At 61.2% G+C, this 54,523-nt stretch carries 55 protein-coding genes and 7 tRNA genes (2 of these 62 only partly in view); 37 read left to right on the top strand and 25 right to left on the bottom strand.

Translation table 11 applies throughout. The features are described 5' to 3' along the window. The 5 genes from ACW5W7_RS12085 to mdtD all read left to right on the top strand — a co-directional run. Positions 1-213: the 3' end of an EAL domain-containing protein gene (locus ACW5W7_RS12085; protein WP_456501868.1), read on the top strand. It extends 1,338 nt beyond the left edge of the window; the window shows 213 of its 1,551 coding nt (coding positions 1,339-1,551); the start codon falls outside the window, past its left edge; it ends in the stop codon at positions 211-213. Between the two features lie 78 nt (positions 214-291). Next, a complete protein-coding gene (locus ACW5W7_RS12080; RefSeq protein WP_456501867.1) occupies positions 292-1,866 on the top strand; it encodes an EAL domain-containing protein in 1,575 nt (524 codons plus the stop codon). 112 nt (positions 1,867-1,978) lie between these two features. Then, on the top strand, positions 1,979-3,373 hold the full coding sequence (locus ACW5W7_RS12075; RefSeq protein ID WP_456501866.1) for a D-arabinono-1,4-lactone oxidase: 1,395 nt from the start codon (positions 1,979-1,981) through the stop codon (positions 3,371-3,373). Positions 3,374-3,496: 123 nt separating this feature from the next. Further along, positions 3,497-4,624 (top strand): CobW family GTP-binding protein, encoded by a 1,128-nt coding sequence (locus ACW5W7_RS12070; protein ID WP_456501865.1) that lies wholly within the window; start codon positions 3,497-3,499, stop codon positions 4,622-4,624. Between the two features lie 103 nt (positions 4,625-4,727). Next, a complete protein-coding gene (gene mdtD, locus ACW5W7_RS12065; RefSeq protein WP_456501864.1) occupies positions 4,728-6,128 on the top strand; it encodes a multidrug transporter subunit MdtD in 1,401 nt (466 codons plus the stop codon). Positions 6,129-6,204: 76 nt separating this feature from the next. Here mdtD and ACW5W7_RS12060 read toward each other — a convergent pair whose 3' ends face one another. The 3 genes from ACW5W7_RS12060 to folB all read right to left on the bottom strand — a co-directional run bounded on the left by ACW5W7_RS12060 (position 6,205) and on the right by folB (position 7,719). Next, positions 6,205-6,693 carry a YbaK/EbsC family protein gene (locus tag ACW5W7_RS12060; RefSeq protein WP_456501863.1) on the bottom strand — a complete coding sequence of 163 codons (489 nt, stop codon included), beginning with the start codon at positions 6,691-6,693 and terminating at the stop codon, positions 6,205-6,207. Positions 6,694-6,812: 119 nt separating this feature from the next. Further along, positions 6,813-7,322, bottom strand: coding sequence for a 2-amino-4-hydroxy-6-hydroxymethyldihydropteridine diphosphokinase (folK, locus tag ACW5W7_RS12055; RefSeq protein ID WP_456501862.1), 510 nt, complete (start codon positions 7,320-7,322; stop codon positions 6,813-6,815). 25 nt (positions 7,323-7,347) lie between these two features. Beyond that, positions 7,348-7,719 (bottom strand): dihydroneopterin aldolase, encoded by a 372-nt coding sequence (gene folB, locus ACW5W7_RS12050; protein ID WP_349920842.1) that lies wholly within the window; start codon positions 7,717-7,719, stop codon positions 7,348-7,350. A 159-nt stretch (positions 7,720-7,878) separates the two neighbouring features. Here folB and plsY point away from each other — a divergent pair, with 159 nt between their 5' ends. From plsY to ACW5W7_RS12005, 9 genes are all read left to right on the top strand, one after another. Next, positions 7,879-8,541, top strand: coding sequence for a glycerol-3-phosphate 1-O-acyltransferase PlsY (gene plsY, locus ACW5W7_RS12045; RefSeq protein ID WP_349920843.1), 663 nt, complete (start codon positions 7,879-7,881; stop codon positions 8,539-8,541). A 47-nt stretch (positions 8,542-8,588) separates the two neighbouring features. Beyond that, positions 8,589-8,664: transfer RNA gene (locus tag ACW5W7_RS12040), tRNA-Phe, on the top strand. 52 nt (positions 8,665-8,716) lie between these two features. Then, a tRNA-Thr gene (locus ACW5W7_RS12035) sits at positions 8,717-8,792 on the top strand. 3 nt (positions 8,793-8,795) lie between these two features. Further along, positions 8,796-8,871 (top strand) — tRNA-Phe (locus ACW5W7_RS12030). 44 nt (positions 8,872-8,915) lie between these two features. After that, positions 8,916-8,991: transfer RNA gene (locus ACW5W7_RS12025), tRNA-Asn, on the top strand. A gap of 121 nt (positions 8,992-9,112) precedes the next feature. Then, positions 9,113-9,445 (top strand): YegP family protein, encoded by a 333-nt coding sequence (locus tag ACW5W7_RS12020; protein WP_434665395.1) that lies wholly within the window; start codon positions 9,113-9,115, stop codon positions 9,443-9,445. Between the two features lie 267 nt (positions 9,446-9,712). Beyond that, positions 9,713-10,720, top strand: a complete 1,008-nt coding sequence (locus ACW5W7_RS12015; RefSeq protein WP_349920845.1) for an OmpA family protein — start codon at positions 9,713-9,715, stop codon at positions 10,718-10,720. Positions 10,721-11,040: 320 nt separating this feature from the next. After that, positions 11,041-12,384, top strand: a complete 1,344-nt coding sequence (locus ACW5W7_RS12010) for an ion channel (RefSeq protein ID WP_434665399.1) — start codon at positions 11,041-11,043, stop codon at positions 12,382-12,384. 267 nt (positions 12,385-12,651) lie between these two features. Continuing rightward, complete coding sequence (locus tag ACW5W7_RS12005; protein WP_349920847.1) at positions 12,652-13,251, top strand: Yip1 family protein; 600 nt, start codon at positions 12,652-12,654, stop codon at positions 13,249-13,251. Positions 13,252-13,305: 54 nt separating this feature from the next. Here the strand turns inward: ACW5W7_RS12005 and ACW5W7_RS12000 are convergent, their stop codons facing one another. Further along, positions 13,306-14,184, bottom strand: coding sequence for an EamA family transporter (locus tag ACW5W7_RS12000; protein ID WP_456501861.1), 879 nt, complete (start codon positions 14,182-14,184; stop codon positions 13,306-13,308). A 105-nt stretch (positions 14,185-14,289) separates the two neighbouring features. On the opposite strand from ACW5W7_RS12000, the gene ACW5W7_RS11995 reads away from it, so the two are divergent. Then, the gene (locus ACW5W7_RS11995; protein ID WP_434665404.1) at positions 14,290-14,748 is read left to right on the top strand and encodes an Lrp/AsnC ligand binding domain-containing protein; all 459 of its coding nucleotides are present in this window, start codon (positions 14,290-14,292) and stop codon (positions 14,746-14,748) included. Positions 14,749-14,844: 96 nt separating this feature from the next. On the opposite strand, the gene ACW5W7_RS11990 is transcribed toward ACW5W7_RS11995, so the two are convergent. The 4 genes from ACW5W7_RS11990 to treR all read right to left on the bottom strand — a co-directional run bounded on the left by ACW5W7_RS11990 (position 14,845) and on the right by treR (position 19,790). Continuing rightward, positions 14,845-15,474: a sugar O-acetyltransferase gene (locus tag ACW5W7_RS11990; RefSeq protein WP_349920850.1), complete on the bottom strand. Its 630-nt coding sequence runs from the start codon at positions 15,472-15,474 to the stop codon at positions 14,845-14,847. Positions 15,475-15,486: 12 nt separating this feature from the next. Continuing rightward, entirely contained in the window at positions 15,487-17,148 is a 1,662-nt protein-coding gene (gene treC / locus ACW5W7_RS11985) for an alpha,alpha-phosphotrehalase (RefSeq protein ID WP_456501860.1), read from the bottom strand. Positions 17,149-17,220: 72 nt separating this feature from the next. Beyond that, positions 17,221-18,651, bottom strand: a complete 1,431-nt coding sequence (gene treB / locus ACW5W7_RS11980) for a PTS trehalose transporter subunit IIBC (RefSeq protein ID WP_456501859.1) — start codon at positions 18,649-18,651, stop codon at positions 17,221-17,223. A gap of 191 nt (positions 18,652-18,842) precedes the next feature. Further along, positions 18,843-19,790 carry a trehalose operon repressor TreR gene (treR, locus tag ACW5W7_RS11975; protein WP_456501858.1) on the bottom strand — a complete coding sequence of 316 codons (948 nt, stop codon included), beginning with the start codon at positions 19,788-19,790 and terminating at the stop codon, positions 18,843-18,845. Positions 19,791-19,924: 134 nt separating this feature from the next. On the opposite strand from treR, the gene ACW5W7_RS11970 reads away from it, so the two are divergent. Next, positions 19,925-20,875, top strand: coding sequence for an AEC family transporter (locus ACW5W7_RS11970; RefSeq protein WP_349920854.1), 951 nt, complete (start codon positions 19,925-19,927; stop codon positions 20,873-20,875). A 97-nt stretch (positions 20,876-20,972) separates the two neighbouring features. Here ACW5W7_RS11970 and ACW5W7_RS11965 read toward each other — a convergent pair whose 3' ends face one another. Continuing rightward, the gene (locus tag ACW5W7_RS11965) at positions 20,973-22,268 is read right to left on the bottom strand and encodes a PTS sugar transporter subunit IIC (RefSeq protein WP_456501857.1); all 1,296 of its coding nucleotides are present in this window, start codon (positions 22,266-22,268) and stop codon (positions 20,973-20,975) included. Positions 22,269-22,533: 265 nt separating this feature from the next. Here ACW5W7_RS11965 and ACW5W7_RS11960 point away from each other — a divergent pair, with 265 nt between their 5' ends. The 10 genes from ACW5W7_RS11960 (at position 22,534) to ACW5W7_RS11915 (ending at position 31,523) form a co-directional block, all read left to right on the top strand. Continuing rightward, positions 22,534-22,839 (top strand): PTS sugar transporter subunit IIB, encoded by a 306-nt coding sequence (locus ACW5W7_RS11960; RefSeq protein ID WP_349920856.1) that lies wholly within the window; start codon positions 22,534-22,536, stop codon positions 22,837-22,839. A 40-nt stretch (positions 22,840-22,879) separates the two neighbouring features. Continuing rightward, a complete protein-coding gene (locus ACW5W7_RS11955; protein WP_456501856.1) occupies positions 22,880-24,205 on the top strand; it encodes a PTS sugar transporter subunit IIC in 1,326 nt (441 codons plus the stop codon). Between the two features lie 55 nt (positions 24,206-24,260). Then, positions 24,261-25,646: a glycoside hydrolase family 1 protein gene (locus ACW5W7_RS11950; RefSeq protein ID WP_456501855.1), complete on the top strand. Its 1,386-nt coding sequence runs from the start codon at positions 24,261-24,263 to the stop codon at positions 25,644-25,646. 38 nt (positions 25,647-25,684) lie between these two features. Beyond that, entirely contained in the window at positions 25,685-25,996 is a 312-nt protein-coding gene (gene chbA / locus ACW5W7_RS11945) for a PTS N,N'-diacetylchitobiose transporter subunit IIA (RefSeq protein ID WP_456501854.1), read from the top strand. 11 nt (positions 25,997-26,007) lie between these two features. Continuing rightward, a complete protein-coding gene (locus ACW5W7_RS11940) occupies positions 26,008-26,937 on the top strand; it encodes an ROK family protein (RefSeq protein WP_456501853.1) in 930 nt (309 codons plus the stop codon). Positions 26,938-27,138: 201 nt separating this feature from the next. Further along, the gene (locus ACW5W7_RS11935) at positions 27,139-28,278 is read left to right on the top strand and encodes a carbohydrate porin (protein WP_456501852.1); all 1,140 of its coding nucleotides are present in this window, start codon (positions 27,139-27,141) and stop codon (positions 28,276-28,278) included. 129 nt (positions 28,279-28,407) lie between these two features. Continuing rightward, positions 28,408-29,370 (top strand): LacI family DNA-binding transcriptional regulator, encoded by a 963-nt coding sequence (locus tag ACW5W7_RS11930; protein ID WP_456501851.1) that lies wholly within the window; start codon positions 28,408-28,410, stop codon positions 29,368-29,370. Positions 29,371-29,433: 63 nt separating this feature from the next. Beyond that, positions 29,434-29,628, top strand: a complete 195-nt coding sequence (locus ACW5W7_RS11925) for a cation transporter (protein ID WP_434665422.1) — start codon at positions 29,434-29,436, stop codon at positions 29,626-29,628. A 128-nt stretch (positions 29,629-29,756) separates the two neighbouring features. Continuing rightward, a complete protein-coding gene (gene ansB / locus ACW5W7_RS11920; RefSeq protein WP_456501850.1) occupies positions 29,757-30,815 on the top strand; it encodes an L-asparaginase 2 in 1,059 nt (352 codons plus the stop codon). Positions 30,816-30,935: 120 nt separating this feature from the next. Continuing rightward, positions 30,936-31,523: a superinfection exclusion B family protein gene (locus ACW5W7_RS11915; protein ID WP_349920864.1), complete on the top strand. Its 588-nt coding sequence runs from the start codon at positions 30,936-30,938 to the stop codon at positions 31,521-31,523. Between the two features lie 60 nt (positions 31,524-31,583). On the opposite strand, the gene ACW5W7_RS11910 is transcribed toward ACW5W7_RS11915, so the two are convergent. The 3 genes from ACW5W7_RS11910 to ACW5W7_RS11900 form a co-directional block, all read right to left on the bottom strand. Further along, positions 31,584-32,042, bottom strand: coding sequence for a methylglyoxal synthase (locus ACW5W7_RS11910; protein WP_349920865.1), 459 nt, complete (start codon positions 32,040-32,042; stop codon positions 31,584-31,586). 247 nt (positions 32,043-32,289) lie between these two features. Further along, positions 32,290-32,769: a bacterioferritin gene (bfr, locus tag ACW5W7_RS11905; protein ID WP_349920866.1), complete on the bottom strand. Its 480-nt coding sequence runs from the start codon at positions 32,767-32,769 to the stop codon at positions 32,290-32,292. A gap of 142 nt (positions 32,770-32,911) precedes the next feature. Further along, complete coding sequence (locus tag ACW5W7_RS11900) at positions 32,912-33,118, bottom strand: bacterioferritin-associated ferredoxin (protein ID WP_349920867.1); 207 nt, start codon at positions 33,116-33,118, stop codon at positions 32,912-32,914. A gap of 138 nt (positions 33,119-33,256) precedes the next feature. On the opposite strand from ACW5W7_RS11900, the gene ACW5W7_RS11895 reads away from it, so the two are divergent. The 6 genes from ACW5W7_RS11895 (at position 33,257) to ACW5W7_RS11870 (ending at position 40,242) form a co-directional block, all read left to right on the top strand. After that, complete coding sequence (locus ACW5W7_RS11895) at positions 33,257-33,571, top strand: HlyU family transcriptional regulator (protein ID WP_456501849.1); 315 nt, start codon at positions 33,257-33,259, stop codon at positions 33,569-33,571. Next, positions 33,568-35,637 (top strand): tRNA(Met) cytidine acetyltransferase TmcA, encoded by a 2,070-nt coding sequence (locus ACW5W7_RS11890; RefSeq protein ID WP_456501848.1) that lies wholly within the window; start codon positions 33,568-33,570, stop codon positions 35,635-35,637. Before ACW5W7_RS11895 ends, ACW5W7_RS11890 begins: the two co-directional genes overlap by 4 nt. Positions 35,638-36,073: 436 nt before the next feature. After that, complete coding sequence (gene coxB / locus ACW5W7_RS11885) at positions 36,074-37,186, top strand: cytochrome c oxidase subunit II (RefSeq protein ID WP_456501847.1); 1,113 nt, start codon at positions 36,074-36,076, stop codon at positions 37,184-37,186. Between the two features lie 9 nt (positions 37,187-37,195). Continuing rightward, entirely contained in the window at positions 37,196-38,794 is a 1,599-nt protein-coding gene (ctaD, locus tag ACW5W7_RS11880; RefSeq protein WP_456501846.1) for a cytochrome c oxidase subunit I, read from the top strand. Between the two features lie 9 nt (positions 38,795-38,803). Beyond that, positions 38,804-39,358: a cytochrome c oxidase assembly protein gene (locus tag ACW5W7_RS11875; RefSeq protein WP_456501845.1), complete on the top strand. Its 555-nt coding sequence runs from the start codon at positions 38,804-38,806 to the stop codon at positions 39,356-39,358. A gap of 2 nt (positions 39,359-39,360) precedes the next feature. Then, entirely contained in the window at positions 39,361-40,242 is an 882-nt protein-coding gene (locus ACW5W7_RS11870) for a cytochrome c oxidase subunit 3 (RefSeq protein WP_456501844.1), read from the top strand. Positions 40,243-40,250: 8 nt separating this feature from the next. Here ACW5W7_RS11870 and ACW5W7_RS11865 read toward each other — a convergent pair whose 3' ends face one another. After that, positions 40,251-40,460 carry a DUF2909 domain-containing protein gene (locus tag ACW5W7_RS11865; protein WP_456501843.1) on the bottom strand — a complete coding sequence of 70 codons (210 nt, stop codon included), beginning with the start codon at positions 40,458-40,460 and terminating at the stop codon, positions 40,251-40,253. A gap of 16 nt (positions 40,461-40,476) precedes the next feature. Here ACW5W7_RS11865 and ACW5W7_RS11860 point away from each other — a divergent pair, with 16 nt between their 5' ends. The 4 genes from ACW5W7_RS11860 to cyoE are packed head-to-tail and all read left to right on the top strand — an operon-like array spanning position 40,477 to position 43,623. Further along, entirely contained in the window at positions 40,477-41,232 is a 756-nt protein-coding gene (locus ACW5W7_RS11860; RefSeq protein ID WP_456501842.1) for an SURF1 family protein, read from the top strand. Next, positions 41,229-41,714 (top strand): hypothetical protein, encoded by a 486-nt coding sequence (locus tag ACW5W7_RS11855; protein WP_349920876.1) that lies wholly within the window; start codon positions 41,229-41,231, stop codon positions 41,712-41,714. Before ACW5W7_RS11860 ends, ACW5W7_RS11855 begins: the two co-directional genes overlap by 4 nt. After that, positions 41,711-42,721 carry a COX15/CtaA family protein gene (locus ACW5W7_RS11850; RefSeq protein ID WP_456501841.1) on the top strand — a complete coding sequence of 337 codons (1,011 nt, stop codon included), beginning with the start codon at positions 41,711-41,713 and terminating at the stop codon, positions 42,719-42,721. The genes ACW5W7_RS11855 and ACW5W7_RS11850 overlap by 4 nt, the downstream gene beginning before the upstream one ends. Next, complete coding sequence (gene cyoE, locus ACW5W7_RS11845) at positions 42,718-43,623, top strand: heme o synthase (protein ID WP_456501840.1); 906 nt, start codon at positions 42,718-42,720, stop codon at positions 43,621-43,623. Before ACW5W7_RS11850 ends, cyoE begins: the two co-directional genes overlap by 4 nt. A 79-nt stretch (positions 43,624-43,702) precedes the next feature. Here cyoE and ACW5W7_RS11840 read toward each other — a convergent pair whose 3' ends face one another. From ACW5W7_RS11840 to nhaC, 7 genes are all read right to left on the bottom strand, one after another. Continuing rightward, complete coding sequence (locus tag ACW5W7_RS11840; protein ID WP_456501839.1) at positions 43,703-45,133, bottom strand: gamma-aminobutyraldehyde dehydrogenase; 1,431 nt, start codon at positions 45,131-45,133, stop codon at positions 43,703-43,705. Between the two features lie 29 nt (positions 45,134-45,162). Next, the gene (locus tag ACW5W7_RS11835; RefSeq protein ID WP_456501838.1) at positions 45,163-45,996 is read right to left on the bottom strand and encodes an ABC transporter permease; all 834 of its coding nucleotides are present in this window, start codon (positions 45,994-45,996) and stop codon (positions 45,163-45,165) included. A 92-nt stretch (positions 45,997-46,088) separates the two neighbouring features. Further along, on the bottom strand, positions 46,089-47,057 hold the full coding sequence (locus tag ACW5W7_RS11830) for an ABC transporter permease (RefSeq protein WP_456501837.1): 969 nt from the start codon (positions 47,055-47,057) through the stop codon (positions 46,089-46,091). Continuing rightward, complete coding sequence (locus tag ACW5W7_RS11825) at positions 47,054-48,061, bottom strand: ABC transporter ATP-binding protein (RefSeq protein WP_456501836.1); 1,008 nt, start codon at positions 48,059-48,061, stop codon at positions 47,054-47,056. Before ACW5W7_RS11825 ends, ACW5W7_RS11830 begins: the two co-directional genes overlap by 4 nt. A gap of 80 nt (positions 48,062-48,141) precedes the next feature. After that, complete coding sequence (locus ACW5W7_RS11820) at positions 48,142-49,281, bottom strand: ABC transporter substrate-binding protein (protein ID WP_456501835.1); 1,140 nt, start codon at positions 49,279-49,281, stop codon at positions 48,142-48,144. Positions 49,282-49,460: 179 nt separating this feature from the next. Further along, positions 49,461-50,384: a LysR family transcriptional regulator gene (locus tag ACW5W7_RS11815; protein WP_349920884.1), complete on the bottom strand. Its 924-nt coding sequence runs from the start codon at positions 50,382-50,384 to the stop codon at positions 49,461-49,463. Positions 50,385-50,481: 97 nt separating this feature from the next. Further along, positions 50,482-51,891 (bottom strand): Na+/H+ antiporter NhaC, encoded by a 1,410-nt coding sequence (nhaC, locus tag ACW5W7_RS11810; protein ID WP_456501834.1) that lies wholly within the window; start codon positions 51,889-51,891, stop codon positions 50,482-50,484. A gap of 302 nt (positions 51,892-52,193) precedes the next feature. Between nhaC and ACW5W7_RS11805 the strand changes: the two genes are divergently transcribed. Further along, positions 52,194-52,403: a hypothetical protein gene (locus ACW5W7_RS11805; protein ID WP_349920886.1), complete on the top strand. Its 210-nt coding sequence runs from the start codon at positions 52,194-52,196 to the stop codon at positions 52,401-52,403. Positions 52,404-52,415: 12 nt separating this feature from the next. Here the strand turns inward: ACW5W7_RS11805 and ACW5W7_RS11800 are convergent, their stop codons facing one another. From ACW5W7_RS11800 to glgA, 5 genes are all read right to left on the bottom strand, one after another. Next, positions 52,416-52,682 (bottom strand): late competence development ComFB family protein, encoded by a 267-nt coding sequence (locus ACW5W7_RS11800; protein ID WP_349920887.1) that lies wholly within the window; start codon positions 52,680-52,682, stop codon positions 52,416-52,418. 102 nt (positions 52,683-52,784) lie between these two features. Further along, positions 52,785-52,870: transfer RNA gene (locus tag ACW5W7_RS11795), tRNA-Leu, on the bottom strand. A 70-nt stretch (positions 52,871-52,940) separates the two neighbouring features. Further along, a tRNA-Leu gene (locus tag ACW5W7_RS11790) sits at positions 52,941-53,026 on the bottom strand. A gap of 55 nt (positions 53,027-53,081) precedes the next feature. After that, positions 53,082-53,167, bottom strand: a tRNA-Leu gene (locus tag ACW5W7_RS11785). A 110-nt stretch (positions 53,168-53,277) separates the two neighbouring features. Continuing rightward, positions 53,278-54,523, bottom strand: the 3' portion of a protein-coding gene (glgA, locus tag ACW5W7_RS11780) for a glycogen synthase GlgA (RefSeq protein WP_456501833.1). The gene runs 221 nt beyond the window's last position; only the last 1,246 of its 1,467 coding nucleotides appear in the window; its start codon lies beyond the right edge, outside the window — the gene reads right to left on this strand; the stop codon is at positions 53,278-53,280.

Below are 54,523 nucleotides of genomic sequence, written 5' to 3'. Positions count from 1 at the left end.
ACTGAGTCGCTTTCCGAGCACATCGTCGACAACGTCATCGATCTCGGCTTCCGGCTGGGGTTGTCGCTGGTAGCGGAAGGGGTGGAGACCCTGGAGCAGGCCGATTATCTGCGGGGGAAAGGGGTCGACTATCTGCAGGGCTATCTGTTTGGCATGCCCATGCCGCTGCAGCAGTTTTGTGAAAGCTTGCCGGCCAGGGGGAAGGTCGCCTGACTGGTCGTTTTTTGCTCGGTTAGGGCTGGGTTCAGGGTCGGGGGATAAACTGGTCGGCCATTTTGCACTGGACCTTCTATGCCTTATCGTCCCAGGATCAATGCATCCCATCCTTGGCTGCGTCTGCTCTTCGCCATGCTGGTCTTCTCCACGCCCATGCTGCTTGGCAGTTGGGGGGGGTATTGCCACTACCAGAGCAATCTGCGAAAAAAAGCCGTGGAGGCAGCGTCTCATACCGTCAATCTGCTTGAGACGATGCTAAATAATGCAGAAGCCGCCAATCGGCAGGTGTTGCCGCTGCTGGGCAAGCCTTGCGGTCCGGTTCAGGCCACCCTGCGAGAGCAGGTCGCCCTGGTGCCCTTCGTGCGCTCGGTCAACCTGGCCAAGCGGGATGACATCTATTGCTCCTCGCGTTTTGGTCCTTATCGCTCATCCTACTCGATGGGGGAGTTTGCCAGCGGGACTCTGCTGCTCAACAACGTGAGTCCGGTGCGGCAGGGGCATCCCTATCTGGTGGTGCGGGCCGAGTCGGGCCAGCACTCGGTGCTGAGCGTCATCGATGGGGATTACCTCAACTTCATGCTGGGACTCAACGATCCCACCATGACCATCATGCTCAGGGTCGGGCCCCACTGGCTCGACCGTCAGGGCCACTTCTTCCGGCATGCCCCCGGTCTGCCGGATCGGATGGAGGTCATCCTGGGATCCGAGGTTTATCCCTTCTCCATTTACGCGGGGCACAATCAGCCCCCCAGCTGGCGAGACATGGTACAGCAGCACTGGTTCGGGCTCTGGTTGCTGGTCGGGCTGAGCCTCACCTTCGCCCTGAGTGTCTGGTGGCTGCTGGGGCGGCCCCGCTCACCGGCCAACGAGTTGGCGCGTGCCCTGAAGGCCCGGGAGTTCGAGCCCTTCCTGCAGCCGCTGGTCGCCACGGACAGCGAGGCCATCGTGGGGGCCGAGGTGCTGATGCGCTGGCGCCACCCCGAGGCGGGCCTGATCCGCCCGGATCTCTTCATTCCCCAGGCGGAGGTGAGCGGCCTGATCGTGCCCATGACGACGCTCTTGATGGAAGAGGTTGCCAGGGTGCTGGGGAGCGAACGGGCGCTGCTCCCCCAGGGTTTTCATATCAGTTTCAACATCAGTGCCGCCCACTGCCGGGACATGGCGCTGCTCGATGAGTGCCGCCGTTTTCTTGCCCACTTCGCCCCGGGTCAGGTGGTGCTGGTGCTGGAGCTGACCGAGCGGGAGTTGCTGGTGGCGGATCCCCAGACCCTGTCGCTGTTTGGACAACTCAACGAGATGGGGGTCAGGCTCTCTATCGATGACTTCGGCACCGGCCACTCCAGCCTGGTCTACCTGCAGCAGTTCAACGTGGATTACCTCAAGATCGACAAGTCGTTCATCGGCAGGATAGGCACGGAGTCCCTCTCCAAGCACATCGTCGACAACGTGATCGATCTGGGGCGGCGGCTCGGCCTGTCGCTGGTAGCGGAGGGCGTCGAGACCCGCCAGCAGGCGGACTACCTCAGGGGCAAGGTGACCTTCTTGCAGGGTTATCTGTTTGGTCAGCCGGTACCGTTGCCGCAGTTTCAGGGGGAGCTGCGCCAGGCCGCCACTGTTGTGGAGCCCGCCTCCGCGCCGCTGCTGGCCTGAGTCGTTGGCGCCAACCCTTTCTCATCCACGACTGTAGGGGCTTGTTTTCCATGCCTTGGCGAGCACTTTTCGGTAGAATTGCTGCTCACTTCGAAGTCAGATGAGGCGCGGTATGACGGTCAGGTTCCAGGCATTTCACAGCATCAAGGCGATTGGCAATCGGGAGGTGCTGTTCAACTGGTCCAGGACCAACCCCCTTGGCGCCCTGGATCAGGTGTGGCGCCCCAAGAGCCGGGACGAGCTGCAAGCGCTGCTGCGGGAGCACCCGGAGCGCAAGCTGCGGCTGATCGGCTCCGGCCTGTCGTTTGAACCCATCCACAGCGTCTATGCCGAGGGCAAGCAGGCGCTGCTGGTGGACCTGTACCACCTGCGCGGCCAGCTCGCCAGCACGGCGGATACCGTCACCTACCAGGCGGGCACTCCCCTCGATACCGTCTATGCAGATCTCATCGCCATGGAGCGGATGCTGCCGGCCTCCCCGGGGGTCATCGGCATCCAGACCCTGGGCGGGGCGCTCAGCACCGGCACCCACGGCCAGGGGTTGCACCAGTCTGCCCTGTGCGATGCGGTGGCGGCCCTGACCATCATGCTGGCGAGCGGCGACATCATCCGGATGGATCGCACCGATCCCCGCTTTGGCGCCTTCGTCATGGGCATGGGGATGCTCGGTATCCTGCTGGATGTGACCCTCTACACGGTGCCGAACCGCATCATGCGTTGCACCAAGTTCACCACCGACTACCCCTTCCTGCTGGCGCACAACGAGCGACTCAACCGTGAACACAGCTTCGTGAAGAGCTGGTGGTTCGCCTGGACCGGCGAGAGCCACATCTGGCTGGTGGATCCCGCCTCCGAGGAGGAAGTGGCCCGCTACCGTGCCGGGGGCTGCGAGCCCCTGCTGCTGGAAGGGGATGTGGACGGGCGCATGAACGCGACCATCGACGCCACCTTGCAGAAGATGGCCAAAGACACCAAGGACGAGGCCAGGGCCGGGGAGCACTTCGAGACGGTGCGCCGCTTCAAGGATGCCTCTGATCTGGTGGGCAATGTCTACCAGATCCTCTGCAAGGGGATACCGGCGCCCCAGATCAACTGCGAGGTGGCGGTGCCCCTCGCGCGGATGGGGGAGGCGCTGACCCTGTTGCAGGCCTGGCAGGAGGCCAACCCCGGCGTGCTGCACTATCCCTTCATCCTGCGCTGCACCGGCCCCTCCGAGGCCTGGCTCAGTGCCGCCTATGGCAAGTCGGTGTGCTGGATAGGGTTCCTGGTCTATCTGGCGGCGGACGGTACCTTCGTGGGAGGCTCCATGGAGCAGATGCGCGAACTGCAGCAACTGCTGGTGCCGCTCGGCGGAACGCCGCACTTTGGCAAGCATCTGGCGATGGATCTCTACGACTTTCCGGCCCTGCTGCCACGCTGGCACGACTTCCTGGCCCTCAAGGCCGAGCTGGACCCCCATGGCCGCTTCGAGAACCGCTGGCTCAGCGATCTGTTTGCCAACCGCTGAGGGTGGCCTCTTCGAGAGGGAGAGGCATTTTTGCTCCCTTCTCCCCTGGCGGGAGAAGGGTTGGGGATGAGGGGAAAAAATAGCCCTTTCAGGCCCCATGACGACAGGTTTTAAGGATTTGACATGACTGACCCGCAAGACACCCGTATCCCCGTCACCCTGCTGACCGGATTTCTTGGCAGCGGCAAGACCACCTTGCTCAATCACTGGGTGAAGCAGCCCGAGCTTGGCGAGTGCGCCGTGCTTATCAACGAATTCGGCTCCGTGGGGCTGGATCATCATCTGGTGCAACAGGTGGACGAGCAGGTGGTGCTGCTCGATTCCGGTTGCATCTGCTGCTCGGTGCAGGGCTCCCTCGTGGAAGCGCTGCAGGGGCTCTTTATGAAGGCCATTCAGCGCAAGATCAAACCCTTCAAGCGGCTCATCATCGAGACCACTGGGCTTGCCGATCCGGCCCCCGTGCTGTTCACCCTGAGGGAAGAGGGCTTCATCGCCCAGCGTTACCGTTTCGACGGCACCGTGACCGTGGTGGATGCTGGCCACATCGAGCAGCAGTTGGCGGCCCAGTACGAGGCGGTCAAGCAGGTGGCGCTGGCGGACTTGTTGGTGGTGAGCAAGGGGGATCTGGTGGAGGCCGAGACGCTGGACAGGGTGGAAGCCCAGCTGGCGACCCTCAATCCGGCAGCCCCCATCGAGCGGGTCCGTAACGGCGTGCTCTCGCCCCGGGTGCTGGAGACGCTCGGTGCCTACAACGAGGCGACGGGACGGGATGTGCGCCAGTTGCTCGCCTGGCTGCGTACCGAATCCCCGAAGCAGGGGCTGGCCTCCCCGATGCAGCCCAGGATGAAACCCTTCGCCGCCAAGATAGGCACGGCCGCGCCGACCCATTTCGACCATGGCGACATCGAGAGTTTCTCCCTGCGCATCGGCGAGCCCTTGAAGCCCGCCCGCCTGCTGGCGGCCATCGACGCGATACAGGCGCAGTATGGCGATGCCCTGCTGCGGCTCAAGGGCATACTGCTGCTGGAGGGAGAGAGCCAGCCCGTGGTGATCCACGGCGTGCACGGCCAGCTCTACCCCTTGCAGAGCCTGGGGGAGTGGCCGGAGGGACGGGCCCAGTCCCGCTTGGTGTTCATCGTCAAGAGCCGGGACAAGGGCGGGATAGAGCAGTTGTTCCTCGATACCCTCAAGGCCCCCGAGCCCAGCCTGGAAGAGCAGCTCAGAGCCATGTTGGGGACACCCGACCAGTAGTTTTTGATATGACCCGCCGCCGTGCGGGTCTATTTTTAGGCAACGTATTTTCAGGCCAACCATTTTCGGTTCAACGATGTTCAGGTCCACAAGAGGTGACTCCATGCCCGACGACAACTCGCACCTGGTTACCCCGGCACAACGCAAGTGGCTGCCTCTGCTGACGGCGGTCGGCTTCTTCATGCAGACGCTGGACGGCACCATTCTCAATACCGCCTTGCCCAGCATGGCGGCGGCTCTGGGAGAGAGCCCGCTGCAGATGCAGTCGGTGATCATAGCCTACATGCTGACGGTGGCCCTGCTCATTCCCGCCTCCGGCTGGCTGGCCGACCGTTTCGGTACCCGCCGGGTCTATCTGGCGGCCATCCTGCTGTTTACTCTGGGATCCCTGGCTTGTGCCGTGGCCAACACCCTGCCGCTGCTGGTGGCAGCAAGGGTGCTGCAAGGGGTGGGCGGGGCCCTGCTGATGCCCATAGGTCGGCTCGCCGTGCTGCGGGTCTACAGCAAGCACGAGCTGCTGCGAGTGATGTCGTTTGTCACCATCCCCGGTCTGCTCGGGCCCCTCATCGGTCCGGCGCTGGGGGGCTGGCTGGTGGAGGTGGCGAGCTGGCACTGGGTGTTCCTCATCAACCTGCCGGTGGGCCTGGTCGGCTTCATCGCCAGTTGGAGCTTCATGCCGGAGCTGAAACAGCAGACGGCCAGGTTTGACTGGCAGGGATTTGTGCTGTTCAGCGTCGGTATGGTGTTGGTATCTGTCGGTTTGCAAGGGCTGGGGGAGCACAGTATATCGACTGGCTGGGCGCTGTTTGCCGTCCTGTTCGGCCTCGCCGCCATGGCGAGCTACTGGCTCTATGCCGCCAATGCCGAGCAGCCGCTGTTCAGCCTGGCGCTGTTCAAGACCTCGACCTTCGCCATCGGCATCTGGGGCAACCTGTTCGCCCGCCTCGGCAGCGGTGCCATGCCCTTCCTCACCCCGCTCTTCCTGCAACTGGGGCTGGGCTTCTCGCCGAGCAAGGCGGGGATGACCATGATCCCGACCGTGATCGGTGCCATCCTGACCAAGACGCTGGTCAACAAGCTCATACCCCGCATCGGTTACCGCCGCATCCTGATCGGCAATACCCTGGCGCTGGGGGTGATGATCGCCAGCTTCTACTTCATCGACAACCAGGTGCCCCACGGGGTGCTGCTGGTCTGGCTGGCGGTGTTCGGCGCCATCAACTCGCTGCAGTTTTCCGCCATGAACACCCTCACCCTGCAGGATCTGAGTCCGGAGCATGCCAGCAGCGGCAACGGCCTGCTGTCGGTGGTGATGCAGCTCTCCATGAGCCTGGGGGTGGCCATCGCCGCCAGCCTGCTCGGCCTCTTCTCTGCGGGCAGGCCGGTGGGGGACAGCGAATTCTGGCTCGGTGGCTTCCACCTCACCTATCTGTGCATCGGTCTGATGTCCATGCTGGCGGCGCTGATCTTCGCCCAGCTGGGCAAGCAGGAGAGAAGGGGCTGAGCCGACGCCTTTCTCCCTGATGACAGGGGAGAAAGGGTCATTGCCGTGCTTGATCTGGGTGGGGGAGCGGCGCGGCTCAGGCCAGTGAGGCGGGCAGATAGCTGACCGGGCAGGGCAGCCGGGCCAGCACCTCGGCCAGATGCTCGGTGGCCAGCAGGAAGGTCTGCTCCGGATGGCCCGGGGTCCAGGTGAAGGCCTCGTGGGTCAGCAGGAGTGGGTCAACCAGCAGGGGGATGTCGGCGCGGGGCAGGAAGGGGCAGACCGCCCCCGGCAGGCAACCGATCTCCGCCTGCATCTCCTCGGCCGTACAGATGGAGGGCTTGGCTCCCAGACTCGCCTTGACCGCCTTGTTGTCGAGCCGTCCGTCCCTGTGGGTCAGCAGCAGGGCGAAGCGGCCATCCTTGAACTTGAGAAACAGGGTCTTGCTGAATTCGGCCTGCCAGCCGAGGCGGGCTTTGACCCGCTCGTCGGTGGCGTAGTCCAGGATGGGTTCGTGCTGGTAGCGCTGGTGGGGAAGGTCTGCCAGCAGCTGGCTGTTGAAGTCGTGAATGGTATCGAGTGGCATGGGGGTCTCCTGTCTGGGGCCATAGTGCCAGCCGGTCTGGCCCGAGCCCAATCACCCTTTCTTATGACGGATAAGGGAGGACGGATAAACAACGAGGGCACCCTGGGTGCCCTCGTCGATCAATGGGGTTGCAACTCGCTGGCTCCCCACTGGAAGGGGATGGGGCAGAGCTGCTGGGAGGCCTTGTCGTAGGCGTGCCACAGCTCACCGAGGGTGCGGCCATCACGGGGATGGCGCAGCTCGGGTGCCAGCTCGGCCAGCGGCCAGAGCACGAAGGCGTTGGTGAGGATCTCGGCGCGGGGCAGCTCGACCGGCCCTTCGCACACCAGGCTCCCGTAGAGCAACAGATCGAGATCCAGGGTGCGGGGGGCGAACTTCTTGGCATCCGGCTCGCGGCCGTGGGCAAACTCCATGGCCCGCAGTCGCTGGCACAGGGTTGTCAGCGGGAGATCCGTTTCGGCTCCCACCACCAGGTTGTAGAAGGGGCGGCCGTTGAAGCCCACCGCCGCACTCTCAAAGACCCGGGAGACCTGGAGTTCGCCAAACTCGGCGTGCAGGGCATCGAGCCCGGCCCGGATGTGGCGCTCCCGCTCTATGTTGGAGCCCAGACTGATGTAGATGCGGGTCATGGATGCTTCCTCCCGACGGGCTGACTCACTGGGCACTCGCGGCCGGCGTGCGGTGACGCAGGATCTCGACACCGACGCCGGCGGCATTGGGCACGGCGGTCGGCTTGGTCAGGGTGACCTTGACCCATTGCACGCGCGCGTCGGCCAGCACCAGCGCGGCGACCTGTTCGGCCATGGTCTCCACCAGTTCGACCACGGTGTTGGCGGCGTGATCACAGATCTTGCGGGAGAGGGTGGCGTAGTCCAGTGCCAGCTTGATATCGTCGGTTGCGGCGGCGGGGCGGTTGTCGAACCCCATCTCGAGATCGAAGCTGAGCTTCTGGCGAATGCCCTTCTCCCACTCATAGACCCCTATGGTGGTCAAAACCTCGAGTCCGCGAATAAACACCTTGTCCATGACAGTACTTCTTCTTTACTCTTGATGGGCTGTGAAGACAGCGCTGGGATGCTGGCCTGGCAAGCAGATTGCCGCTGACGGTCGGTTTGGGCGACGCGCCCAGGCCAGAGAATGTGGCCCGCATCATACCCCATTCATATCGTGGTAAAAACGACCAAGATGACGGCCCTGACGATTTTAATGATTATTCTGGCCTACCTGGGTGGTTCACTGTCCAGTGCCGTGCTGGTTTCCCGCTTCACCGGATTGCCGGATCCCCGGGATCACGGCTCCCACAATCCGGGGGCGACCAATGTGTTGCGCCTCGGTGGTCGGTTGGCGGCGTTGATCGTTCTGCTGCTGGATGTGCTCAAGGGCATGGCCCCCGTCTACCTCGCCTGGTATCTGGAGATAAAGCCGGTCTACCTCGGCTTCATCGGGGTGGCGGCCTGCCTTGGCCACATGTATCCCCTCTTCTTCCATTTTCGCGGCGGCAAGGGGGTCGCCACCGCGCTCGGCACCATGCTGCCCATCGGCTTTGCCATGGGGGGCGCAGCCATCGCGACCTGGTTGCTGGTGCTGGTGGTGAGCGGCTATTCCTCCCTGGCCTCCATCGTGACCGTGCTGCTGACGCCGCTCTTTACCTACCTGCTCAAACCCGAGTACACCCTGCCGGTCTCTCTGCTCTCCTGCCTCATTCTCATCCGTCATCACGAGAACATCACCCGCTTGCTGAGAGGGGAGGAGTCTCGCCTCTGGGGGCGCCGCAGGGCGGCTTCTGCTACGGAAGTGACAGAAATGGATGATGCTGCGCAAAAAAGAGACGAACGAGACAAAAAGTGAAATTTCCCGTTGACCACCTGCCGTAAAATCCGTTTAATAGCGCCCACGCCCAGATAGCTCAGTCGGTAGAGCAGGGGATTGAAAATCCCCGTGTCGGCGGTTCGATTCCGTCTCTGGGCACCAAATTTTGGTGCCATGAAATAAAAATTTGTTCATGCACAATGGTTTAAAGTGTGCCGGCTTAGCTCAGTAGGTAGAGCAACTGACTTGTAATCAGTAGGTCACCAGTTCGATTCCGGTAGCCGGCACCATTTGCCCAGATAGCTCAGTCGGTAGAGCAGGGGATTGAAAATCCCCGTGTCGGCGGTTCGATTCCGTCTCTGGGCACCACGTTAGGATGCTGAGATAGCAATATCTGGGCTCCAAAGTACGATTCCTCCTTAGTTCAGTCGGTAGAACGGCGGACTGTTAATCCGTATGTCACTGGTTCAAGTCCAGTAGGAGGAGCCAATTCAAAAGACCCTTGTCGCAAGACAAGGGTCTTTTTTTATGTTTCTCGCTCACCGTCATCAGCATCGCTGAAAAGCGGACTAGCCTGATAGGCGCACCCACTGATGGCGAGGAGAAGACGATGGGAAGCTATGAACTGAAGCGAGCCAAGAACGACCAGTTCTACTTTGTGCTCAAGGCAGGCAATGATCAGGTGATCCTCAATAGCGAGATGTATACCAGCAAGGCGGCGGCCCAGAACGGTATCGCCTCGGTCCAGACCAATGCCCAGGAGGCGGGGCAATATGATCTGAAAGAGGCGGCCAATGGTCAGTACCACTTCACGCTGAAAGCCAAAAACCATCAGGTCATCGGCTCCAGCCAGATGTATGCCAGCAAGGCGTCGGCACAAAATGGCATTCAGTCGGTCCAGACCAATGGCCCGACCCAGACCATCAAGGATCTGACCCTCTGATCCGGACACCTTTCGATGTGAACCAGGAGCGCTGCGGCGCTCTTTTTTGTTTGGAATGCCGGATCAGCGCTGTTTTGCACCCTTATAGCCTGGCGCCGTTTTGTTGATGCAATGGACTGAAAACAAAAGAGTTATGTGAATGGCAAGCAAGCCGTATCTGGCAAAGCGTCCCGCCGCTTAAGCTTCTGTACAAGGTTCAGCCGGTACAATTGGCACTCAGTAAGAATAAGGGTGACAAGCCCGTAACCCAAGATAGATGAGGTTGTGATGACTTTGAGACTGAAACCTGTATGGATTGCATTGGCACTGGCGGCGACGACTGCACACGCAAGCGATGACTTCTATTTCGGTGCCGGCGTGGGTGCGACCCACTTCAACGGCCTGAACAAGATTGAAGGCGTCAACACGGGCGAAGAAGATGCCGCGGCGGCCAACGTCTTTGCCGGTTACAACTTCAACGAATACTTCGGATCCGAGCTGGGCTACCAGTACACCGGCCGTGGCAACACCGATGGCAACCGTTACGAGAGCCAAGGTGCCACCTTGTCCGGTATTGCGCGTCTGCCCCTTGGCGAGAACTTCTCCCTGTTCGGTGAAGCAGGCGCTTACTGGGGGCATACCGACGGTCTGGGCACCAGCGATACCCGCGTCTCCCCGCTGGCCGGTGCCGGTCTGACCTACAAGGTCAACGATGCACTGGATCTGCAGGCGCGCTACCGCTACATGTGGGATGTGGCAGACCTGACCACCCACACTGGCGAGCAGTACAAGTCCAACCAGAGCGTGACGACCCTGGAAGCCGTCTACCATCCGTTCCGTACTTCCTATGTCGCACCGGTGGCCGCCCCTGTGGTTGCAGAGGCCGCGGCACCCGAAGTCGTCGAGAAGAACTTCACCCTGAGCTCTGATGTGCTGTTTGCCTTCGGCAAGGCAGATCTGAAACCGGAAGGGGTGGATGCCCTGAACGGTCTGTATCAGCAGATCACGGCATCCCAGCCCAAGGATGGCAGCGCCATCGTCGTGGGTTACTCCGATCGCGTCGGCTCCGAGGCGTATAACCAGAAGCTGTCCGAAGAGCGCGCCCGCAGCGTGGCCGACTTCCTGGTGAGCAAGGGCTTGCCGGCCAGCAAGATCTCCGTCGAAGGCCATGGCGAAGCCGACCCCGTGACCGGCACCCAGTGTGACGGCGTCAAGGGCAATGAGCTGATCGCCTGCCTCTCCCCGGATCGCCGCGTGGAAGTGCGCGTCTCCGGCGTGCAGGAAGTCCAGCAGTAAGCTGATCCTGCCCGGATGATATGAAGAGGGGATGCCATGGCATCCCCTCTTGCTTGTCTGCGCGACGGTGACGATCTGGCACCGCCTGGCTCGAGGCTGCTGTGTTCAGTGCCAGTCCAAGGCGGCATGTCGTCGCCATCTGCCCCTTATTTATTCCCTATCAGTGACTTGCCTCTTGCTCCTCGCCTAGTATGGTGGCCAGACGGACGTTGACCACGGCGCCCCTTGCATCAGGCCGGTCACGCAGGCCAGGGCTTTCAGTACCTGTCCCTCTCTCCCGGATCATGCCTGGCAGACCCTATTTGCTATCGAGGTAATCTATGAACGCAACCGAGCTTTGGCAGCTCTCTCCCGAGCAGTTCAACGAATGGCGCCGGGAGAATGACTATCCCCTGATTTGGGAACTGCTGACGGCCTCGTTGCCCCATTTTGACGACTGGATGAGCGAGCAGAAGATAGACAAGGCGGTCATCTTCCAGATCGGCATCGCCCGCTTCATCAGCTCCCGCTGTGTACAGAGCCTCTGCGTCTACATGAGTGACGACAAGATCCGTCTGTACGAGACCGCCTCCAGTGCGCTGGAGTCCCTGCGCAAGAGCGGGCTCATCCGCTCCGAATCCCGTTTCGAACCCTACCTCATGTGGCTGGCCGGCAAGCATGGCAAGGATCAGGCGAAGCGGGTGCAGAGCCTGCTGTCGGTCTCCGAGAACAACAAGGGAGAGGCGCAGGTGCTCGGCAAGCATCGTCTGCTCAATATCGGAGGCGTCACCCTGCAGAGCCCCATCATCTCGGGACGGCTGCTCGACTTCACCTGTCTCGACGAGCTATCTCTGGATGGTGCGGTCAACAACTCCAAGGTCTATCTGTGGCACTGCTCGGCCAAGGGGGTCAGGGTCAACGGCGGCATCATAGGGCTGGATCTGTTCGATTCCCTGCTGTGGGATCACAGGGCCTGGGCCAAGAAGCGGGAGCTGGCGCTGGAGGACGGGGTGTTCCAGGACTTCACTATCGAGTGCGAGGAGATCCGCTTTCACTCGTCCCGGGCCGTGCTGAAGAACTTCAACGTCAGCGCCAAGAACTTCGATGCCACCATGGAACACACCAATCTGGACAAGGTGCAGGTCAGCTACAACGAGAATGGCCGGATCGACCACAGCGAGGCGAGCAAGCTGTACCGCAATGCCAAGCGGCTCTTCTCCAGCGTGGGGGATACGGTCGATGCCGGAGAGTGCTACTACCAGGAGAAGCTGCACGAGATGCGATCCCTGGCGAGCCCGAAGGAGCTCTACAAGGACAGCTGGCTGCGCAGCGGCCCGCTTAAGAAAGGGATGCTCTCCCTGCTCTGCTATCTGAAATGTGCCTCCAAGTTCATCAGCTTCATCACTTGGGGTTTTGGGGAGCGGCCCATCCGCAGCCTGCTGATGTCCATGGGGGTGATCCTGCTGGCGACCCTGACCTACTTCCTGGCGCCGGAGTCCGTCACCCACGGCCATCTCGGTCGTTCGCTCTATTTCAGCATCGTCACCTTCGTGACCCTGGGTTACGGGGACATCTCCCAGACCTCGTCGCCACTCCAGCTGCTGTCAGCCATAGAGGCGTTCAGCGGCATGTTCCTGACCGGTCTCTTCCTCGCGGGCTTCGCGTCGAAAACCAAGCAATACTGAGGCTCATGTCGGGGATGCCCGGGTCTGCGCTCTTTGCCACGCCCCGGGGATGAAACCCGCCCCCCTAATTGTCCAGCCCGGCCTGAGTGCCGGGCTTCGTCGTTTCTGGGGGCGGTGGCTGGCTTGACGGGGGGGATGGGGAGCGACTTTATTTAAGGTGCGTGGCCGGGGTCAGCCTTGGCCGAATGGGGATGCAAGCGACAACAAGACAGAGGAGCAGGATCGGCACGGATCAGTCAACCATCACTGCAGATAAGGAACAACGCTATGATATTGAATCACTTATGGGGATTGTATGCCCATCCTCACACCGAATGGCATACCATAGACGAGCGGCACGACAGCTTCAGAAACAGCCTGACCCACATCCTGCTCGTGGCCCTTATCCCATCAGTCTGCGCTTACTATTCCGCCGTCCACATCGGCTGGAGCATCGGGGTCGGCGAACCCATCCGGCTGACCGCGGACAGCGCCTTCGTGCTGTCGGTGGCCATGTATCTCGCCCTCATCGTCGGCGTCTTCGCCCTCTCCTACCTGGTGCACTGGATGGGTCACACCTTCGGGGCCGATCCCAGTTACACCACCTCCCTCGAACTTGCGGCCTACACCTCGACGCCCCTGTTCATGGTCGGATTCTCCGCCTTCTTCCCCCATCTCTGGTTCGTGATGATCATCGGTCTCATCGGCCTCAGTTACTCCGTCTATCTGCTCTATATCGGGGTTCCCATCCTGATGCACATCACCAAGGAGCAGGGCTTCATCTATGCGAGCTCTGTGGTCACCGTGGGGCTGGTGTTGCTGGTCTGCGTGCTGGCGAGCACCGCCATCCTCTGGGGATCCGGTTTCGGACCCGTCTTCATGCATTAGCCAAGGTGTGCATCACCGTAAAAAAGGCGCCTGATGGCGCCTTTTCCATGGGGATCACTCACCCTTTCTGACCGGGTTGGCGCGTCGTCGTCCCCCATGCCAGGTGGTGCCCATCGACGCGGCTATGATGGCGGCTATTCCCAGCCACTGGGACGGAGGCAGTTGCTCCCCCAGTAGCAACAATCCCATCAGGGCGCCCATGGCTGGTTCGCCACTGGTCAGGATGCCGTAGCTCTTGAGCGGCAACCGGCGCAGGGCGAACATCTCGAGTGAGTAGGGGATGGCACTCGAGAGCAGCCCCACCCCCGCTATGGTCAACACCAGGGGGAGGGTGAAGCTGGCCTCGCTCGCCCCGCCGAGGCCGAAGGGCAGCACCAGCAGGGTGCCCACCCACATGCCAAGAGCCGGCGCCTGGGGCCCCAGCAAGGCACCTGCCCGCTTGCCGGTCAGCATGTAGAGTCCCCAGAACACGCCGGCACCGAGGGCCAGGGCGGCCCCCAGGGGATCGATGGCCTGTTCGGCCGCCCGCAGGGGCAGGAGCAGCAGCAGTCCGGCGATGGCCAGAGCCAGCCAGATGAAGTCTTCCCGGTGGCGGGAGTGAAGCAGCGCCACCGTCAACGGGCCGATGAACTCGATGGCCAGCGCCACGCCGAGGGGGATGCGCTCGATGGCCAGGTAGAAGAGCAGGTTCATGGCCCCAAGCGAGAGTCCGTAAGGGATGGCCATCAGCAGGGTGCGCCTCTCGAGGGGCGATCGCCAGATACGAAACACCAGAGACAGAAGGAGGGCGGCACACCCCAGCCGGAATAATGTGGTGCCGGCGGCCCCCAGCAGGGGGAACAGCGACTTGGCCAGGGAGGCGCCCAGGGTGATCGACAGCATGGCGAGCAGGACGGCCAACAGGGAGGAGAGGGCGGGGCTGTTTGGCTGCATCTTGTTCAAACCTGAGCAGGGTATAAGCAAGAAAATATATCTGGAGGCCGCCGTAATTTCGGTCTAATACTGGCCTTACATGATAATTTTTATCTCTTGAGTCCCATGACCGACAAATTTGATCTGCTCATCCTGGCCGAGCTGCAGCAGGATGCCCGTCTGCCCATTCCCGAGCTGGCCCACCGGGTCGGTCTTTCCGCCCCTGCCTGTTACCGCCGTGTCCGGGAGCTGCGGGAGACTGGCCTCATCGAGCGGGAGGTGGCACTGGTGGCTCCGGCCACCATGGGCTGGCCTATCACCATGCTGGTGCTGGTGACCCTGGAGCGGGATCACGGCCGCATCGTCGATGAGATGATCGCCAGCCTGCAGCGGGAACCCGAGGTGATGGATCTCTGGTACGTGACGGGTGAGCAGGACTTCGTGCTGCAGGTCGCCGCGCGGGACATGCAGAGCTACGAGCAGTTCACCCGGCGGGTGCTCCATGCCAGAGAGCAGGTGCGCAGCTTCAAGACCCTGGTCGTCATGGGGCAGCACAAGCGTTGCGGCGCCTTGCTGCCCGGCTGAGAAAGGGGGGGGGGTTGTTGCCTTGAGGGAATCAAAGGCGCGCGAAGGGGTCGGCAGGCAAACAAGAAGGGGCAGGTACTAGCTGCCCCTTCTTTTTCAGCCGGGCTGCCCGCCCGCCAGCTCCTCCGCCGTCATGGGACGCAGCACCTTGCAAGGGTTGCCCACCGCGACCACGCCCGCCGGAATGTCCTTGGTCACCACGGAACCCGCGCCAATCACGCTGTTGTCCCCTATGGTGACGCCGGGGCAGATGACGGTGCTGCCACCTATCCAGACGTTGTTGCCGATGCGCACCGGTTTGCCGAACTCGACCCCGGCCACCCGGGGAACGACGGCAATGGGGTGGGCGGCGGTGTAGATCTGCACCCCGGGCGCCAGCAGCACGTTGTCGCCGATATGCACCTCGCACACATCCAGGATGGTGCAATTGACGTTGGCGTAGAAGTTTTCGCCGACGAAGATGTTGGCGCCATAGTCGCAGAAGAAGGGCGGGTTGATGGCACACGCCTTGCCACGACCACCGAGCAGGGCCCAGAGCAGGGCATCCTGCTCGGGCTTCTCCTGCCAGAGGGTGTTGAACCTGTGGTAGAGGCTGCGGCAGCGCTCTCGCGCCGCCTTGAGATCGGGGTCGGCAGCGTCATAGTCCTCGCCGGCCACCATCTTCAGCCATTCTGGATTCCGTTTTTGTGGTGTTTTATTTGGCTCAAATGCGATTTTTGAATTCATATGTTCCATCAATCATTCCATCAGCCAGATAACTGACTCATAGGGGCGCAGCGTGCAGGATTGCGGCTGTGCCGGGCTGTCCGGGTAGTTGCCAAGGAGCCGTTGCCCATTGCCGGTCGGCAGGCCGCCGGGGAGGGCAAAGTCGACCGCTTCGCCATAGAAGTTGCTCACGACCAGCAGTGCCTTGCCTTGCCAGTGACGGGCGTAGGCCCAGAGGCGCGGGTGGCCCGGCAGCAGTTCCTGATAATCCCCCAAGGTGAAGATGGGGTGGGCCTTGCGCAGGGCGATGAGATCCCGGTAGTGCCAGAACACCGAATCGGCGTCCGCCAGGGCGGCCTCTGTGTTGATTGCCGGGTAGTTGGCGGCGGGCTTGAGCCAGGGCGTGCCCTGGGTGAAACCGGCGTTGGGGGCGTCGCTCCACTGCATGGGCGTGCGGGCGTTATCCCGCGACTTGGCCCCGAGAATGGCAAGGATCTCGGCTTCGCTCATGCCTTCGGCCTGCTTGATGGCGAAGATGTTGCGGCTCTCCACATCCTGGTAGTCGTCGATGTTGCCATAACCCGGATTGGTCATGCCGATCTCCTCCCCCTGATAGATGTAGGGAGTGCCTTGCAGGCCGTGCAGGGTGGTGGCCAGCATCTTGGCGGCCACCACGCGATGCTCCCCTTCGTCGCCGAAGCGGGAGACGATGCGCGGCTGATCGTGGTTGCACCAGAACTGCGCCGACCAGGCCTTGCCGTGCATGCCGCTCTGCCAGTGATTGAAGATGCGCTTGAGCTCGAGGAAATCGAACGGCGCCTTGGTCCACTTGTCCCCGTTCGGGTAATCGACTTTCAGGTGATGGAAGTTGAACACCATGGAGAGCTCGGAGCCATCCAGCGCGCCGTAGCGCTGGCAGTGCTCCAGAGAGGTGGAGGACATCTCACCCACCGTCATGGCGCCCACGGGGGCGAACACGTCGCGGCTCACATCCTGCAGGAATTCATGGATGCGCGGCCCGTCGGTGTAGAAGCGGCGGCCATCGCCGTGTTCATCGTTCGGGAAGCGCAGATCCTTGGAGATGAGGTTGATGACGTCGAGACGAAAGCCGTCTATGCCTTTGTCGGCCCAGAAGTGGATGATCTTCTTCACTTCAGTCCGCACCGCCGGGTTTTCCCAGTTGAGGTCCGCCTGCTCGCGGGCAAATAGGTGCAGGTAGTACTGGCCGGTGGCGCTATCAAGCTCCCAGGCGCTGCCGCCAAATTTGGAAATCCAGTTGTTGGGTACGCCGCCGTCCACCGGATCTTTCCAGATGTAGTAGTCGCGATAGGGGCTTTGCTTGTCCCCCAATGCCGACTTGAACCAGGCGTGCTCGGTGGAGGTGTGGTTGACGACGATGTCCATGACGATGCGGATATCGCGCTCATGGGCCGCCGCCAGCAGGGCTTCGAAGTCCGCCATGGTGCCGTAGGCGGGATCAATATTGAGGTAGTCGGCGATGTCGTAGCCGTTGTCTACCTGGGGGGAGACGTAGACAGGGGTCAGCCAGAGAGCGTCGACGCCGAGAGTCTTGAGGTAATCGAGGCGGGCCATGATCCCCTTGAGGTCACCGGTGCCACGGGCACCGCTGTCCTGAAAACTCTTGGGGTAGATCTGGTAAATCGTGGCGCACTGCCACCAGGGTGTCTGGCTCATGGTCTGGTTCTCGTGTTGCTTGGTATGACAAGGCGCAGCACCGGGCTGCGCCTCGTATTCTGCTATTTGGGATCAGGCTGCGGCCAGTTCCAGCTTGCCAGCGGCCTGCTGGCGCTTGTAGACCAGCAGGGTCAGCACGACGGGGACCACGATGGCCACCAGCATGGCGATGGCGTAGATGCCCCAGTATTGCGGCTGGATGGAGAGGATGCCCGGCAGGCCACCGACCCCGATGCCGTTGGCCATCACCCCGGCGAAGCCGCAGATGAGGGCTGCCGCGCTCGAACCCACCATGGCGCACAGCATGGGGAATTTGTATTTCAGGTTGATGCCGTACATGGCAGGTTCCGTCACCCCGAGGTAGGCGGAGATGGCGGCAGGCACCGAGATCTCGCGCTCGTTCTCTTTGCGGCTGATCAGGATGATACCGACGACCGCAGAAGCCTGGGCGATGTTGGAGAGGGCGATCAGCGGCCAGATCGGGGTACCGCCCATGCTCTGCATCAGCTGCAGATCCACCGCGTTGGTGGTGTGGTGGATACCTGTGATGACCAGGGGCGCATAGAGGAAGCCGAACAGGGCCGCGCCGATGGGGGCGAAGGAGCCCGTCATGGCGGCCTTGGCGGCGAAGCCGACGCCTTCACCAATCCAGCGACCGAAGGGGCCGATCAGGGCATGGGCGACTATCACCGCCAGCAGCAGGGAGATGAAGGGCACGATGACCAGATAGAGATAGGCCGGGATGATGCGCTTGAGGCTGGTCTCAACCCAGGCGAGGAAGACCCCTGCCAGCAGGGCCGGGATGACCTGGGCCTGGTAGCCGACCTTCTGGATGACGAAGAGGCCGAAGTCCCACACTTCCGGGGTCTGCTGGCCGATGCCGTAGGCGTTCATCAGTTGGGGTGAGACGAGGGTGATCCCCAGCACGATCCCGAGGATCTCGGAGCCGCCCATCTTCTTGACTGCAGACCAGCAGACGCCGACCGGCAGGAAGTGGAAGATGGCCTCGCCCAGCAGCCAGAGGAAGGCGTGGACCTGGGCCCAGAACTGGCTGATCTCGGTGAGGGTGTGGGCGCCGTCGTCGAACATCTTGATGTCGCCGATGACGTTGCGAAAGCCCAGGATCAGGCCGCCGGTGATGATGGCGGGCAAGAGGGGGACGAAGATCTCCGCCAGGTGGGAGATGCCGCGCTCCAGCGGATTCATGTTCTGGCGTGCCGCCAGCTTGGCGGCGTCTTTGCTGCCGCCGCTCACACCGATCTCCTCGGTGAGCGCCTTGTACCAGTCCTCCACCTCGTTGCCGATGACCACCTGGAACTGGCCGCCCTGGGTGAAGCTGCCCTTCACCGCCGGTATGGTCTCGATGGCCTTGGAATCAGCCTTGGCCGGGTCATTGAGCACGAAGCGCAGCCGGGTCAGGCAGTGGCTGACGGTGGCGATGTTCTCCTTGCCGCCGATCTTGTCGATGAGCTGGGCCAGATGTTGTGCGTTGATCTTGGACATGAGTCTTCCCTCTGTGACTCCATTGAGTTTGGTATGCATCACCCTGTAGGGCCAATCTGCCGGCCCGAGCGTTCTTGGTATAGTTCCTATTTAGCATGCTACCAATTTCTTTTTGCAGGAATGGGAACGTTCCCATTTCGTGGATGATCTCACAAAACGGGTGATTTTCACTCAATGGGTCGTGATGGGGGTCACGGCAACCGGCTGGGGGCGATGCTGGCCTGGGGGGGCAGGCCCTGCTCTATCTGGCCGAGCAGTTGGCGGGCGGCCTGCTCGCCGGCTCCCTTGTAGCCGAGATCCAGGCTGAGGGCGTTGGGGAACAGAAAACCAAGCAGGGGGTTGTTGCCAAGGCCGGTGACCAGCACCTCGCCCCGACCCTGCTCCTGCAGGTATTTGGCCGCCCCCATGGCGAGGGTGTCGCTGGCGCAGACCAGGGCCTGGGTGCTGGGAGTGAGCAGCTCGGCCGCCAGCCGATAGCCGCTCTGCAGGCTGAGATCCCCGAGGGCATGGCGGGGCGTCAATCCCTGCTCTTGGCAGTGGGCGAGATAGGCGTCGAGCCGGCGCTGGCCGGTGGTGAGATCCGACACGTCCACCCCGAGATAGGCGATGTCACGGGCGCCATACCGGGCCAGCTGGGCCAGCATGGTGCACACCGCGCCGGCATCGTCGAAGCAGACAGAGGAAAATCCTGTAAATTCTCGTGCCACCAGCACCAGCTTCTCCCGGTACGGGATCATGGCGTCGTAGTCGAGATCGTTGAAGGCAAACAGGATGATGCCGTCCACCTCGCGCCGCGCCAGCACCGCCAGGTGTTCGCTCACCTTGGCGGGAGAGAACTTGCTCTCCATCAACACGGCGTCGTAGCCACGGGCGTAGAGGGTCTCCAGCATGCCGCGCACCGCCTGATTCTCGGAGCTCGAATCGAGACGGGAGACGATGATGCCCACCACCTGCTGACTCTGGCTGCGCATGGCGCGCGCCGATTTGCTTGGCACGAAGCCGTGCTGGGCGATGATCTGCTCGACCTTCTCCCGGGTCTGGGGTTTCACCTTGGGATCCTGATTGAGCACCCGGGAGACGGTCGACTTGCCGACACCCGACAGGCGGGCGATGTCGAGGATGGTCAGTTTCTTTTCCATATCGGGTGCTCGGGAGGGAATTGTCCGTATTGTTGTGACAAACCCCTGTGAATACAAGCCCATGGCGTTAGAATGGCCGCTCCCCTCTCCATTTCGGCGACGGCCTGCCGCTCGCTACGCACAGGACGCGCATCATGGATCTGTTGGCAAGTCTGCACTTCTCCCTCTCCATCACGGGCCCCATCTGCATGGTGCTGGTACTCGGTATCTGGCTCAAACGGCTGGGACTACTGCCAGACAGCTTCGTCGAGTCCGCCTCCCGTCTGGTGTTTCAGGTCACCCTGCCGGCCCTGCTGTTTCTCAGCATGGTGCGCACGGATTTCTCCACCATGCCTAGCCCCTGGCTCATCCTCTACGGTTTGCTGGGAACCCTCGCCGGCTTCCTGATCCTCGAACTGCTGGCATCCCGCTTCATCAGCGAGCAGAAGCTCAGAGGCATCTTCGTGCAGGGCAGTTTTCGCGGCAACATGGGGATCATGGGGCTGGCCTATGTGCAAAACGCCTACGGCCCGGAGGGGATAGGGGCCGCGGCCTTGCTGGTGGGGGCGGTGACCGTGCTCTATAACATTTTGGCCGTCATCACCCTGACCCGCAGTCTGGGGGGAGGGCGGGGGATCAAGCCCATCCTCAAGGGGATAGTCAAAAACCCGCTGATCATCGCCATCGTCTCGGCGCTGCCCTTCGGCCTGCTCGGCATCGAGCTGCCCCAGCTGGTTATCAGCACCGGCAACTACTTTGCCAACATGACGTTGCCGCTGGCCCTGCTCTGCACCGGCGCCAGCCTCAATCTCAAAGCCCTGCGTGGCGGGGCCGGCCTGACCGGCTGGGCCACTGCCAACCGGCTGTTCTGCATTCCCGTGCTGCTGGTGCTGGGGGCCTGGGCGCTCGGTTTCAGCCCCCAGGCCCTCGGCATCCTGTTCCTCATCAGTTCCACCCCGACGGCGGCCGCCAGCTATGTGATGACCCGCGCCATGGGGGGCGACAGCGTGCTCGCCGCCAACATCATCGCCACCACCACCCTGGGCTCGCTGGTGAGTACCAGCCTGGGGGCGGCACTGATGAACTACCTGGGATTGATGGGGTAAGGGGCGAGCTGGTCGCCCATTTCGTCACCACCCTCGACTCCCAAGGCTCTTTGGGTGGTATCTGCCAGAGATTGCGTTGATATACCGGGCAACCCTCTTATCCCAGCCGCTCGCGCTCCTGCTCCAGCACCATCTTCTCGTGGGCTAGGAAGAAGGGGCGATAGAGCACATAACTGTTGAGGATGCAGACCAGGCTCATCAGACCGTTGTTCCAGCTGCCGTTGGCCGCCCAGGCGGCGCCGAGGGGAGAGGGCATGGACCAGGGCAGCAGGGCGATGAACCTGTCGAGGAAACCCCACTGGGTCAACTGCCAGGCGATCACGGCGTTGATCAGGGGCACGCTGATGAAGGGCAGGAAAAACAAGGGGTTCATTATGATGGGGAAGCCAAACAGCAGGGGCTCGTTGATGTTGAACATGGAGGGAATGAAGCCCAGTTTGCCCACCGACTGAATGGAGTGGCAGCGGCTGCGCATGGCCATGAACACCAACGGCAGCGTGGTGCCTATGCCACCGATCAACAGGTAATAGTCCCAGAAACCCTGCAGGAAGATGTGGGGCAGGGGCTCGCCCGCCATCAGAGCCGCCTGGTTGGCGCTCACCCCGGCCATCCAGAACGGTGACAGCAAACCGGTGACGATCAGGGCGCCGTGGATCCCCATGAACCAGAGCAGGTGCGCGATGAGCAGGGTGATCAACAGGGCCGGCAGGGTGTCGGCCCCCACGATCAGGGGTCGGAACAGGGAGGCCATGAAGTCTGGCAGGCTGATACCGAACTGCTGCTGCAACCAGAGCCGCAGCAGGCTCAGCGAAAGCATGATGAACAGCAGTGGCACGATCAGCTGGAAGCCGCGGCGGGTCATCACCGGTACCTCCTCCGGCATGTGGATATACCAGCCACGGCGATAGAAGAAGCGCGTCACCTCCACCGAGTAGAAGGCCATCAGCAAGGCCGTGAAGATCCCGGCTCCTCCCAGATAGCCAAACACCCCGGGTTGCAGCGAACGAAAGTCGATCAGCATCAGAAACGCCATGCAGCCCCCCAGACCACACAGCCGCTCCGGCATCTCATAGGCCTTGGCGAGGCTGGAGGCCGAGCCGAAGGCAATGATCAGCGCCACCAGCCCCAGGGTGTGGGAATAGACCGGAAACAGGAAGGGATGCAGCGCTCGCGACAGCCAGTGCAGCCACTGCCCGAGTGCGTGCGGGGTATCGGGGGAGATGGGTGGAAACAGGATCGGCACCAGCAGGCTGCCGACGATGACGAAGGGCATCGCCAGTTGGAAACCATCTCGTAGCGAGAGCACATGGCGACTGCGTGTCAGCCAATTGGCAAACGGTACCATGCGTTGCTCGATCATGCCGACCAGCATTGCCATCCATTGCAGATTCATCAGGTTGTTTTCCGTCCCTTGTGTGTCCATTGCCCCTTTTTGTCATGGGGCTTGGGCTCCATATTGACGGCTTTGGGTTTTTGTTTCCGTAATATCCGCAACCATTTTGCCATTTCATTAGGTCGCTCACACTTCCCACCGCTTTTTACCGGAAATTGCCGATCCCGCTCACACATCAATGGATTTGAAATGGAAACCGGTTTCCAAATCAAATCCGTTCGATCAAGAATGCATCGTCCGTTATGAACGTCTGGAGAATCGGGAAATGAAAAAAATCATGTTGTGCTGCTCCTCGGGCATGTCTACCAGCCTGCTGGTCAAGAAGATGAAAGAGGAAGCGGACAAGCGGGGATTGAGCGCCGAGATACAGGCCTTTGGAGCGGCGGAGTTCGATCTGCAGATGCCCCATTACCAGGTGGTGCTGCTGGGACCCCAGGTCAAATACATGCTGGCCGAGTTGCAGCAGCGGGCTGCCGCTCACGGCGTACCGGTCGAGACCATCAACATGATGGATTACGGCATGCAGCGGGGTGACAAGGTCCTCGACCACGCCCTCGCCCTGATCGGCTGATGAGCAGACCCAAACCAGTGACAGTCACAAGGAAACCTTCATGAACACCCTTTACGAACGCTTTGTCAGTACCATCGAAAACCGGGTCAGCCCCCTGGCCGGGCGGATTGGTCAGCAGAAATATGTGCAGGCCATCCGTGATGGCTTCATCGCCGCCTTGCCCTTCATGATCGTCGGCAGCTTCATGCTGGTATTCATCTTTCCCCCCTTCTCGCCCCAGACCCAGTGGGGCTTCGCCCGCGCCTGGCTCGATTTCTCGGCCACTTATCAACCCCAGTTGCTGCTGCCGTTCCAGCTGAGCATGGGACTGATGACCCTGTTCATCTCGGTGGGGATAGGGGCCAGCCTGGCCCGTCAGAACGGACTGGATCCGGTCACCACGGGTCTGCTCTGCCTGATGTCCTTCATGCTGGTGGCCGCGCCGGTCAAGGATGGCGCCATCTCCATGCAGTACTTCTCCGGCCAGGGGATCTTCACGGCCCTGATCACCGCCATCTATGCGGCCGAGGTCTATGCCTTCCTCAAGCGCAACAACATCACCATCAAGCTGCCACCCCAGGTGCCGACCGGTGTCGCTCGCTCCTTCGAAGTGCTGATCCCGGTGCTGGTGATCATCCTGACCCTGCATCCCCTCAACCTGATATTGGAAGGGACTACCGGCATGATCTTGCCGGAAGCCATCATGTCCCTGGTCAAGCCGCTGGTGGCGGCATCGGATTCATTGCCTGCCATGCTGCTGGCCGTGCTGGTGTGCCAGATCCTCTGGTTCGCCGGGATCCACGGCGCCCTGATCGTCACCGGCATCATGAACCCGTTCTGGATGGCGAACCTCGCCAACAACCAGGCCGCCATGGCGGCGGGTGAGGCGCTGCCCCACATCTTCCTGCAGGGCTTCTGGGATCACTATCTGCTGATCGGCGGTGTCGGTTCCACTCTGCCGCTGGCCTTCCTGCTGCTGCGCAGCAAGGCGGCGCACCTGAGATCCATCGGCAAGATGGGTGTGGTACCGGGTCTGTTCAACATCAACGAACCCATACTGTTCGGCGCCCCCATCGTCATGAACCCGGTCTTCTTCCTGCCCTTCATCCTGGTGCCCATGATCAACGCCACCCTGGCCTGGTTTGCCCTGGACTTGGGCCTGGTCGAGCGGGTGGTGTCGCTTACTCCCTGGACCACACCGGGCCCCATCGGTGCCTCCTGGGCCGCCAACTGGGCCATCAGCCCCATGATCCTGAGCCTGCTGTGCATGTGCTCCGCCGCGGCCATGTATTACCCCTTCCTGAAAGCCTATGAGCGCACCCTGCTCAAGCAGGAAGAACAGACTGACTCGAAAGAACCGACACTGGCGGCCGTTGCCAGCCGTTGATTGCCTGCTGGGGCCGCCTGGCGGCCTCTTTTTTCAAAGCCTGGAGTAACACGAGATGCAATACCGTTTTCCTGAACAGTTCTGGTGGGGCAGTGCCTCCTCCGCCGCCCAGGCGGAAGGCGCCAGCCAGCAAGATGGCAAGGCACCCACCATCTGGGATCACTGGTTCGAGCAATCCCCCAACCGTTTCCATCAGCAGATTGGGCCGGCGCAGACATCCGGTTTCTATGAGCATTTTCGCGATGACATTGGCCTGTTGAAGCAGCTTGGTCACAACAGTTTCCGCACCTCCATCGCCTGGTCACGGCTGATCCCCGCCGGGCGCGGTGAACCGAATCCGCAGGCCGTCGCCTTCTACGACGCCATGCTCGATGAACTGGCGGCGCAAGGGATAGAGCCCTTCATCTGCCTGTTCCACTTCGACATGCCCATGAGCATGCAGGAACTGGGGGGCTGGGAGAGCCGGGAGGTGGTCGCTGCCTACGCCGAGTTCGCCGACACCTGCTTCCGGCTGTTCGGTCACAAGGTCAAACACTGGTTCACCTTCAACGAACCGATCGTGCCGGTGGAGGGGGGGTATCTCTACGACTTCCACTACCCGAACGTGGTGGATTTTCGCCGCGCCGCCACCGTGGCCTACCACACCATGCTGGCCCATGCCGCGGCGGTGCAGCGTTACCGCATCCTCGGTCAGGATGGCCAGATAGGCATCATCCTGAACCTCACCCCCTCCTATCCACGCTCGCAGCACCCGGCGGATCTGAAGGCGGCCAACATCGCGGATCTGCTGTTCAACCGCAGCTTCCTGGATCCGGCGGTCAAGGGGGAATACCCGGCTGAGCTGGTGGCCCTGCTCGCGGAGCATGACCAGCTGCCAGCCTGCGAGCCGGGGGACAAGGCCCTGCTGGCTGCCGGCAAGATTGATTTGCTCGGGGTCAACTATTACCAGCCGCGCCGGGTCAAGGCACGCAGCAACGCGGTCAATCCTGCCAGCCCCTTCATGCCCGAGTGGTTCTTCGACCATTACGAGATGCCGGGTCGCAAGATGAACCCGCATCGGGGCTGGGAGATCTACGAACAAGGCATCTACGACATCCTCACCAACCTGCGCGACCACTACGGCAACATCCCGAGTTACATCTCGGAGAACGGCATGGGAGTCGAGGGGGAGGCCAAGTTCAAGGGCGAGGATGGCCAGATCCAGGATGACTACCGTATCGGCTTCATTCGGGATCACCTCATCTGGCTGCACAAGGGGCTGGAGGAGGGCTGCCAGTGCCTGGGCTATCACCTCTGGACCTTCATCGACAACTGGTCCTGGAGCAATGCCTACAAGAACCGCTACGGCTTCATCGAACTGGAGCTGGGTAGCCAGACTCGCCGTATCAAGAAGAGCGGGGAGTGGTTCGCTACCGCCGCGCGCGAAAACGGCTTCAACTGATTGTCTGCCACGGGGTCGGCCCTCATCAAGGAGTACATATGTTCGATCTGGAAGAGACAGTCATGGGTCTCATCATCAACGCCGGCATGAGCCGCAGCCTCTGTTTCGAGGCATTGCGCCAGGCCAGGGCCGGCCAGTTTAGCGAGGCCGACGATCTGCTGCGTCAGGCCGCCGAAGCCGCCAACGCAGCCCATGCGGTGCAGACCCGGCTGATCGAGGCGGACGAGGGGGAGGGCAAGATCCCGGTCAAGTTGATCCTGGTACACGCCCAGGATCACCTGATGACCGCCATGCTGGCCCGGGAGCTGGTCACCGAGCTCATCGAGCTGCACCGCAAGCTGGCCGCCTGAGGGAGATCATCATGTTGCGACTCGGACTCGACATCGGGGGCACCAAGATAGAGGCACAACTGCTCGATGGTCAGGGGGTGAGCCTGCTGCGCAAGCGCATCGCCACCCCGACCAGTGGCTATGGTGAATTCCTCGTCACCATCACGCAGTGGGTGGAAGGCATACGCCAGGAGCTGGATCGCCCCTTCAGCATCGGCATCGGGTTGCCTGGGGCCATGGATCCCCACACGGGTCGTATCAAGAATGCCAACTGCCTGTTCCTGAATGGTCAGGATCTCAAGGGGGATCTGACTGTGGCGCTGGGCCAGCCGGTTGCCATCGCCAATGACGCCGACTGCTTCACCCTGTCGGAGGCGGTCGACGGAGCCGGGGAGGCGGGGCGGCTGGTGTTTGGCATCATACTCGGCACCGGTTGCGGCGGTGGTCTGGTGGTCAACCGTCAGCTCATCGTCGGCCCCAATGCCATCACGGGGGAGTGGGGTCACAATCCCTTGCCCGGTTACGACCCGGCTCTGGATGGCCCCACCCAGACCTGTTATTGCGGCCGCGACAACTGCATCGAGCGGTTCATCTCTGGTACCGGTTTCAGCGCCCGCTTCAACCAGGCCTATGGGGTGAGCATGAGCACCCCGGAGATCATGGCGGCAGCGGCTCTGGACAATCCGGAGGCCCAGGCCCACTACCGGCACTTCATCGGTGCCCTCGGCCGCAGCGTGGCCAGCCTGATCAACGTGCTGGATCCGGACGTCATCGTGTTTGGCGGCGGCCTCTCCAACCTGGATGCCCTTTATCGGGATCTGCCCGCGGCCCTGGCGCCTTATCTGTTCTCGGACAGCTGCATCACCCGATTGCTGCCCGCCCGTTATGGGGACAGCAGCGGCGTGCGCGGCGCCGCCTGGTTGCCCAGTTGCAGCGAAGAGGTCGCGACCTGGTCCATCTGATCCCTGGCGGGGGAAGACGCCCATGTTCGCCATGAATTAAGACGCGGGGACGGGCCAAGGCGCTCACCCGCACTACCCATGTTCCTTGCCTCACATTGCCTCGCGATGGGGGAAAGGCATGCCCGAATTTGCCCTCTCTGCGGAGAGACAAATAAAGAAACACTTATAAATCAAATTCATAAAACTCAAGGAATGATAATAATGAAACTGACAAACCTGTCCGTCCAACTGCTGGCCATCCTGGCCCTGGGCACTCCCTTCATGGCCTGTGCCGTGGTGGAAACCAACACGGACTTCGGGCGCCTGAGCCTGGGAGGGGATGCCGAGATCAACCTCAACGCCTCCAACACCAACCGCAACAACGTGCTGGGCCAGACCAGCGAGACCCGGGATGATCGCTGGGATGAGGACGGCCGTCTGTTGCTGAATTTCCTTGGTGTGCGGGAGCTGGAAGATGGGCGTTATGGCCAGATCCAGATCCAGCCGACCATAGGCACCAATGGTGGTGCCGGCGCCGACGATGCGTACCTCGGCTTCGGTCAGCGCAACAACTGGGGCATGAAGGTCGGCCGCTTCGAGGCCTATGACATGTTCCCGCTGGGACAGGACATCTTTGTAGAACACTCCGGCGACAGCGCCAACGATCTCTACGTCGATGGCAATGGCTACGTCTATATGCTCAAGGAAGGGCGCGGCCGGGCCAGCAAGGGGGGGCAACTGCTGCTCAACAAGGAGACGGGCAACTGGTATCTGGAACTCTCTACCCTGATCGGGGACAGGACCAACCTGTTCGCCGGTCAGCAGTACCACGGCTACGAGCTGACCAAGGCCAAGGACTCCATCATGGTGCGTCCCGTCATCGCCTGGAAGGGGCAGAATTTGAAGGTGGCACTGGGGGCCGAAGGCAACGTGATCAATGACGCCATCGTCACCAGTGACGACGTCTCCGTCTCCGATCGTCTGGGCTACGGCATCACCACCAGCTGGACTCAGGATGCCCTGGTCATCAACGCCAGTGCGGCCCGCATGGACGCCGAAGATGAAACCGATACCACTTTGGGTGCCAACCTCGTCTGGTACAACGCGGGTCTGGGCTACATCTATGCCATCAACGACATCACGAACGCCAACTTGAACAACACCAGCGCCGACTTCAGCAAGATGATCGGCAAGCACACCATCAACACCGTCTATGCCTCCTACAAGATCCCCAGCGTGCTGGATCTCAGCAACTTCGACATCTATCTGGGGGCCTACTGGTCGCAACTGAACGTCGACAGCGGCGAGGTGGACAACATGGACCGCTACGGTGGCCGGGTGCGTTTCAAATACTACTTCTGATAACAAGCCTGCGTGACAGAGGGGAGCCCAGGCTCCCCTTTTCCGTTGGTGCAACGAGGCAACCCTTACCGGCTGGCGTCGGTTTGTGCTAGGATGGAAACCTGTTAACCGGTTACCGTTGATGAAGCCATGGCCAATATTACCGATGTCTCGCGCCTTGCGAATGTATCAAAAGCCACCGTTTCCCGTGTCCTGAGCGGTTCGCGCGGGGTGCGTGAAGAGAGTCGGCTGGCCGTGTTGCAGGCGGCGGAGCAACTGAACTTTCGCCCCAATGCGACCGCTCGCTCCCTCGCCACCCAGGCGACCGACTGCATCGGCGTCATCCTCTCGCCCCAGTTGGGCGGTCATCTGGCCAGCATGTTGCCCCTGATCGACGGATTTCTCACTGAGGCTGGCAAGAGCATGCTGGTGCGTTTCGCCGAAGGGCTGTCCCAACAGCAGCAGGCGGTCGACGAGCTGCTGGGAGGCCGCTGTGACGGCGTGCTGGTGATCGGTGCCAAAGAGGCGCTGCAAGCGGATGAGCGACTGATCCAGCTCGATGGTGTCACCGATTCGGACAACCTCAATCTCGGCTATGACCTGACTTTCGCCACCGAGAGCGCCTGCCGTTTCCTGCTCGGCAAGGGACATCGTCAGCTGGTGCTGATGCTCGATGACAAACACTCTCCCGCCGGAAAGCATGCCATCCAGGGCTATCAGCAGGCGCTGCAACAGCAGTCTCTGCCCTACAACAGCCAGTTGGTGATCGATGGCACCGGCAACCAGCAAGCCCTGCTCGGTCTGCTCAACCGCTATCTGCCTTTCACTGCACTCATCGTGCAGCGCGATACCCTGGCCGCCGATGCCATGCGCCTGCTGCGAGAGTTCAACCTCAGCATTCCGCAGGACGTTTCCGTGATGAGCCTGGAGGGATCCCCGCTGGCGGATCAGCTGACACCGCCGCTCACCTGTATCGAGTACCCGAGCGAGCGTCTGGCGCAGGAGTGCGTGCGTCTGCTGCAGGCCCAGCTGGCCCAGCGCCTGCTCCCCGCCGACGAGCAGTTGAAGTTCCACGGCCGCCTGCTGGTGCGTGAATCCGTAGTCGCGCGCTGACGCTTGACCTTGCCGCTGGCGGCAGCTTTAGGCTGGGATCACATTCACGAGAGGAGAGAGAATATGGCTATTGAACTCACCGTATCCGGCATGTCCTGTGGCGGTTGCGCCGCCAGCCTGCAAAAAGCCCTGCTGGCCCAGAGCGCGGTAACGCAGGCCAAGGTCGACTTCGACAGCAGCAAGGCCGTGGTGGAGAGCACCCTCAGCAAGGCCGAGATCATCGCGCTGATCGAGGCCAAGGGTTTCTCGGCAGAGTGAACTAACGCTATATAGGTATAAAACAGACCAATATTCTGTTTACTTGTTTTTATTGGTGAGAATGATCACTTAAATCCGTTTTAAAAAGCATAAAAATGCTGCAATCAACCCATCAGAAGGATTGCAGCATGACCCTCCCTATCCGCAAGACCCTGCTCGCCGCCGTACTCGGCCTGACCCTTTCACCCCTGGCCATGGCCCTGCCCAGCGTGCACATACTGGCGACCGGTGGCACCATCGCCGGGGCGGGCCAGTCTGCCACCCAGTCCAACTACGAGGCTGGCAAGGTGGCCATCGAGACTCTGATCGCCGCCGTGCCCGAGATGAAGAACGTGGCAGAGGTGCAGGGGGAGCAGGTGGTGAAGATCGGCTCCCAGGACATGAACGACGAGGTGTGGCTCAAGCTCGCCAAGCGGGTGAACGAGCTGCTGGCCAAGGATGATGTGGATGGCATTGTCATCACCCACGGCACCGATACCATGGAAGAGACCGCCTACTTCCTGAACCTCACCGTCAAGAGTGACAAGCCGGTGGTGCTGGTCGGCGCCATGCGTCCCTCCACCGCCATGAGTGCCGACGGTCCGCTGAACCTCTACAACGCTGTGGTCACCGCCTCGGACCCAAGCTCCAGGGGGCGTGGCGTCATGGTCGCCATGAACGATACCGTGCTGGATGCCCGTGACGTCACCAAGACCAATACCACCGGGGTGCAGACCTTTGCCGCCCCGAACTTCGGCCCGCTCGGTTATATCCATAACGGCAAGATCGACTACCAGCGCAGCCCGACCCGCCTGCACACCAGCAAGACCCCGTTCGACGTGAGCAAGCTCGACAAGCTGCCCCAGGTCGGCATCGTCTACAACTACGCCAATGCCACCGACCTGCCCGCCAAAGCCATGGTGGACGCCAAGTTTGACGGCATCGTCAGCGCCGGGGTGGGCAACGGCAACCTCTATCACACCCTGTTCGATACCCTGGCCAAGGCGAGCGAGGACGGCATCCGGGTGGTGCGCTCCGCCCGCGTGCCGACCGGCGCGACTACCCTGGATGCGGAGATCGACGATGCCAAGTACGGCTTCGTGGCCGCCGGCACCCTGAATCCGCAGAAGGCGCGCATCCTGCTGATGCTCTCCCTGACCCAGAGCAAGGATCCCAAGCAGATCCAGCGCTGGTTCCAGGAGTTCTAAGCGCACCTTATCAGATGCACTCAACGGGAGGCTCAGGCCTCCCGTTTTCATTCTCCAAGCCTTGGCACAGTCATTGCTATGGATAGACCACTGTCCACAATGCTCTGGGAAGGATGAACGATGAAACGGTGGATCCAACATTTCTATCAGCTGAACCGCCTCAACTGGCTCATGGTCTGGCTGCTGCTCTGCTGCAGCATCATCCTGCTGTTCCCGGCGGGATTGATGAAGGGAGCCGTCAGCCAGTGGGCCACGGCCCATGCGGCCTGGCTCGGAGTCGGCATGCTGATCGCCATCTCCTATTTCTGCAGCCAGGGTTTCCTGATCTTCTGGGAGTGGGCCTGTGACGAGTGGCAGTCCCGCCGCCAACAGGATCAACTGGCCCAGATGATCGGCTTCCTCGACTTCAACGAGAAGGCGGTACTGCGCGAGTTCGTATTGCAGCGCAAGAGCGTCATAAACCTGCCGATCACCGAGCCCGCCGTCAAAAATCTGATGGATGCCGGGGTGCTGACCTATGCCTATGGCAAGCCGGTGCGGGAAAAGGATGACGAGAACCAGATCCGCGCCCTGATGATCGCGCTGCCGGCACGGCCGCTGCTCACCTACAAGGTGCTGGGGTTGTCTCGCGGCAAGATGAGCGACGAGCAGGTGGAGCAGATCATGAATGCCAGACCCAAGTTCGCCCAGAAGAGCTTCCAGCGCTGAGTTTCACGCATCCTGAATAAAAAAGCCGGACACTGTCCGGCTTTTTGCTGTCTGGGGCGCTTACTCGGTTCTTGCCTTGAGATAGCCGGCGTAGTCCGGCACCTGCACGCTGAAGGCGCGCTGCATGTGCGGGCTGTCCATGATGAAGTCCGCGGTCGCTTCGTTGGTGGCGACCGGAATGTTCCACACCGCCGCGAGGCGCAGCAGGGCCTTCACGTCCGGATCGTGAGCGGCGGCGTTGAGGGGATCCCAGAAGAAGATCATCACGTCGATCTTGCCTTCGGCAATCAGGGCGCCGAGCTGCTGATCGCCGCCCATGGGGCCGGAGAAGAGGCAGGTGATGGGCAGTTGTGCCTGCTTGCCGAGCAGGGTGCCGGTGGTGCCGGTCGCATAGAGATGGTGGAGCTTGAGCTCCTCCTTGCGTCTCAGCACCCAGTTCAGCAAGGGGGCCTTCATGTTGTCGTGAGCCACCAGGGCTACCCGTTTGTGGGGCGCCATCTCACGTGCGATCAGTTCCATGGGATCATCCGTAGCAAAGTGATGGGAATAGGGCTGTATCCTAATCGAAAGCGGCGCCCGCTGTCTTGCCGTGCACCGTAACTGTGATCTTCTCGACGCTTGCGACCAGGGATATCGACGTATTGCCAGCAGCAGGCCGCGCAATGATGGCCCTGTCCGCTGCGTTGGGGGTATGTCTTCCGTGCTGATACAGGCGAGAAAAAACCCGCCGAAGCGGGTTGGGACGCGGCGTCATGCCATCTCCACTTCAGGATGACTCCGAGTGCAGCTGGGATTGCTGGTAGTTTTCCAGACCGATGCGATCGATGAGATCAAGCTGGGTCTCCAGCCAGTCCACATGATCCTCTTCGTCTTCCAGGATCTTCTGGAACAGGTCACGGCTGACGTAGTCATGGACAGATTCGGCATAGGTGATGGCCACCTTCAGGTCGGGGATGGCATCCATCTCCAGCGAGAGATCGCAACGCAACATCTCGTCGACCGTCTCACCGATGCGCAGCTTGCCCAGGTCTTGCAAATTGGGCAGTCCTTCCAGAAACAGTACCCGCTTGACCAGTTCGTCGGCATGTTTCATCTCATCGATGGACTCGTGGTATTCCTTGTGCCCAAGACCCTTGAGGCCCCAGTCATCATAGATGCGGGCATGGAGGAAATACTGGTTGATGGCCACCAACTCATTGGCCAGCACCTTGTTGAGGTGGGCAATGATCTTGGGATCTCCTTTCATCGACATTACTCCTTATGTTCGTGCCAGTGGCAGCGATCACTAGAGCTTAGTCCAGAAAAGTGACAATAGAAGAACCGGCGATTTCACTCGCCTGAGGGCATAGGGATCCGGCTGACGGATCAGAGAGGGGAGAAATCAGGTATCAAGCCACTTCGTAGTAGAGCGGGGCCTGATCCGATTCTATCTTGCTGCGTTCGGTGGCGATGATCTCCATGGCCATGCGTACACACTTGCCACATTGGGCACCCACTTCCAGCGACTCTTTCAGCTGTCTGAATTCGGTCTTGCCTGTCTGCACCGCCTTGCGGATCTGGGTATCTGTGATGCCGCGGCACAAACACACGTACATATTACTGACCTCATACTGGAATGAGAGGAAATCTAAATGAGAATGGTTCGTAGTGCAAATACCGATTGGTAATAAGATCCCTCGCTTGCCAGCCATTCTCCCCTTGGGGACAATGCGGCCATCAGAAAGGAGACGATGATGCTCAAGAAACTGTTCAGTGCCCTGTTCAACAGCCAGCCGGCCCCTGCTGTCGAGGTGACTCCGACCGAGTACGCCGGTTATCTCATCTATCCCGAGCCCATGGCGGAAGGAGGGCAGTATCGCCTGGCCGGACGCATCACCAGGGAGGTGGATGGGGAGGTGCTGACTCACAGGTTCATCCGCTCCGATCTGTTCGTCAACCCGGCGGATGCCGAGCGTTTCATGGTGCAAAAGGCCCATACCTTCATCGATCAGATGGGGGAGAAGATGTTCGAGCCTCGCGTCAAGCGCGGTGATCCGGCCGCCTCATGAGCCCATCAGAGGTAAGCGAGCTACGCCGCACCCTCGCGCTTTGTGGCGAGCGGCGCCTGATCTGGCTTGAGGGAGAGGAGGCCGATTGCATCGACCGGACCGAACCCTGGCTGGGAGAGGTTGTCTTCTGGCTGGGTGATGGGCCTGCCTGCCATGCACCGATGCCGGCCACCAAGGCGCTGCAACGGCTAGGCCAGGAGTGCGACACGCTCGTTTTCAATGCTTTCAGCGGTTTTCACTCCGATGCTTTTGGCGCCTTGGCGGGGACCCTGCGTGCCGGTGGCTTGCTGCTGCTGCTGACACCCCCGAGGGAACGGTGGCCCGCCTATGGGGATCCGGACAGGTTGCGGCTGGTTGCCCAGCCGGAGGAGGCGAGCAAGGCGGGTCATGGTTTTATTGCCCGCCTGGTGCGGCTTCTGGCAGCATATCCTGCTACTTCACTTGCCTCTGTTGGCAAAAACATTTGCTGGCAGCCGCTGGGGCAGGAGCGTCCGCTGAGCAAGGACCAGGATCATGCCTTGTCTGCCATCCACAGGATGCTCCACGGTCACCGCCGCCGCCCCTTGGTGCTGAGTGCTGACAGGGGGCGGGGCAAGAGCGCCGTGCTGGGGCTCGCCGCCGCCGATTTGCTGCGTCAGCATCCGGATTTGAAGATAGTGGTGACGGCCCCCTCACAGGGGACTGTTGCCACCCTCTTCGCTCACGCCAGGGCCGGGCTGCCCGTCTGTGAGGCAGAACTGACGGGGTTAGTTTATGTGTCGCCGGATCGGCTGGTGCACGAAGATCTGCAGCCGGATCTGCTGCTGGTGGACGAAGCTGCCGCCATTCCGACCCCGCTGCTGGAGGCCATGCTGGTCCGCCACAGCCGCATCGTCTTCGCCACCACGGAACATGGCTATGAGGGAACCGGACGCGGTTTTCACCTGCGCTTCAAGCGCATTCTGGATGCGCAAGCCCCGGGTTGGCAGGAGCTGCACCTGAGCGAGCCTATTCGCTGGAGCCGGCACGATCCGCTGGAGCCCCTGGTGTTCCGCCTGCTTGGTCTCGATACGGATGTCCCGGTGCCACCCCAGCCGACGGCGCCAGAGTGGCGGTTGATTGGGCAGGAGAATCTGGCCGTGGATGACGTGCTGCTCGGGCAGGTATTCGGCCTGCTGGTGCTGGCCCACTACCAGACGACCCCGAGCGATCTGCGATACCTGCTGGAGAGCCCGGATCTCGACATCCATCTGCTGGAGCAGGGTCAGAGTTTGCTCGGTGTGGCGCTGGTGGTGCGCGAGGGCAAGATAGCCCCTGCCTTGGCTCGCGATATCTGGGCGGGGCGGCGACGTCCCCGAGGTCATCTGCTGCCCCAGTCGCTGCTGGCACATGCCGGATTCACGACGGCGGGGGAGCGCGGCTACGCCAGGGTGATGCGTATCGCCATCCATCCGAGCCTGCATCGCCATGGATTGGGCTCCGTGCTGCTGGGAAAGCTGGAGGCGCATTATCGGGCTCTGGGCGTCGACTACCTGGGGTCAGCCTTCTCCGCCAGCGCGGATCTGCTGCCGTTCTGGCAAAAGGCAGGACTCAAGACCTTGCGCATCGGTCTGCAACGGGATGCCGCCAGCGGCTGTCATGCAGCCCTGTTGCTCAAGGCACTGAAAGCGGAGTGGGAGCCCGAGTTGGCCCAATGGCGTCAGCGATTCGTACAACAGTTGCCGACCCTGCTGGCGGGGGAGCTCAAAGCGCTGGATCCCGAGCTCGTCTGGCAATGTTTGCACGAGGATGTCGTCAGGGTTGCCGCATTGGATGAGTTCCAGCGCGAGGAGCTGGAGTGCTTTGCTCACCATCACAAGCCGTTCGAGCTGTGCCAGCCCAGCCTGCAGCGCTGGCTGATGGGCCAGATACAGGCCCTGGGTGGACTGGAGCCGGGTGAGCGGCGTCTGCTTATCGCGACCATCTGGCAGTATGCCCCCTGGGATGGGCTGGCCAAGACTCTGGGGCTGGCTGGCAAACCCGCGATCATCAAGACATTGCGCAACCTGCTGGCTCGCCTGCTGGGTGAGAACGCCAAGGCGGGGTGAAAACCACCCTGTCTATCTACATCGGCAGCCAGTCTGATGTTTGAGCAGCAACGTTATCGAGATATCTGATAGGGACCTGCGGGCCCCTTGTTGATTGGTCAGGCGAGTGATAGCTATCGCGCAGCAGCACAACCCTGGGTGAAAGAGCGGCTCCCGTTGGCTGACACTATTTCGTCCAGACCCTCTTGATATCCATGATCCCCGTTCGTTCCTCGCATTGAATCTCTTCACCGCATCACTGCTCGGATGAGTTTCCCATGGGCCCGTATCATTTTGGCTTTTCCCGAATATGGTCTAATACTTGATGGTGGTGATGATTTTAATAACTGCATTATTTTCAGGTGGTTAGCATTATCATTGGTTAATGTTTGCCATCTTTTCTAACGTGCACAGGGAGTGCAATGTGGGAAAAAATGCAACCAGCCATGGCCCATGGATGTTCTGCCTCGTTGGCGGCCCGGCATCTGCCGGCGACCTGACGTTCAACATGACGCGCGGTGCTACCGCCATCAGCCAGCAGGTCTACGACCTGCACATGACCATCTTCTACATCTGTTGCCTGATCGGCCTGCTGGTGTTCGGTGCCATGCTCTGGTCCATCATCCGTCATCGAAAATCCCGTGGTGCCAAGGCGGCCCAATTCCACGAAAGCACCCGTATCGAACTGTTATGGACCGCCATCCCGGTGTTGATTCTGGTGGCCATGGCGGTGCCCGCCACCTCGACGCTGCTTAAGATGGAGGACACCTCGAAAGCTGACCTGACGGTGCTGGTCACGGGTTCCCAATGGAAGTGGCACTACAAATATCTCGAGCACCCGGTGGAGTTCTACTCCCTGCTGGCGACCGACAGGAAGCAGGTCAAGGGTGAGCAGCCCAAGGGGGACCACTACTTGCTGGAGGTCGATCAGCCGCTGGTGCTGCCCGTCGGCAAAAAGATCCGCTTCCTGATGACGTCGGACGACGTCATTCACTCCTGGTGGGTTCCCGCCTTCGCGGTGAAGCGGGACGCCAACCCAGGCTACATCAATGAATCCTGGACCCGGATCGACAAACCCGGCACCTACCGGGGCCAGTGCGCCGAGCTGTGCGGCAAGGATCACGGCTTCATGCCCATCGTCGTGGTGGCAAAAACTGCCGAGGAGTTTGATGGCTGGATTGCCAAGACGGCAGGGGAGCAAGCCGCCGCCAAGGCGCAACAGCAGGACTTGGCGAGTCAGACCATGACCCTGCCCCAGGCCATGGAGATCGGCGAGAAGGTATTCCTCGGCCACTGCGCCGCCTGTCACCAGCCGACCGGAACCGGGCTGCCCGGCATTTTCCCCGCCCTCAAGGGCAGCAAGGTCACCACGATGGCTGAAAACCGGGCCAATCATCTGGATCTGGTGCTCCATGGCAAGAGTGGGACGGCCATGCTCGGCTTTGGCAAGCAGCTCAGTCTGCAAGAAGTAGCCGCGGTGGTGACTTACGAGCGTAATGCCTGGGGCAACAATACCGGCGACGTGGTTCAGGCTGCCGAGGTGCAGTCCATCTTGAAACAGGACAAGTGAGGCGTCGGCATGAGTGATGGAATCATGGATACCCCCCACGGTGAGCACGCCCATCAGCCGGCGACGGGTCTGAGGCGCTGGCTATACACTACGAATCACAAGGATATCGGCACCCTCTATCTGCTGTTCGCGCTGACCATGTTCTTCACCGGTGGCGCCATGGCCATGGTGATCCGGGCCGAGCTGTTCCAGCCAGGTTTGCAACTGGTCGAGCCCCTGTTCTTCAACCAGATGACCACGGTACACGGCCTCATCATGGTGTTTGGCGCCGTGATGCCGGCCTTCACCGGCCTCGCCAACTGGCTGATCCCCATGATGATTGGGGCCCCGGACATGGCCTTGCCCAGGATGAACAACTGGAGCTTCTGGATCCTGCCGTTTGCCTTCCTGATATTGCTGTCGAGCCTGTTCATGGAGGGAGGGGGGCCGAGTTCGGGCTGGACCTTCTATGCTCCCCTGTCGACCAAGTACAGCGGCAACAGCACGGCGCTGTTCGTGTTCGCCATCCATATCATGGGGATCTCCTCCATCATGGGAGCCATCAACGTCATCGTCACCATCTTCAACCTGCGGGCACCGGGCATGGGCTGGATGAGGATGCCGCTGTTTGTCTGGACCTGGCTCATCACCGCGTTCCTGCTTATTGCCGTCATGCCGGTGCTGGCGGCGGCGGTGACCATGGTGCTGACGGACAAGTATTTTGGCACCAGCTTCTTCGATGCGGCGGGGGGAGGGGATCCCGTGATGTTCCAGCATATCTTCTGGTTCTTCGGTCATCCCGAGGTCTACATCATGATATTGCCGGCATTCGGGATCGTCTCCAGCATCATCCCGACTTTCTCCCGCAAGAAACTGTTCGGCTATCGCTCCATGGTCTATGCCACCAGCAGCATCGCCCTGCTCTCTTTCATGGTATGGGCCCACCACATGTTCACCACGGGTCTGCCGGTGGTGGCCGAGTTGTTCTTCATGTACACCACCATGCTGATAGCGGTGCCGACCGGGGTGAAGGTGTTCAACTGGATAGCCACCATGTGGCGCGGTTCCCTGACCTTCGAGACACCCATGTTGTTTGCCATCGCCTTCATCACCCTGTTTACCATAGGCGGCTTCTCGGGGTTGATGCTGGCCATGACGCCGGCAGACTTCCAATATCACGACACCTACTTCGTGGTAGCTCACTTTCACTATGTGCTGGTGACCGGCGCCGTTTTTTCTATCCTGGCTGCTGCCTACTACTGGCTGCCGAAGTGGACCGGGCAGATGTATGACGAACGGCTGGGGCAGTGGCATTTCTGGTGCTCCCTCATCTCGGTGAACATGTTGTTCTTCCCCATGCACTTCGTCGGGCTGGCGGGCATGCCCAGGCGTATCCCTGACTATGCCCTGCAGTTTGCCGACTTCAATATGTTCATCAGCCTGGGGGGCTTTGCCTTCGGGTTGTCACAGTTGCTTTTCGTCTGGGGCGTGATCAAGTGCATCAGAGGAGGAGAGCGGGCTACTGGCCAGGTGTGGGAGGGGGCAGAGGGGCTGGAGTGGACCCTGACATCTCCCCCGCCTTATCACAGCTTCAAGGTTCCGCCCGAGATCCGGCCGGATGAGCACTAGGGAGGAGTTATGAATCAGGTCAACCATGGACCGCTGCTCAGAAAGCTGGCCCTGATCATCGTTCTCATGTTCGCTTTCGCCTTCGCTCTGGTTCCCCTGTATGACGTCTTTTGCAGGATCACCGGACTCAATGGCAAGACGGCCGGGCAACCTGCCACGACCGAGCGCGCCGTGATCGACGACAAGCGAACCATACAAATCGAGTTTCTGGCTCATGCCGATACCCAGATGCCCTGGCAGTTCAACGGGGAAACCGATCGCCTGTCGGTGAAACCTGGCGAGATGAAGCAGATCAACTTCAAGGTATTCAATCCGACAAAAGACGCCATGGTCGGTCAGGCGGTGCCATCGGTCTCACCGGGCACGGCTGCCGCCTATCTCAAGAAGGTGGAGTGCTTCTGCTTCAACCGCCAAGAGCTGAAGGCAGGAGAGAGCAAGTTGATGCCCCTCAAGTTTTACATCGACCCGGCCCTGCCCGATGACATCAATACCATCACGCTCTCCTATTCGCTTTATGACATCACAGAGTCCAAGCCGGCTCCGGCTATTGCACAGAGGAATTGACCATGACCAAGGTGACCCAGAATTACTATGTCCCCGAACAGAGCCGCTGGCCCATCATAGGAGCCTTGGCTCTGTTCCTGCTGGCCTTCGGGGCTGGCCATCTGGTCAACGAGATCGCCAGCAAACAGGTGGGGATAGGGCGTTATCTGATACTCGGGGGCGTGGCCCTGCTGGTCTTCATGCTGTTTGGCTGGTTTCGTCACATCATTCAGGAGTCCATGACCGGACTCTACAGTCCCCAGATGGACAGATCCTTCAGACAGGGCATGGTCTGGTTCATCTTCTCCGAGGTGATGTTCTTCCTGGCCTTCTTTGGGGTGCTGTTCTATGCGCGGCAGCTGGCCATGCCCTGGCTGGATGGGGCTGGCAACAAGGCGATGACGGCGCAACTGCTGTGGCCTGACTTCTCGGCTCACTGGCCCATGCTAAAGACCCCGGGGGGCACGACCACCCAGGCGATGCCCTGGCACGGGATCCCGCTCATCAACACCCTGATCTTGCTGGCATCTTCCGTGACCCTGCTGTTTGCTCATACGGGGCTGGAGAGCGGACGTCGCACTCGTCTCAAGTTGATGCTTCTTGCCACATTGCTGCTGGGAGGAGGCTTCTTGTGGTTGCAGGGCTATGAGTATGTCCATGCCTATCGAGATCTGGGCCTGCGTCTGGATTCGGGCATCTATGGCAATACTTTCTTCATCCTGACCGGCTTTCATGGCCTGCACGTCACCCTGGGTACCCTGTTCCTCGGGATCATCTGGTTGCGCATCGTGCTGAGGGATCACTTCACGCCCGAGCGCCACTTCGCCTTTCAGGCCGCGGCTTGGTACTGGCACTTCGTTGACGTGGTCTGGCTCTGCCTCTTTGTCTTTGTCTACCTGTTGTGAGGTCGGTTTCAGTAAGGACGGGGATTGGGTTCCAGCCAGCCCATCATCAGCGAGAACAGCAGGATGGCGACCACTAGCAAGGAGAAGAATACCCGCCTACCCAGGGGAGCCGACATCCTTCTGGCCGCTTGTCCCGTGGTCATCATCAGCCAGAGAGCGTGGAATAGCTGTCCGATGATGAGCAGCAACATGAATACCAGCACGACTTTGATCAACATGTGGGGGCCTCGTGATATGGGTGACGCGGCGACATGGCACAAGCAACTGGCTCTCCATCGGCGACGCTGGCTGGTGCTGTTATTCACTCTGGGTGTCTCGGCTGGTTTGTGCAAGTTGGCACTCTGGCAATGGCAACGGGCGGCAGAAAAAGAGGCGTGGTTGGAGCAGGTGGCTGCGGCTCAGCAGGTGGCACCTCTGATGCTGGATCGGCTCGACTGGCGTGAACTGGACAAGTTGGATGGCGCAGTGCTGAGTGGGCGAGTGGCCTGGTTTCGGCCCTACGTCTGGCTGCTGGATAACCAGACTGTGGAGGGGGAAATCGGCTATGACGTCATCATCCCGGTTCGCGCCAATGACGATACAGCCTTGGCTGGTACCTCTTCGTCGAAGGGGCCTCTTCTCTTGGTCAATCTGGGTTGGATAGCGGCACCAGCCAGCCGGGATCAGTTGCCTGCCCCTGTGATCCCGCCGTTGCTGGAGCTGGATGGGCTGCTGCGTACCAGACCGGGTGGCCTGTTACTTGGCCAGAACATAGAGGGCGGACCCTACCCGAACCGGATCCAGTCCGTCAGGGCTGTCAGTCTGAGTGAAGAGACGGGCTTGCCCCTCGCCGATGCCGTTTTTTACCAAAAGCATTCCCCGTTTCGCTACCACTACCAGCACAACGTCATGCCCCCTGAGAAGCACAGAGCCTATGCACTGCAATGGTTGGGGCTGGCAGTGGTAATGCTGGTGGGGGGGCTGGTGCTGACAAGGAGAGTCTCATCATGAATGAATGGGCTAGATGGAAGGTACCGGTCGCCTTTGTATTGGTGATCCTGTTGCCCGTGCTGCTGGCGGCGCTGACCCTGCACCAAGGCTGGTATGAGGCCGGCACCCGCAGCAAGGGGCAGTGGTTGAAGAGGGAAATTTATCTGCTGCCGCCACTCTCGGCTCATCAGAGCCAGTGGCGCCTGGTCTATCTGGAGGCGGATCGTTGTGCGGCGCAGTGCCAGCAGGTTCCCATCCTGATGGCGCGGATACAGAGTGCCCTAGGGCGCAATGGGGACAAGCTGGCGTTGATGCCGCTCAGGTTGACATCCCTCGGATCCGGTGAAGGGTTGCAGGCGGGAGAGCTGATGTTGGTGGACCCCCAGGGGCTGGCCATATTGCGTTACGAGGTACCGGACAACAGCACGCAGTGGCCTCTGTTTGGCAAGGCGGTGCTGTCGGATTTGCAGCAACTGCTCAAGTACCAGCGAGGCGTGCAATGAAACTACAGAAGAGGCTCGCCTCTATCGCCATTGCCCTGGCCGTGCTGGTCATTCTGCTCGGTGCCTATACCCGGCTGACCGATGCGGGCCTTGCCTGCCCAGATTGGCCCGGTTGCTATGGCTCTCTGGCCATTCCTCATTCGGCTCAAGCCGAGCAGGCGGCCATGCTCTATCCAGATACCCCGCTAGTACCTCACAAGGCCCGCAGCGAGATGGTGCATCGCTACTTGGCCGGCATGTTGGGTTGTCTCATCGCCCTCTTGTTTGTATTGAGCTGGCGGCAGGGGGGGCGTCTGCGCCATCTCGCGAGCGGGTTGCTCCTGCTGGTGATCGGGCAGGCATTGCTTGGCATGTGGACGGTGACGTTGGCATTACACCCCCTGGTGGTGACAACCCATCTGCTCGGCGGCTTTGCCATCCTGACCCTGCTGTGGCTCTATCGCAGCGAGTTGACATACGACAACCGGGTCGAGGTCTTTGGTCAGGGGCTGACCCTGCTGGGCAATCTCGCCTGCGGCATGCTCTTGATCCAGATAGCCCTGGGGGGATGGACCTCATCCAACTATGCCGCCATGGCCTGTGCCGAGCTGCCCCTGTGCCACTCGGGTTGGCAGCAGCAGCTCGACTGGGATGAGGCTTTTCATCTACCGCTCGGCCATGCTAGCTATGAGTTCGGCGTACTCAGCAAGGAGGCACGTCAGACCATCCACATCGCTCACCGACTGGGGGCGATGGCCACGGCCCTGCTGGTGGGCGGTTTTGCCATCGCGTTGATCCGCCATGGATCCCCTCTGAGAGTGCTCGGTGCGCTGCTTCTCACTCAGTTGTTGACACAGATTGCCCTGGGCCTGACCAATGTGCATCTGGCCCTGCCTCTAGCCAATGCCCTCGCCCACAACCTGGTGGGTGCACATCTTCTGGTGGTGTGTGTGCTGGCTCGCCGGCGTCTTTCCCACGCCGCCACGTCCCCCTCGTTGTCGCCTGTGGTGTTCAGGAGCTGGATATGAACGACAAGTCGCTGGTACAGCTTTTCGATCTCCAGTTGCTGCGAGATTATTACCAGCTGACCAAGCCGAGAGTGGTGGCCCTGTTGCTGCTGACGGCCTGGGTCGGCATGTTGCTGGCGGAGCCGACGTTGGCCTCCCTTGGGCACATGGGGCTGGGGCTCGCGGGGATAGGGCTGTTGGCGTCGTCGGCGGCGGCCATGAATCACAGTCTGGAGAGCGGTATCGATACCCAGATGCGCAGGACGCGCTGGCGGCCAGTGGCGAGGGGGCGGATCAGCACGCGGACGGCCATGATCTTCGCGCTCTGGTTGGCGGTTGCGGGTTTTTGCTTGCTCTATCTCGGGGTGAATCCGCTGACCGCCTGGCTGACCCTGGCCAGCCTGTTTGGTTATGCCATCGTTTACACCCTGCTGCTGAAGAAGGCGACTCCCCAGAACATCGTCATCGGCGGGCTGGCGGGGGCCATGCCACCGCTGCTGGGTTGGACCAGTATCACCGGGCAGCTCTCGGCCGAGCCCTGGCTGCTGGTGATGATCATCTTCGCCTGGACTCCCCCTCATTTCTGGGCTCTGGCCATTCACAGACGGGATGAGTATGCAAGCGCCAGGATCCCCATGCTGCCGGTCACCCATGGCATCGAGTTCACCAAGACTGCCATCCTGTTCTATCTGCTGATGTTGACCCTGATCTGTCTGCTGCCTTACCTCATCGGCATGTCGGGGATCATCTATCTGGTTGGTAGTCTGGGGCTGAACCTCTGGTTCTGCTGGCATGGCTGGTTGTTGAAGCGATCGACCTCCTCGGTTCAGGCGATGCGCACCTTCCGCTTCTCCATTTATCACCTGATGCTGCTGTTCGGCCTGTTGATCCTGGATCACCACTGGCTGTGGCGACTGTCATAAGAAGAGGGATGGCACGGTTGAAGGGGCAATAGGGATTCGATGTAGCAGCGATGCTGGCCAGGGGCCAGCCTCGCTGCTTTCAGAGTTTGACCATGATGTGGCGCGGCACCGTGTAGTCCTCCAGTGCGTAGAGGGAGAGATCCTTGCCATAGCCTGACATCTTCATACCGCCGTGGGGCATCTCCGAGCAGAGCATGAAGTGGGTGTTGATCCAGGTACAGCCGTACTGCAGGTGGCTCGCCACCTTGCTGGCGAGGCCGAGATCCCGAGTCCAGACCGAGGAGGCGAGGCCATAGTCCGAGTCGTTGGCCCACTGCACCACCTGTTCGGCATCGTTGAAGCGGGTCACCGACACCACGGGGCCGAACACCTCGCGCCGTACGATCTCATCCTCCTGGCGGGCACCGACGATCAGGGTCGGTTCGAAGAAGAAGCCGTTGCCCGGGTGGATCTTGCCGCCGGCGGTTACCTCCACGTGGCCGCTGCTCTGGGCCCGCTCCACGAAGCTGGCGACCCGGTTGCGCTGGCGGTCCGAGATGAGGGGGCCCATTTCCACCCCCTCTTCGTGGGGACCTCCCACCTTGATGGAGGCAACGGCGTCCGTCATGGCGGCGACGAACTTGTCATAGATCTTGCCCTGGGCATAGATACGACAGGCGGCGGTGCAGTCCTGGCCTGCGTTGTAGAAACCGAAGGTACGAATGCCCGCCACCACGGCTTCCAGGTCAGCGTCATCGAAGATGATGACGGGGGCTTTGCCACCCAATTCCAAGTGGGTGCGCTTCATGGTGCGGGCGGCGCTCTGCAGGATCTTCTGACCGGTGGCGATGTCCCCGGTGAGGGACACCATGCGCACCAATGGGTGTTCCACCAGCGGGGCACCCACACTCTCACCTCGGCCACAGATGATGTTGATGACCCCACGGGGAAACAGCTCGCTGGCGAGCTCGGCGAGGTGCAGGGCGGTCAGCGGCGTCTGCTCCGAAGGCTTGAGCACCACCGTATTGCCGGCGGCGAGCACCGGCGCCATCTTCCAGGCCGCCATCATCAGCGGATAGTTCCAGGGGGCTATGCTGCCCACCACGCCGACGGGATCCCGGCGGATCATGCTGGTGTGTCCCTCGATGTATTCTCCGGCGAGCGGCCCTTGCAGGCAGCGGGCCGCGCCCGCGAAGAAGCGGAAGCAGTCCACCACGGCAGGCAGCTCGTCGTTCAGTACCGCCAGATAGGGTTTGCCGCAGTTGAGGGACTCCAGCGCCGCGAACTCCTCGGCGTGACGTTCGATGGCATCCGCGAGGCGCAGCAGCAGGTTGCTGCGCTGGGCAGGTGTGGTGCGGCTCCACTGGGCGAAGGCTCGTTGGGCACCGTTGACCGCCCTGCTTACCTGTTCGAACGAGGCTTCGGGCACCGAAGCGATGAGTTCGCCGGTGGCCGGGTTGAGGACGGGCTCGGCCGGACCGTCACCGGTGACAAACTGGCCGTCGATCAAGAGTTGGGTATTGAGCTTCATGGTTGCATCCTTGCGCACGCGTTGAGTCGTTATTTGCCACTGCCGGTGACGTCCTGGCCGTCGCGGGTGAGGTAGTAGGCAAGCAGAATTGGGATGGTGGTGAAGGCCACTATGATGAGGGCCACCACGTTGGTGACGGGCCGATCGCGTGGGCGGATCAGCTCCTGATACATCCAGATGGGCAGCGTGGTCTGCTGGCCCGCGGTGAAGGTGGTGACGATCACCTCGTCAAAACTCAGGGCGAACGCCAGCATGCCTCCCGCCAACAGGGCGGTGGCGAGATTCGGCAGGATCACGTAGCGCAGGGTCTGGAAGCCATCGGCGCCTAGATCCATGGAGGCTTCGATCAGCGACTGATTGGTGCGGCGAAAGCGTGCCAGGGCGTTGTTGTAGACCACCACTACACAGAAGGTGGCGTGGCCGATGACGATGGTCCAGAAGCTGAACGGGATCTCCATCAGGCCGTAGGCCGAGCGCAGCGCTATGCCGGTGACGATACCGGGCAGGGCGATGGGCAGTACCAGCAGGAGCGACACCAGCTCCTGGCCAAAGAAGCGGCTGCGGGCGATGGCCCCTGCCGCCAGGGTGCCGAGCACCATGGCCGCGAGGGTCGCGAGCCCGGCCACCTCCAGCGACAGCTGGATGGCGCGCCACACATCGGGCCGGTTCAGCGTCACCTCGAACCACTTGAAGGTGAGCCCGGGGGGCGGGAACTGGTAGCTCTTGCTCTCGCTGGTGAAGGCGTAGAGGAAGATGAACAGGATGGGGATATGCAGGAACAGCAAACCTCCGATGGCGGCGTATTTCAGCAGCCCGGATGGGCGCTGGCCATACCCCTGATTCACCGTGGGATTAGAGCGCATCGAAGGCCCCCAGTCGTTTCGCGGTCGTCAGGTGGATAGCCATGATCAGGCTGGTCACCCTCGAACTCATGTGGAGGAATGACGTATGGGTATCAAAGCGCATCGAAGGCTCCTAAGCGTTTCGCGATGGCCAGATAGATGGCGATGATGAGGATGGGCACCAGGGAGAAGGCGGCGGCGAAGGGCTGATTGCCCGCCGTGCCCTGCTGGATATAGACCACTTGGCCGATGTACAGGGTCGAGTTGCCGATGATGCCGGGGATGATGTAATCCCCCAGGGTCAGGGAGAAGGTGAAGATGGAACCCGCGACTACCCCCGGCAACGCCAGCGGCAGGATCAGGGTGCGGAAAGTCTGGGCCGGGGTGGCACCGAGGTCGCCACTCGCCTCCAGCAGAGAACGGGGGATCCGCTCCACCGCGGCCTGGATCGGCAGGATCATAAAGGGCAGCCAGACATAGACGAAGACGATGAAGGTACCGAGGCGAGAGAACGACAGCGAGGGGCCGCCAATCACCGGCAGGGAGAGGATGGCGTCCAGCAGCCAGTCCAGTCCGAGGCTCCCCGCCAGCCAGCTGATGACTCCCTCCTTGGCCAGGATCAGCTTCCAGGCGTAGACCCGCACCAGATAGCTGGACCAGAGTGGCAGCATGATGCCGAGATAGAACAGGGCGCGAGTCTTGCCGCTGGTGTAGCGGGCCATGTAGTAGGCGATGGGAAAGCCGAGCAGGGCGCAGGCCAGGGTCACCAGCAGCGACATGCCGAGCGTGCGCAGGATGACGTCGAGGTTCTCTGCTCGCAGCAGGGCAGTGAAGTTTTGCAGCCCCAGTTCGTGGCGTATCTGGCCGCTGAACTCATCCAGCCCGAAGAAGGCGTTGGAGAGCAGCATCAGCAAGGAGCCGACGTAGATGATACCAAGCCAGATCAGTGGCGGGCCGAGCAACACCCCCAGCAACAGGCCGGGGCGGCCGTAGAGCAGGGTGGAGAGGCGCCGCAGCGGCCTGAATGTGGAAGCGGTGGGGGCTTGGCTCATGGGGAGACTCGCACTCAGGGGGAGACTCATGGTCGAGCCTCATGATCGGTCAGACGGTGGATGGCCTGCTCCGGCCAGTTGAGGCTGACCCGGGCGCCGCGGGGGAGGCGTGCTTGCCCCTCGTTGGGGTGGTTGACGAGGATCTCGAGCTGCTCCCCCAAGTCCACCCGATAGCGAACGAAGGCGCCCAGATACTCCACCTCGCGGATCTCGCCCGACCAACCCGGGCTGCCGGCGTCGCTGAGCCGGATCCGCTCCGGGCGTACCATCATCTGCTGGCTGTCGCCACACAGGCGCTTGGCCTGCTCTCCCTCGAACAGGTTGACGGTACCGACGAAGCGGGCGACGAAAGGGGTGGCCGGTGCATCGTAGATGGCATCTGGCGGGGCGATCTGTTCAATTCGACCCTGATTGAAGATGCAGATGCGGTCGCTCATGGAGAGCGCCTCCTGCTGGTCGTGGGTGACGAAGATGAAGGTGATGCCGAGCTGGCGTTGCAGGGCTTTCAGTTCGAGCTGCATCTGCTCGCGCAGCTTGAGATCCAGTGCGCCGAGCGGCTCATCCAGCAGCAGGATGCGCGGCTGATTGATCAGCGCCCGGGCGATGGCGATGCGTTGACGCTGGCCGCCGGAGAGCTGGCCGGGCTTGCGGTTGCCAACCCCGGGGAGGCGCACCAGCTCCAGCATCTCGTCTACCTTGCGGTAGCGCTCAGCCTTGGAAACCCCCTTTAGCATCAAGCCGTAGCCAATGTTGTCGCACACATCCATGTTGGGGAAGAGGGCATAGTCCTGAAACACGGTGTTGAGGTTGCGATCATAGGGCGGCACCCGGGAGCAGGGTTCCCCAAACAGCCGGATCTCGCCGTCGCTCGGATATTCGAAGCCCGCGATCATTCGCAGGCAGGTGGTCTTGCCAGAGCCGCTCGGCCCCAGCAGGGTAAAAAATTCACCGGCCGGGATCTGGAAGGAGATGTCGTCGACCGCCCTCACCTCGCCATAGTGGCGGCTGACCCGGTCAAATTGTACGGCTGTCATGGTACGTCCTTGTCATCGACCGGGCCGGACTCCTGTCCGGCCCGCAGAGGGCTATGTAGGGGTTGCTTGCCTGAAGGGGCTCAGCGACCACCCAGGATGGCGATATAGTCCGAGACCCAGCGGTAGTAGGGCACACAGGTCCCCTGGCTCTTGCACTGGGAAACCGGGGTACGCCAGAAGTGAACCCGGTCGAAGTTGTCGATGCCGTTGGTCTTGCATCCCTCGGTCCCGAGCAGGGTGTTGCCCTCGCAGGCGGCGGGCACCACGGGGACCGAGCCGAACCAGGAGGCGAGATCCCCCTGTAACTTGTTGTTGAGGGAGTGTTCCAGCCACTTGTAGGCGCAGGTCAGGTTCTTGGCTTCGCTGTGCACCATGGTGGTATCGGCCCAGCCGGTGACCCCTTCCTTGGGCACAGTCGTGGCGATGGGCTGCTTGTCGGCGATCAGGGTGTTGGCCTGGAAGGGCCAGGAGTCGGAGGCGACCACCCCCTCATTCTTGAAGTCATCGATCTGGACGAAGGCATCGTGCCAGTAGCGACCCACCAGCTGGCGCTGCTTGCGCAGCAGCTCGAGGGAGGCCTTGTACTGATCCTCGTTCAACTCATAGGGATCCTTGATGCCGAGGGCGGGCTGGTGGGTTATCAGATAGAGGGCGGCATCGGCGATGTGGATGGGGCCGTCGAATGCCTGCACTCGCCCCTTGTTGGACTTGCCATCCGGCAGGGTCTGTTCTTCAAACACCACACTCCAGGAGTCGGGGGCCTTGGGGAAGGTCTTGGTGTTGTACATCAGGATGTTGCCGCCCCACTGATAGGGCACGCCGTAGTGTTTGCCGTCCACCGTATGCCAGGGGGCGCTCTGCAAACGGGGATCTATCTTGCCGTAACTTGGGATGAGCGAAAGATTCAGGGCCTGTACCTTGCTGCCGGCAATGAGGCGAAGGCTGGCGTCGCCGGAGGCGGTCACCAGATCGAAACCGCCTTCGTTCATCAGCGCCACCATCTCATCCGAGGTGGCGGCGGTCTTGACGCTGACCTTGCAGCCGGTCTCCTGCTCGAAGCCGGTTACCCAGTCGTAGTTCTTGTCGGTCTCACCGCGTTCCACATAGCCGGCCCAGGCCACTATGTTGAGCTGGCCTTCACCTTTGCCGAGTTCGGTGGGGGCGGCCTGGGTCTGGCCTGCCAACAGGGCGGGGAGCAGGGCCAGGGGGGTCAGTTTCATTTCGCACTCCTTGCATGATCGAACATCATGGCGCCACGCCATGGCATTAGCATACCGTTAACAAGTCATGAGCATAGGAGAAGGCGCGAGTAATGAAAATTTCAATTTTTAACCGCCAAGGTATCTGGGAAATCGATATCGGGCGCAGATGAATCTGTATTTCTTGCGGGGGGAAGCCTTTAACGGAAGGTGGCTTGGCGGGCCCGTAGCCGGCTCTGGTCCCGCACTATGTCGATGAATTCCCGGGCGGTCCAACCTAGCTGGGAACCCCGACGCCACACCAGACCGATATCGATGGCGGGGACGGGTTCCTTGATGGGACGGGCCTCCACCCGTTCCTGCTCCAGTGACCAGGGACGGTAGGCAAAATCCGGCAGCAGGGCAGCACCGAGCTGGCTGGCCACCAGACTGCGCACTGCTTCCACCGAGGCGGTGCGCAGCACGATGCGGGGAGAGACGCCGTAGCGGCGCAGGCCTGAGCCGATGATCTGGTCCAGCTGATCGGCGGTGAGGGAGATCATGGGTTCCTCGGCGAGGGCCTTGAGGGAGAGGCTGGACTCGGCGCAGAGGGGGTGGTTGGCGGCGAGCCAGAGCCGCAGCGGTGAGCGGGTCAGCAGTTCGGTATCGAACGCCTCCTGGCGGATGGTGCGGTTGGTCATCAATATCCCCACATCCACCTCGCCGTTGACGATCTGGTGTTCGAGATAGGGTTGCTCGTCCTCCTTCACTTCGATGCGCACCGCCGGGAAGGCTCGGCGAAAACGGCCGAGGGCCTCCGACAGGTAGTAGCCTGCCACCAGGGTCGTTACCCCTATGGTGAGCTGGCCCTGATCCTGTTGCGCCACCGCCTTGAGGGACTGGCCAGCCTCCGTCATGGCGCCGAGGATCCGCCTGGCGTGGAGCAGAAACTGGTGGCCTTGGGCGGTGAGGCTGACCCCGCGCGGGTTGCGCTCGAACAAGGCGGCGCCGAGTTCGGTTTCCAGCTCGCGGATGGCACTGGTGACTGCAGACTGGGAGATGTGCAGCTCGGCGGCGGCGCGGCTCACCGAGAAGCTGTCGGCCACGGCGACGAAGTAACGGATCTGGCGAAAGGTGAAGTTCATCTGGGCATCCTGCCACTGGGTGAGCCATCAGCTTAACCGCGAACAGCGTCCAAACGAAAGGCGCCCTCAGGCGCCTTTATCGTTGTTTTTTGCGGACTTAGCGGGAGCTGGCCGCCTCGATCACCGGCACCCGGTTCACGGCCTTGCCCAGATAGGCGAGGGTGATGGTCACTATGATGCAGGTGAAGCTGAGCCACATGTAGGGCAGGTAGTCGAGGGTTGCGACTCCCAATACCCCGGCCATGAAGATGCCATTGTCGCTCCAGGGCACCATGCCGCAGGTGAGGGTGCCGCCGAACTCGGCGTTGCGGGAGAGGTTCTTGCGTGCCAGCCCCAGCCGGTCGTAGTTCTTGGCCATGATCTTGGGCGTCAGGATGAGCGACACATACATGGCCGAGCCGAACACGTTGGCCAGGAAGGCGGTGCCAATGGTGTGGGTGGTCAGGCTGCCCACCCCCTGGATCCGTTTTTCGAAGGCGCTGGCGATGACGGCCAGGATGCCGACCTTCTCCAGCAGACCGCCGAAGCCCAGACCGAAGATGATGACGGCCACCGACCCCAGCATGGACTCCATGCCGCCGCGGCCCAGAATGTTGTCGATGAAATCGACCCCGGAGACGATGGGGAAGGGACTGTAGGCCGAGTGCATCGCTTTGATCGGATCCATGCCCTGGAAGGCGATGGCCCAGATAAGGCCCAGCAGGGCGCCGAAGCTGATCACCGGGAAGGCGGGCTTGCGGTTGGCCAAGAGGCCCAGCACCAGCACCACGGGCACTATGGCCAGCGGTGTGATGTTGAACTGCTTGTCGAGAGCTTCCATCACCAGGTTGACCTGCTCTAGGCTGACATTGCCGGAGTACTGCATGCCGACCACGGTGAACAGGGCGGCCGTGATGACGTAGGAGAACAGGCTGATGGGCAGCATGCCCTTGATGTGTTCCACCACGTCGACGTTGGACATGGTGGACGCCAGCACCACTGAGTCGGAGAGGGGGGAGAGCTTGTCACCGAAGTAGACGCCGGAGAGCACCGCCCCCGCCACTAGGGGCGCGGGCACCCCCAGGCTGTGGCCTATGCCCATCATGGCGATGCCGGCGGTGGCGGCGGAGCCCCAGGAGGTGCCGGTCGCCAAGGAGGTGAGGGAGCAGATGATCAGGGTCGCCAGCAGGAAGATGGACGGGTGTATCACCTTGAGGCCGAAGTAGATGATGCTGGGGACTATGCCGCCGGCGATCCAGGTGCCGACCAGGGCACCGACGGAGACCAGTATCAGGATGGCGCCCATCCCCTTGGCGACGCCGTCGACGGCGGCCTGCTCCAGGGATTTGTAATCGTGGCCGAGTTTGATACCGAGCCCCATGATGACGAACCAGGCGATGAACAGTGCCAGCTGGATCGGCAGGTCGAGCACGCTGGTGAAGGAGAAGGCCAGGGCCAGGAAAATGGCCAGACAGGCAAACACCTGCAGCATGCTCGGTAGTCGGATGTGGTTTTGTTGGTTTTGCATAGATACTTCCTAAACTCTTGCTCGCCAAGGTGGGCGCCTCTCGTCCTGTGGATACTTGTATCCCGAGGAGCCCACCCAAAAAGAGGGCGCAATCTACCACAAACCCAAGGCCTAAAATCCCAACTTATTTAGCAAAAATGCATTAATGATTGAAAAACATCGCCATTAGTTGATCTCGCAAGCATTTTTTGAGTGTTTGGTCGATGTCACTCAAATGACCGAGACCCATAGAAAAGTTCGATTGCACCCTCCTAAAATACAAATGATAATTATTATCAAGCTGATGCCATGGAGGTTTCATCATGATCTGGATAGTGCGTTGCCTGCTGTTGATAGGGGGATTGGCTGTGTGGGGTTGGGGACAGGACAAGGCCTATGGCATCTGGAGTCTGGGATTCCTGCTGGCGGCCTGGGTCATGCTGGAACCCAGACTGAGGCCTGCACTGATCCTGTTGCCGGTGGCCGGCATGACCGGGGTTGTCGCCCTGATCTGGCAGCAGAGCTGGCTCTAGCAGACGAGCGAGTCAGCGAGAGGGGACGGCCAGGATCCTGTCATGGGCCAGGCGCAGTGCTGCCATGACCTTCTGCTCCATCTCGGTGCGCTCGACTTCCGTGGTGAAGTAGATCATGTCGACGTTGTGGCGGATGTAGTGGGCGGGCAGTTGATTCAGGGTGAGGCAGCAGAGATCGGCCAGTTGCGGGGGGCTTAGCGTCTGTTCCAGCCCCTGTTTCTCTATCTCCTTGAGCACTAGGTGTTCGTAGAAATTGTGAATGTCGGCATCCAGGATCATCGGGCATCCCCTTCCGTGGCGTTGAAGTCTCAACAGCATAGCCGCGCAGCATGAAAAGACAAAAGGCCCAACACTCGCGTGATGGGCCTTTTGCAGAATAGATGGTGCGAAGAGAGGGACTCGAACCCTCACATCCGTGGGACACTAACACCTGAAGCTAGCGCGTCTACCAATTCCGCCACCTTCGCACACTGATTTTCTCCAGCTGGTTTTTAAATGCGGTTGGAGCGCATTCTCTGGTTTTACATGTCAGAAGCATGGTGCGAAGAGAGGGACTCGAACCCTCACACCCGGGGGGCACTAACACCTGAAGCTAGCGCGTCTACCAATTCCGCCACCTTCGCACATCGGGTTATCAGTCTGGATTTACATGCCGTCTGATAAGAGCATGTTGCAGTATGGTGCGAAGAGAGGGACTCGAACCCTCACATCCGTGGGACACTAACACCTGAAGCTAGCGCGTCTACCAATTCCGCCACCTTCGCATCACTGCGGTGGGGGATTCTATAGAGTTTTGGGGGAGCGTCAACAGCCAAAGGGGACTTTTTTCGCTGTTGACGGATAAAGCTGCGTTAAGGGCACAAAACTTCAGCAATCAGTGCTTGCTCCTGGCCAGTGCATCCCGATACATCTGTTCGTATTGGGTTACGGAGTCGGCCCAGTTGAAGCGGGTCTGCATGGCCGTGCGCTGCACCTTGGCGAAACGCTCCGGCTCTTGCAGGTAGTGCAGCAGACTGCGGCGCATGGCGTCCAGCAGGGTGCTGGCGGTGGGGTCGTTGAAGCAAAAGCCGGTGGCACGCGCAGGGTCAGCATCCCAGTCCACCACGGTATCCTTGAGGCCGCCGACGGCACGGACCAGCGGCAGGGTGCCATAGGCCAGGCTGTACATCTGGTTGAGGCCGCAGGGTTCGAACAGGGAGGGCATCAGGAAGAAGTCGGCGCCCGCTTCCACCAGATGGGCCAGACGGTCGTCATAGGCGTTGATGAAGGCGAACTTGTCGGCATGTTGCTGGGCGATGGCCTGCAGCTGGGCGGCCAGTGAAGGATCGCCTGAGCCGACGATGACCAGCTGGACCTGATGTTGCAGGAACTTGGTCAGGGTCGGGATTAGCAGATGTACCCCTTTTTGCTCGGTCAGGCGACATACCATGCCATAAATTGGCAAGTCAGCAGTGGGAAGACCAGTCTCCTGTTGCAGCGTCTGCTTGCACAGACGCTTGCCGTCCAGATGATCGGCATCATAGGTCGCGGGCAGATAGCTGTCGCTGGCGGGATCCCAGTCCTGATAGTCGCAGCCGTTGAGGATGCCGCACAGATCGCTCGCCCGCTGCTGGAACACGCTGGCCATGCCGTGGGCCCCCAGGTGGGTCAGCAACTCATTGGCATAGTTGGGGCTGACCGCATTGATCTTGTCCGCATAGAGCACCCCGCATTTGAGCAGGTTGATGTGGCCGTAGTCGTAGTTGATGCGCCGCTCGTAGTCGGTGATCTCGGGCAGGGCCCAGAACTGCGGGCGGTCAAACACCCCCTGAAAGGCCGCATTGTGGATGCTGATGACCGAACGGGTGTGCTGGAAGAAGGGGTTGCCGGCATAGCGGGTCTTGAGCAGCAGGGGCAGCAGGCCGGTATGCCAGTCGTTGCAGTGGGCGATGTCGGGGGCGAAACCCTGCTGCTCGCAGGCGTGCAGGGCGGCGGCGCAAAAGAAGGCGAACCGCTCGCCGTTGTCGGGATAGGCCTGGTTGTTTTCAGCGTAGAGCTGGGGCCGCTCGAAATACTGCGGGCAATCGAGCAGGTAGACGCAGACCCCGTCCAGCTCCAGCTGATAGATGCGATAGCTGATG

It is taken from the genome of Aeromonas intestinalis (genome assembly GCF_054052485.1).
Note: the sequence above shows the minus strand (reverse complement) of the source record. Positions and strands in the feature narration are given on the sequence as shown.

What these genes read in the sequence shown, in the direction of transcription:
- ACW5W7_RS12080 (WP_456501867.1), top strand. Translation starts at nt 292, where the DNA reads ATGCCTTATCGTCCCAGGATCAATGCATCCCATCCTTGGCTGCGTCTG.
- ACW5W7_RS12075 (WP_456501866.1), top strand. Translation starts at nt 1,979, where the DNA reads ATGACGGTCAGGTTCCAGGCATTTCACAGCATCAAGGCGATTGGCAAT.
- ACW5W7_RS12070 (WP_456501865.1), top strand. Translation starts at nt 3,497, where the DNA reads ATGACTGACCCGCAAGACACCCGTATCCCCGTCACCCTGCTGACCGGA.
- mdtD (WP_456501864.1), top strand. Translation starts at nt 4,728, where the DNA reads ATGCCCGACGACAACTCGCACCTGGTTACCCCGGCACAACGCAAGTGG.
- ACW5W7_RS12060 (WP_456501863.1), bottom strand. Translation starts at nt 6,693, where the DNA reads ATGCCACTCGATACCATTCACGACTTCAACAGCCAGCTGCTGGCAGAC.
- folK (WP_456501862.1), bottom strand. Translation starts at nt 7,322, where the DNA reads ATGACCCGCATCTACATCAGTCTGGGCTCCAACATAGAGCGGGAGCGC.
- folB (WP_349920842.1), bottom strand. Translation starts at nt 7,719, where the DNA reads ATGGACAAGGTGTTTATTCGCGGACTCGAGGTTTTGACCACCATAGGG.
- plsY (WP_349920843.1), top strand. Translation starts at nt 7,879, where the DNA reads ATGACGGCCCTGACGATTTTAATGATTATTCTGGCCTACCTGGGTGGT.
- ACW5W7_RS12020 (WP_434665395.1), top strand. Translation starts at nt 9,113, where the DNA reads ATGGGAAGCTATGAACTGAAGCGAGCCAAGAACGACCAGTTCTACTTT.
- ACW5W7_RS12015 (WP_349920845.1), top strand. Translation starts at nt 9,713, where the DNA reads ATGACTTTGAGACTGAAACCTGTATGGATTGCATTGGCACTGGCGGCG.
- ACW5W7_RS12010 (WP_434665399.1), top strand. Translation starts at nt 11,041, where the DNA reads ATGAACGCAACCGAGCTTTGGCAGCTCTCTCCCGAGCAGTTCAACGAA.
- ACW5W7_RS12005 (WP_349920847.1), top strand. Translation starts at nt 12,652, where the DNA reads ATGATATTGAATCACTTATGGGGATTGTATGCCCATCCTCACACCGAA.
- ACW5W7_RS12000 (WP_456501861.1), bottom strand. Translation starts at nt 14,184, where the DNA reads ATGCAGCCAAACAGCCCCGCCCTCTCCTCCCTGTTGGCCGTCCTGCTC.
- ACW5W7_RS11995 (WP_434665404.1), top strand. Translation starts at nt 14,290, where the DNA reads ATGACCGACAAATTTGATCTGCTCATCCTGGCCGAGCTGCAGCAGGAT.
- ACW5W7_RS11990 (WP_349920850.1), bottom strand. Translation starts at nt 15,474, where the DNA reads ATGAATTCAAAAATCGCATTTGAGCCAAATAAAACACCACAAAAACGG.
- treC (WP_456501860.1), bottom strand. Translation starts at nt 17,148, where the DNA reads ATGAGCCAGACACCCTGGTGGCAGTGCGCCACGATTTACCAGATCTAC.
- treB (WP_456501859.1), bottom strand. Translation starts at nt 18,651, where the DNA reads ATGTCCAAGATCAACGCACAACATCTGGCCCAGCTCATCGACAAGATC.
- treR (WP_456501858.1), bottom strand. Translation starts at nt 19,790, where the DNA reads ATGGAAAAGAAACTGACCATCCTCGACATCGCCCGCCTGTCGGGTGTC.
- ACW5W7_RS11970 (WP_349920854.1), top strand. Translation starts at nt 19,925, where the DNA reads ATGGATCTGTTGGCAAGTCTGCACTTCTCCCTCTCCATCACGGGCCCC.
- ACW5W7_RS11965 (WP_456501857.1), bottom strand. Translation starts at nt 22,268, where the DNA reads ATGAATCTGCAATGGATGGCAATGCTGGTCGGCATGATCGAGCAACGC.
- ACW5W7_RS11960 (WP_349920856.1), top strand. Translation starts at nt 22,534, where the DNA reads ATGAAAAAAATCATGTTGTGCTGCTCCTCGGGCATGTCTACCAGCCTG.
- ACW5W7_RS11955 (WP_456501856.1), top strand. Translation starts at nt 22,880, where the DNA reads ATGAACACCCTTTACGAACGCTTTGTCAGTACCATCGAAAACCGGGTC.
- ACW5W7_RS11950 (WP_456501855.1), top strand. Translation starts at nt 24,261, where the DNA reads ATGCAATACCGTTTTCCTGAACAGTTCTGGTGGGGCAGTGCCTCCTCC.
- chbA (WP_456501854.1), top strand. Translation starts at nt 25,685, where the DNA reads ATGTTCGATCTGGAAGAGACAGTCATGGGTCTCATCATCAACGCCGGC.
- ACW5W7_RS11940 (WP_456501853.1), top strand. Translation starts at nt 26,008, where the DNA reads ATGTTGCGACTCGGACTCGACATCGGGGGCACCAAGATAGAGGCACAA.
- ACW5W7_RS11935 (WP_456501852.1), top strand. Translation starts at nt 27,139, where the DNA reads ATGAAACTGACAAACCTGTCCGTCCAACTGCTGGCCATCCTGGCCCTG.
- ACW5W7_RS11930 (WP_456501851.1), top strand. Translation starts at nt 28,408, where the DNA reads ATGGCCAATATTACCGATGTCTCGCGCCTTGCGAATGTATCAAAAGCC.
- ACW5W7_RS11925 (WP_434665422.1), top strand. Translation starts at nt 29,434, where the DNA reads ATGGCTATTGAACTCACCGTATCCGGCATGTCCTGTGGCGGTTGCGCC.
- ansB (WP_456501850.1), top strand. Translation starts at nt 29,757, where the DNA reads ATGACCCTCCCTATCCGCAAGACCCTGCTCGCCGCCGTACTCGGCCTG.
- ACW5W7_RS11915 (WP_349920864.1), top strand. Translation starts at nt 30,936, where the DNA reads ATGAAACGGTGGATCCAACATTTCTATCAGCTGAACCGCCTCAACTGG.
- ACW5W7_RS11910 (WP_349920865.1), bottom strand. Translation starts at nt 32,042, where the DNA reads ATGGAACTGATCGCACGTGAGATGGCGCCCCACAAACGGGTAGCCCTG.
- bfr (WP_349920866.1), bottom strand. Translation starts at nt 32,769, where the DNA reads ATGAAAGGAGATCCCAAGATCATTGCCCACCTCAACAAGGTGCTGGCC.
- ACW5W7_RS11900 (WP_349920867.1), bottom strand. Translation starts at nt 33,118, where the DNA reads ATGTACGTGTGTTTGTGCCGCGGCATCACAGATACCCAGATCCGCAAG.
- ACW5W7_RS11895 (WP_456501849.1), top strand. Translation starts at nt 33,257, where the DNA reads ATGCTCAAGAAACTGTTCAGTGCCCTGTTCAACAGCCAGCCGGCCCCT.
- ACW5W7_RS11890 (WP_456501848.1), top strand. Translation starts at nt 33,568, where the DNA reads ATGAGCCCATCAGAGGTAAGCGAGCTACGCCGCACCCTCGCGCTTTGT.
- coxB (WP_456501847.1), top strand. Translation starts at nt 36,074, where the DNA reads ATGTTCTGCCTCGTTGGCGGCCCGGCATCTGCCGGCGACCTGACGTTC.
- ctaD (WP_456501846.1), top strand. Translation starts at nt 37,196, where the DNA reads ATGAGTGATGGAATCATGGATACCCCCCACGGTGAGCACGCCCATCAG.
- ACW5W7_RS11875 (WP_456501845.1), top strand. Translation starts at nt 38,804, where the DNA reads ATGAATCAGGTCAACCATGGACCGCTGCTCAGAAAGCTGGCCCTGATC.
- ACW5W7_RS11870 (WP_456501844.1), top strand. Translation starts at nt 39,361, where the DNA reads ATGACCAAGGTGACCCAGAATTACTATGTCCCCGAACAGAGCCGCTGG.
- ACW5W7_RS11865 (WP_456501843.1), bottom strand. Translation starts at nt 40,460, where the DNA reads ATGTTGATCAAAGTCGTGCTGGTATTCATGTTGCTGCTCATCATCGGA.
- ACW5W7_RS11860 (WP_456501842.1), top strand. Translation starts at nt 40,477, where the DNA reads ATGGGTGACGCGGCGACATGGCACAAGCAACTGGCTCTCCATCGGCGA.
- ACW5W7_RS11855 (WP_349920876.1), top strand. Translation starts at nt 41,229, where the DNA reads ATGAATGAATGGGCTAGATGGAAGGTACCGGTCGCCTTTGTATTGGTG.
- ACW5W7_RS11850 (WP_456501841.1), top strand. Translation starts at nt 41,711, where the DNA reads ATGAAACTACAGAAGAGGCTCGCCTCTATCGCCATTGCCCTGGCCGTG.
- cyoE (WP_456501840.1), top strand. Translation starts at nt 42,718, where the DNA reads ATGAACGACAAGTCGCTGGTACAGCTTTTCGATCTCCAGTTGCTGCGA.
- ACW5W7_RS11840 (WP_456501839.1), bottom strand. Translation starts at nt 45,133, where the DNA reads ATGAAGCTCAATACCCAACTCTTGATCGACGGCCAGTTTGTCACCGGT.
- ACW5W7_RS11835 (WP_456501838.1), bottom strand. Translation starts at nt 45,996, where the DNA reads ATGCGCTCTAATCCCACGGTGAATCAGGGGTATGGCCAGCGCCCATCC.
- ACW5W7_RS11830 (WP_456501837.1), bottom strand. Translation starts at nt 47,057, where the DNA reads ATGAGTCTCCCCCTGAGTGCGAGTCTCCCCATGAGCCAAGCCCCCACC.
- ACW5W7_RS11825 (WP_456501836.1), bottom strand. Translation starts at nt 48,061, where the DNA reads ATGACAGCCGTACAATTTGACCGGGTCAGCCGCCACTATGGCGAGGTG.
- ACW5W7_RS11820 (WP_456501835.1), bottom strand. Translation starts at nt 49,281, where the DNA reads ATGAAACTGACCCCCCTGGCCCTGCTCCCCGCCCTGTTGGCAGGCCAG.
- ACW5W7_RS11815 (WP_349920884.1), bottom strand. Translation starts at nt 50,384, where the DNA reads ATGAACTTCACCTTTCGCCAGATCCGTTACTTCGTCGCCGTGGCCGAC.
- nhaC (WP_456501834.1), bottom strand. Translation starts at nt 51,891, where the DNA reads ATGCAAAACCAACAAAACCACATCCGACTACCGAGCATGCTGCAGGTG.
- ACW5W7_RS11805 (WP_349920886.1), top strand. Translation starts at nt 52,194, where the DNA reads ATGATCTGGATAGTGCGTTGCCTGCTGTTGATAGGGGGATTGGCTGTG.
- ACW5W7_RS11800 (WP_349920887.1), bottom strand. Translation starts at nt 52,682, where the DNA reads ATGATCCTGGATGCCGACATTCACAATTTCTACGAACACCTAGTGCTC.